Source organism: Pontibacter aydingkolensis, assembly GCF_019443125.1.
In the GTDB taxonomy this organism is placed as follows: domain Bacteria; phylum Bacteroidota; class Bacteroidia; order Cytophagales; family Hymenobacteraceae; genus Pontibacter; species Pontibacter aydingkolensis.
The window spans coordinates 1-40,728 of the sequence record NZ_JAHYXK010000028.1 but is presented as its reverse complement, the minus strand read 5'-3'; the positions used below and the strand labels follow the sequence as shown (position 1 = coordinate 40,728).

Sequence of the window (40,728 nt, the reverse complement as noted above, 5' to 3'; positions counted from 1 at the left end):
TGGTCTGTTCTGTCATGGCTGTTACGAATTAAGTCTGCAAACTTTAAAACGTACAACAGCCGCTGGCAGAACAGATTTTTTGTGTTAAACCGCGTGTACTATCACGCAACTTGAGTTAATTACCAGGACTATGGCGACGGTCAGCCTGTTATACTTATACATGGTTGGCCGCTGAGCCACAAAATGTGGGAGAACCAGGTACAGGCCATTGTAGATGCCGGCTTCAGGTGCATTGCCTACGATCGCCGGGGTTTCGGCGACTCTGACCGGCCCTGGTTAAATTATGATTATACTTCGCTGACCCAGGACCTGCGCGCCCTGATAGAGCAGCTTGACCTGCACCATTGCGTGCTGGTTGGTTTCTCGATGGGTGGCGGCGAAGTGGTGCGTTACCTGGGCATGTTTGGCAACGACCGCGTGGACAAGGCGGTGCTTGTCAGCTCCATCATCCCGATCGTTAAGAAAAAAGACGATAACCCGGACGGTGTGCCCGAAGAAAAGCTAAACGAGATTATGGAGGCACTAAAAACCAAGCGTGTTACTTTTTTGGCCGAGTTCAGCAAGCAATTCTATAACTACAGCGACCACAAGGATAAGGTAAGCGAAGAGCTGCTGGAGTATGACTGGGCCATTGCGTCAGCTGCCTCGCCACGAGCCACGATCGAAACTGCTAAAGCCTGGGCCAATACTGACTTCAGGCAGGAGCTACGAAACGTAACGGTACCAACGCTTATCATTCACGGAGACGATGACCAGATCGTGCCCATCGAAACAAGTAGCGACCATTCTTCTAAAGAAATAAGGAACAACAAGTACATTAAAATAAAGGATGCTCCGCATGGCTTATTCCTGACGCACAAGGAAGAGCTAAATACAGCGCTGATAAATTTTTTAAGGCAGTAAAAGGCTGAAAAATTAGCCGTAAAACAGAACAGCCGTTGCGGATTACGTGACGGCTGTTCTGTTTTATAGGAAAGCTTACTGTACACTTATTTTATTCTACACTCAGGCGCTGTAAAATGGCTTTGCAGGGAATGTCGGATGTTACTTCTACAAAATGGGGGGTGTGCAATGGTACAGAGAAGAAATCACCAGCTTGGAGCGGGTGCATTTGTTCTCCCGACTTAAAATTGCAGGTACCTTCAAGAATCAGGAAACGTTCGTATTCGTCGTGGTGCATTTCAGGTTCAGTCATTTCCCTGATCCAGATAATAGCTGTTGTCGCCGTTGGTGTATAGCCTATAATGCGGGCATAGATTCCTTCTGCATCGTCGGGAAGCATAGCATCCGGGTGATGCAGCCATTTTTCGTAATCACTGACACAGGATGCAGGTGTGAGAACCGGCGGAGATTCGGGCAGTTCGCCATGCTTCATCCGCTCCAGGTAATCGATGGTAGCCATTACTAGGGTTTTAACAGTGGCGCGTGGCTTTACAGCATGTGTTTGGGCGTAATGTTCCATAGCCAGGCTTATCTGTTCGATTTCCTGCTTAACCTCCGGGTGGGCAGCGGCCATTTTCTCTACTGCAAGCACATCTTCCGGACTGGCAGCGCCCATCACATACAGTTCCAGTATGCCGGACGCTATAAATTCTGTAACAGGGTTCATGCTGATTTTTCTGCCTTTAGTTGGATGAATGCGCTTCTCAATACTGCTTTTAACTCCGCTACTTTCATATTCAGTTCGCCTGCAGCTTCGGCACAGGTTCGGCCTTTTAAATAGAGTAATTCTAAAACTAATCTCTCGGTTGGAGCCAGCGAACATAAGTCCTGCTTTTTTACCTGCCCGTTATGCAAAGGTAAAGCTTTATTTTCCAGTATGTTAGTTTCTGAGGGCTTATTTGCGGGATTTACGGCTGAGTTAAAGCGTCCTGTCTTTATAGCTTCCAAGGCAATTCCGCGGGCAATGGCCAGTCCCCATGTCAGCAGGCGGCCCTTAGAGGAATCGTACACCCCAATGCGCGACCAGATAGCGACAAATGTCTCATGCAATACTTGTTCCGCTACCTCTACATCAGGTACAATCCGGCTTATTACACCCATCATCACAGGGGCATATGCATCGTACAGTTTACCGAGCATCTCTTGCCTGCCCTCCCTTAGAGCCGCAACCAGACTTTGCTCCGTCTCTCCCTGAAAATCTATTCCTGACATACTTAATTATGAACCGGTTAATGCAAGTGTCACTTTAAGCGATTAAGCGGCATTTTGTTCAACAAAAGGATAAGCGCTACTCCCAGCCACAGGCCGGAAATTGGACACATTGCTATACGTAATTTGCGGATGATGTTTACAGTACCATAGGCACTTATACTAATAGATACCCCAAAAGTATAGATCAAACTATGTTAAAACCTATGTTATGAAGGCAGCAGACACTCTTTTTATACTTTATGCACGCCTGTAATAAGGCTATAGAATAGTATTGTATTATAAGTATAAATGAGAAAAAGGTTTATGGCTTCCCTGTTGGTCATTTTACTCTGTTAAAGTAATACAGGAAAAGGCAGGCTCTGGCTCAGCGCTGAAGACAAAAGTATAGACGAGAAGAGTCAATGAAAAAGGAGTTTCAAACAGTGGCAATAGTTAGCTCTAAATATGAAGTTATTAACTCAAGTTGATAATGTTGAAATGCTGTGAATGTATAAACCCACCCGTAGCACCTCCCAAGCAATAGGGCCGTTTAATTCTCATTTTTCTGTCATCCTGAAAGTGGAACATCCCGGACTTGCTTCGGGAGATCTTGGTTGCTGGGAGGATAGCTTAACCACCCTTCTACCAAGTTTCCCCGAAATAAGTCCGGGATCAATGACTTTACAGAATGACAAATGTTTTTATTCAACTTATATCAGAATGAAACGACCATACTCCTTAGAGGGGTTAGTTGCCTATATCAGCCAACAAATTGCTTTTGTATCACGCAATTGAGTTAGTTATAACTAAAGACACGATAATCTTTAAAATTTTAAATCCTCGCCTGGTAAGTATAAAGCTGATAATACCTTCCCTGCTTTTCCAGTAGTTCATCGTGGCGTCCTTGCTCGACTATATGCCCTTGTTCTATTACCAGTATCTGATCAGCCTGGCGGATGGTACTGAGGCGGTGGGCGATTACGAAAGTGGTGCGGCCCTGCATCAGGTTCTTCAGACTGGCCTGTATCAGGCTCTCGCTCTCCGTATCCAAGTTAGAAGTAGCTTCGTCAAGTATAAGTATGCGAGGGTCGGCTAGTATAGCCCGGGCAATGGCTATGCGCTGCCGCTGCCCACCCGAAAGCTTCACGCCCCTCTCCCCGATCAGCGTGTCCAGTCCGTCCGGAAAACGATCTGTAAACTCCTGCACGTGTGCTGCCTGCACGGCCTGCATTAGTTGTTCTTCTGTGGCATTTGGACGAGGAAAAAGTATATTCTGGCGTATGGTGCCTTCAAACAGAAAGTCGTCCTGCAGTACAACGCCTAGCTGGCTACGGTAGCTCTGCAGCGTTACGTTGTTTAAATCGTGGCCGTCAATGGTAATAGTGCCGCTGTCGGGGTTCAGGAACGAAGCCGCTAAACCTGCAATGGTTGTTTTACCCGAACCGGATGTACCAACCAGGGCTGTAACAGAACCAGCAGGTGCTTTAAAGCTGATCTCTTTAACTACATCCTTCCCGGTCTCATACGCAAACGACACGTTGTCGAAAACGATGTCTCCGTGGATGGTGTCAAGCTGTAATGATCTGTGGCCGGCCTCACTTTCGAGGGGCGTGTTCAGAATCTCTTCGGTACGGTCAAGGCCGGCAAAGGCTTCTGTAAACTGGCTGCCGATGTTGCTCATCTGAAGTATAGGTGCGATCATGAAACCAAGGTATAGCGTAAAAGCCAGGAAATCGCCGAAGGTAAGTTCGCCTTTCATGATCAGGTAGCCGCCTATGCCCATAATGCCCGCCGATGCCAGACCAAGCAGTAAGGTAGCCGCACTTGTTACCATGCTTGTGGTAGTTAGGCTTTGCTTTACATTCAGGAAAAGTCGGGTAACACCATTCTCAAAAACTTTTATCTCCTGCTCCTCGGCATTAAATCCTTTTATCACGCGTACACCGCCCAGCGTTTCAGTCAGGCGGCCAGTAACTTCTGCATTTATCACACCGCGCTCCCTGAAAATAGGGCGTATCTTTCCGAAAGCTTTCAATGAGATCAACCCAAAAATAGCTACCGGGATCAGGGCAAAACCTGTCATTAAGGGACTAATGTACATAAGCAAAACCAGGCAAATAAGTGCAGTTAATATACCACCTATCATCTGGGCAAAACCGGTACCTACCAGGTTTCTTACCCCTTCTACATCCGTCATAATACGCGACACCAGTTCCCCTGTTTTAGTGTTGTCGAAAAAGCGGATGGGCAATTGGATGATGTGCCGTTGCACCTTTGCCCGGAGCTGCGAAATTAGGTGCTGCGCCTCTACGCTCAGTATCTGCGTTAGCGCGAATGAGGTAACAGATTGTATCACGATAGCCGCCACAACTGCTCCGATCAGCCATTTAAGCATCGTACTGTCTCCGTTCGGGATCACATCGTCTATCAGGAACTTACTTGCTCCCGGCAATACTAATCCAGCCAGGCGACTAATGATGATCAGCACCAACCCGACAGTCAGGTACTTCTTACGCGGCCAGATAATGGTTCTGAAAACCTGTGCTACGGTTACGTTCTTTAGTTTCTTTGATTTTGGCATTTCTGTTTTTGTTTCAGTCCGAAATTAAGGCTAATTAAATTAACTATCATTTATCTGCTGCAGATAAGCATGCCATGCCAACAAATACCTATACTTCGGCCGACCACAGCACATCCCACATCGGTATAACACCGTTAATCAATAACAGACCAAAGTATAAATAAATGATAACTAAAGATGTAAGGAATTGGCTGGGTGCATTAACTTTCTTAATAAGCCTTTGCTTGTCAGGTTGCCAGAGCGGTAATGCACCTGCCAGCTCTCCGATAGAAACAAACAGAAGCCTGGCGCCCCAGCGGGTAGATATAAGAGGAAGTATACTTTCGAGCCAGTACAGCGATGGGCAGGTAATACTGGAGGTAGAAAGGCTGTCGCCGTCGCCGGACTCCCGCTACGACCGCGCCTATGTGCTTGTGCTGCCAACTGCCCAGATGGTGGATTCGGAAGGGCTTTCTGTAAGTATAAGCGAATTGAGGCCGGGGCAAAACGTAGCCATTTTACTAAGAGCAGGCGGCCAGGGTAACAGAACCGGCATAGGCGTTGCACGAAAGTTATGGATTGAGGATAGATTTTAACTTATTCATAAGAATAATCCCGGCAAAGAGCTTTCGGATACAGCTACTTGAAAGAGCAGTAAAAAGCGTAGTAGACAAACCTGCAGAAGATTAAAGGTTAATTGCCCATTTCGATATCAAACAGCTTTTGCCCGTTAGCACCTAAATGGGTTTTTATCAGCCTCTCGTATACTTTGTAACCGTCATCTACATTGGTAAAGATCAGCAAGCCGTCTCCGGATTCTGGAAGTATAAACACCAGCGCCTGAACGCCTTTATCAGCTCCTCCATGGGATAATGCATACTCCCCGTTTCCGAGGTCGTATACTTCCCAGCCTAGGCCAAAGTACTTATCTTCTTTAGTTTTTACCTGCTGGCTCGTCATCTCCCGGAAAACCTCTTCCGAAAGACCTTCGCCCTGCATTACAGAGACCAGGAATCTGCCGTAATCTTCTACAGTTGTCAGCAGATCGTCGGCACCGTTAGCACTTTTATTCTTGTAGGTTTCGTACAACTTTCCTTCTGCGTTATGCCACTTCGCAAAACGCGATTCATTCATTTTCTCATCCCAGAAAAACCGTGTATCCGTCATCTGCAGTGGCTCGAACAGCAGGGTGGCAGCCAGTTTATCCAGCGTTGTCTTAAACTTCTTTTCCAATGCTTTTCTCAGGTATTCGATTCCTTCGCCGGAGTATTGGTACTTTGTGCCAGGGTCAAATTCAAAGGCCAGGCCAGAATCGCTGCGCCAGTTAGGAAAACCGCTTTGCTGACTTAGAACATGCCGGGTGGTAAGCTTTTTATGCCGCGGGTCTTTTTTCAGGTCAGGGTCTGTCCAGTATTTGTGCAGGGGTTCGTCTAGGCTCCATTTGCCCATGCTTACCAGCTTAAGTGCTACCATGGCCGTGACCGGTTTCGCTAAAGAGGCTGCATTAAAAATGGTATTGTAAGGTGCCGGTTCGCCTTTACTCAGTTCACCGTATACTTTAACCTGCTTCAATTTTCCTTCCCGGATAATGCCCAAGCCAAGTGCGGGTACATTTAATTCGCGGATCCATTGCTCCATGGCAGCATCCGCCAGGTTGTTTTGCTCGGCTGGTATGTCTTTGGTAAGATGATCGTAGCTTAGTGCGCGTTTAAGTTTCCAGGTACCATTCTCCAATAGCCATAAATGCGTAAACCTTGCAACGCTTGTAAAGTACTCCGGCTTGTTTTTTTCGATGGCGAAAAAACGGTGCTTACCTGTTTGGATGGCTCCATATACTTTGCCGTTTTGCTTTAGCGGGAAAACCTGCAGGCTACCTTCTACCAACTCCCTTCGAGGTTTATAGTCCAGGTTGCAAATACCGTTTCGTATACTCTCTATAAACGCTGCTCTGGTTTTGGTGATACCTGATATGTCGTGGTAAAATTCAAAGTCACTGGTTAACAGGTTTTCGAACTGGCTTACATCACACGTATTAAAACTAATATCAAATATAAGACTGTCTTTAGCTTGCAGGGTTTTGAAGAGTTCTGAACCATCATCAACCTGGGCTTTTGCGTTAGTTGTGAAGAAAAAAACAGAAGTGAAAAATAAAAAGAACCTTACCGGTTTAAACAGATCAGTCATTGGCATGATGTGTAGATTTTTATTATTAAAAACGTACCCACGCTGCATTGTGCAGCCTCCCTTTTCCGCCAGCACACTGCAAGCTACCATCTTAGCCCGGCAAAACCAAACACAGCCACGAATACCTAAGTGCTGTTTATCAGCAACTTGTGTTTTAGTGTAGTCTCAGAAGTATGAACTGTTATGTTAAGACAGCTTCAAAAGCTTTCATTTATAATTTTGGTATGCATTGCATTTGACACGGTCAATTCAAGTTTCAGCCAGATTACGCTCTATAAAGTAACTGTAGTTAAAGTATAAAAGAAACAGCCGCTGCGTTTAGGCAGCGGCTGTTTCTTTTATACTAGTTCGTTACTAAAAACCACCTAATTCCCGGGTGCCTCTGTCGGAGTTGTGAGAGGTGTCTCCCCTGCCGCTGCTGCTTCGGCCGCCGTACGTGCTGTTACCGAAAGCGCCGCCACGGTGGCCACTAGAATAGCCCGTACCGCCACCATAGTTTCTGCCACCATAAGAGCTGCCAAGGCTACTGCCGTAGTTATCAGAGGAGTTGCGTATGCCATAATTTGGTATGCCCCTGTCTGAATGTATAGAAGAATCTCCCATACTGCTGCCAAAGCCAGAGTCTCTATTACCATGATAAGACTACTCATTTCCACTCATGCCTTGGCTGCTGCTTAAAGTATTGTAACGGTCAGAGGTTCCTCCAAAATCAGAGATGCCATAACCTTGGCGCATGTTGCCGCGTTGTTGCTGGCCTCTGTCTCTGTTCTGCATGCTTCGATAGCTTCTGTAATCATCCTGGTAATTACTGAACCTATCGCGGTCGCGGCTCATACTTTCAGGGTAACTTCTGTTCTGGCTCCAGTCGTTTTGCTGGTAGCCGGAGTTAGCTCTGAAATCATCCCTTTCTCTTCTGCGTTGTTCATACATACCATCCATGTCGCCTTCGTGGTATGTGCGATCTGGATTATAGCGGTGGCGATCGTCATTATGATGGGATCTTTCACTGCGATAGTCCCGCTCAAACTCATTGGTAATGTTTCTGGCGCTGTGATAGTGCTCATCATTGTTGTAGCCTTCGTAGCCGCCGTATTCTCTTCCGTAATTGTCGTTTTCGTAGCGATCTCTGTTTCGTCTGTCCATAGTTATACTTTAGGTTAGTTAAAAATTACTCCCTTTTATAAACGACACTTAAGCGTTGCGGTTTAAGTTAAGCCGATTACCCTGTTCTGCACCGGAACTACTAAACAACTACTTTTATACTTTGGTCTTTACCAGAAATTACCATGCTAAATTGCTGCGTTCTGCCAGAACTTTATGTTGTAGATATCAAGTAAAACAGAAATTTTACTTAAAGATAGGTTGGGTATAGCATCCCTAAGTATAAAAGTATAAGCCAGGCAAACAGGTATGGTTTATACTTCTGTTTCCCGCACCCGTGCTGCCAACACTTTAAAAATTATATAGAGCGCCGCAAACACCGCCATCAAGATCAGGGTCCAGAACTTTTTCCGGTTCATTTCCTGCCAGTAATCACGCTCGGCTTCTGTTTGCTTTAGCTGCTCTTTTACAGATCCATGGGCCTGGCGCTCCTTGTTAAGTTCCATGCGGATAGCATCCAGCCGAACAGTGTCTTCCACGTATACAGTCTGGGTAACAATAGCAGGCTGGCATTCGGGGCATTTGGTGTAGGCTGGAAACGGTAAAGATGCGGGAATTCTTTCGATCATTGGCACCAAATGAAGCCTGCCCGGCACAAACTGCACGGTTGGTCTGATGGCTGGCGGATAAAACGTTGGAGGGAAATGCCTGACGGCATACAAACTCCCATAGTCGCGGGTGTAACCCAAATTCCTGTCAATGTAATCCGCCAGCTTGTCCGTGTTTTTATCAAAGAATTTCTCTGCCTGACGTTGTGTGGCGCAGGAGCAAAGAAATAGCATTAATAGTAAAGTATATCTCATTGTGCAGTATACTTATCGGTTCTTGTGGCCCGTCCCGGCTCAGACTCTCCTACTTTTCCATTGTACGTACCAGGCTCTGTTGAAGGCAGTTCAGCTAAAACACATTATAGCTTGTTGCAGTAAAAGATGTTCTAACGTTTACGCGGCTGTTTGGATACCAGCCGCAGCATTTAATTACTTTAGTGCATGGCAATAAAACCACTTAAAAACAGACCTTCAGAGTTCTCCGGTTATGTAACAGTACGTGGAGCACGTGAGCACAACCTTAAAAACATAGACCTGTCTATTCCACGCGATGCCCTGGTCGTGTTTACTGGGGTGTCGGGATCAGGCAAGTCGTCGCTGGCCTTTGGTACGCTTTACGCAGAGGCGCAGCGCCGTTACCTGGAGTCTGTGTCGCCGTATGCCCGAAGGCTTTTCCACCAGATGGCAGTACCAGAAGTAGACGCCATTGAGGGGCTTCCACCGGCCGTTGCACTGCAGCAACAGCGCGGAACACCAACCACACGTTCGTCTGTAGGCAGTGTTTCCACGCTTTCAAACCTCGTGCGTATGTTGTACTCACGTGCCGGCGACTATCCTCCGGGCCAACCTATTATATATGCCGAAGCATTTTCTCCTAACACTGCAGAAGGAGCCTGCCCTCAATGTCATGGCCTGGGTCGTATTTATGAAGTTACCGAAAGATCGATGGTGCCCGATGACTCTCTTACCATTCGGGAAAGAGCAATAGCCGCCTGGCCCACGGCCTGGGGCGGACAAAACCAGCGCGACATACTGGTAACGCTGGGCTACGATGTAGATAAACCCTGGCGTGAACTCTCCCAAAAAGACCGCGACTGGATACTGTTTACTGACGAACAGCCCAGAGTACCTGTCTATCCTGGCTATACACCTGAGCAAACCAAACGTGCCCTTAAACGAAAGGAAGAACCGAATTATATGGGAACCTTCAGCAGCGCCAGGCGACACGTATTTCATACGTTTGCCAACACGAACAGCCCTCTCATGAAAAAGCGGGTAATGCAGTTCATGCTCAGCACCGACTGCCCCAATTGCCAGGGCAAGCGACTGCGCCCTGAATCACTGGCCGTAAAGTTTGCCGGCTATGATATTACAGAACTTTCCAGGCTGCCCCTAAAAACAGTGGCCACCATACTAAAACCATTTGCAGACGGGACAGCCACCGGTCACGAAAAACAGGAGGCAGAACATCCGGAACAAACCATTGTAGCGCAACGCATCGCAGAAGATCTGGTAGCCCGCATACAAGTGCTGCTCGACCTGGGACTAGGTTATCTTTCGCTGGAGCGGAGTACGCCAACATTATCGCCGGGTGAGCTGCAGCGCCTACGACTTGCCACACAACTCTACTCCCATCTATTTGGTGTGGTGTACGTGCTCGACGAGCCATCTGCAGGCCTGCACCCATCAGATACGCTTGCCCTGTTATCGGCGCTGGAAGGCTTAAAAAAGGCTGGCAATTCGTTGTTTATCGTAGAGCATAATCTGGATGTTATCCGGCATGCCGACTGGCTGGTAGATGTGGGTCCGGAAGCCGGAGAGAAAGGCGGCCAAATACTTTACAGTGGTCCCCCGGAAGGACTGCAGAAAGTAAAGGCCTCTCAAACGGCATCGTACCTGTTTGGTCAGACTGAAACTCCTGTGCGGAAACGCCGCAGGCCAGCCGGATGGCTCAGGCTTAGCGGGGTATCACGCAACAACCTGCATGACATAGAAGCTACTTTCCCGCTGGGTGTTTTCACTACCGTTACCGGCGTATCAGGATCGGGAAAGTCCAGTTTGGTGAGCCAGGTGCTGGTAGAACTTGTAGCCGAACACCTGGGCCACGTTATCACTATTGAGGAAGAGGAAGGAGCAGAACTGGAACGAGCAGCGCCCTTGCACACGGCAGGACATATACGCGAAGGCATGGAAAGTATAAAACGGCTGGTGCGCGTAGACCAGAAACCAATTGGCCGTACGCCACGCTCCAACATGGCTACCTATACAGGGTTGTTTGACCATGTGCGCAAACTGTTTGCTGACACGCCAATGGCAAAGGCACGCCGGTATGATGCCGGACGATTCTCATTTAACGTTGCCAAAGGCCGCTGTGAAAACTGCCTGGGCGAAGGGTTTGTAATGGTGGAGCTGCTCTTTCTGCCTAGTGTATACGCTCCCTGCCCTGTTTGCCACGGTGCGCGCTACAACGCAAAAACCCTGGAAGTAACGTACCGTGACAAGAACATTGCTGACGTGCTAAGTATGACCGTAGATGCCGCCTGGAAGTTTTTTGACGAAGAGCCACAAGTATACCGGGCGCTTACTGTTTTACGGGAAGTTGGCCTGGGATACTTGCGCCTCGGCCAGCCGGCTACGGAGCTTTCAGGAGGCGAAGCACAGCGTATTAAACTGGCCACAGAACTGCAAAAGGCACAGCGTGGCAACACACTTTACATACTCGACGAGCCAACCACCGGCCTTCACCCCGCTGACGTTGAAAAACTACTGGCACAGCTCGATAAACTGGTGGAAGCCGGCAACACTGTGATTGTTGTTGAGCATACCATGCGCGTCGTGGCTGGCAGCGACTGGGTAATAGACATAGGTCCGGGGGCAGGCGAGGAAGGCGGAAAGATAGTTGTAGCGGGCACTCCGGAAGAAGTGGCAAAATCTGATAAAAGTAAAACGGCCCCTTTTTTACAGCAGCTGCTTCATAAAAAGTAATACCTTAACAAAAGTCCAACTATGCCCTCAGCCATCTACTTGCCATTCTTTACACGAATTTAAACTCATTATATTGCAGCAGATTACCGACACCCAAAAGATTCATCATTCTTGAGATATTTTTTCCATATAGCCTACGATGGCAGTAATTACAGAGGCTGGCAGCGCCACCCTTATGCCATAAATGTACAACAGGTTATTGAAGATGCTCTGCAACGCATCCTTAAAAAACCGGTAAACATTGTAGGATGCGGCAGGACAGATGCCGGTGTACATGCCAGTCAATTCTTCTTTCATCTGGATATGGCGGAACCGTGGGAGTTTGACCTGCTTTTCCGGCTAAACAAAGTGTTACCACCAGACATAGCCGTTTTCGATATTATCCCGATGGAAGGATTACCACATGCCAGGTTCGACGCCATACAAAGGAGCTACGATTATTTTATCCATACTTACAAAGACCCTTTCCTGAGTAACGTGAGCTCCCTGTACTTGCTTGACAACCTTAACCTCGATAATATGAAGGTGGCTACTGCCCTGCTCCCTCATTACCACGACTACAGAGCACTGTGCATTACCCCGGCAGACCATACAAGTACCATCTGTAACATCACGTCAGCCGACTGGTTTATCAATGCCAATGGCAGCAGGCTACGATTTCGGATATCTGCCAACAGGTACCTGAGCAGGATGATCAGGATCATTGTTGGTAAACTGCTCCGGATTGGAACCGGTAAACTAAGTATAGATGAGTTTGAAAGTTACCTGGCAGGAACAAGTCTACCCAGGCATCTTACACCTGCCCACCCGCAGGGCCTTTACCTCTCTAAAGTCACATACCCCTACCTTGACATTAACCCACGCAGTTCGTTTGCTACAGCTCTGTACAATCACACCGAGGCCGGCTGGCAACCTTTTTAGAAAACAACGCTGCTGGCACAAGCTATACTTCAGACATTTAGGCATAACCGGCTTTTAGTGAATCCATAACATGCATCGATTAGTCTTACTACTACCTTGCTATACTTTGAGTGTTTATGATTTCTATACTTCCTTGCACGTTTGTATAAAGTGTGCGTATACACCTTAGCCATAAACTTATGGCTGCGTGTATTTACATTTTACTAATTGGATGTAAAATGGAGGCATCAAAAGAGATCATGTATAACCTGAACAGTGTTCTGATTGTAACTATTCTGTTTGGCCTGATCCTGATAGCTAATGAGTTGGGTTACAGGTTCGGACACCACTACCAGAGTAAAACAGATTCAGATGTAAAATCTCATACCAACACCATACAGGCAGGTACACTCGGCTTACTTGCCCTTATACTAGGCTTTACCTTTAATATGGCGCTGCAACGCTATAATAACCGTAGCCAGGCCGTTATACATGAGGCAAATGCAATAGGCACTGCATTATTAAGAACACAGTTACTACCCGAACCTTACGACACTATTGCACACCAGCAACTGCAGCATTATATAAACCTGCGCCTGGAAGTAAGCAATACAGACTATGCCATGGTAACCGACCAGCAGCGCCTGGATAATGCCACAAAAAGTAAACAACATGAAATATGGGTAACTGCAATTCAGGCTGCACGGGTTGATCCGAGGGCTGTAACAACTGGCTACTTTATCAGTGCGCTGAATAATATGATTGATGCCCACGGCGAATACAATGCGCTGCTGCAATTGCATGTACCCGAAGTGATCCTGATGCTGTTGTTTGTGGTGTTCATTATGTCTGGAGCTTTAATAGGCTATGCCAGCGGACTGGGCAAAAAAAGGACAACTACACCTGCTATGATGATGACCTTTCTGATATGCCTTGTGGTATTCATTGTTATAGATCTCGACAGGCCAAAGCGCGGAATCATTAAAGTTAACCAAAACAGTATGCTGCTACTGAAAAACGATTAGCAGGTATTTCTAATGCTCTCCCGGTAATGCTAAAGTACAATCCTTAAAATACTGGCTCCAAAATTATGTCATATGCTGATAGTCTCTTAAAAGTATAACAAAGATTCTGCCCTGAACATATGCACGCTTTTGATGTTGGAGTTATCAGTAAAATAATTGCTATTGACTAAATGATAGGTGGGGGTTGAACTATTTTTACAGGCATACTTTATAAAAGTTTTTTCTGCACATGGTATCTGCCAGTCTTTTATATTAAATCCAGATTTTTAAAGTATTGGTAAGGCCACCTGCACAAATGAGTAAAAACATGACAAAAATTGCTTCCCTTCCACCGGAACTACTCCACGTATTTGAAGCCTTACCTGAACTTTACCTGATTCTGTCACCTGACCAGGTTATACTTGCAGCCAGCGACATCTATTTAAAGATTACACACAAAGAGCGCAAAAGCCTGTTAGGGCAATACTTATTCGATGTATTTCCAGATAAACCCGCTACAGAAAACGGCAAAAGTATAGATCTGCGTTACTCCCTTAACTGGGTTCTGGAAAACAAAAAGCAACATCAGATAGATCTGCACCGCTACGATATCCTGAATGAAACAGGTGGCTTTGAGGAGAAATACTGGCAGACAATCAATACACCTGTACTAAATAATGAAGGTACAATCGAATACATCATACATAAGGTTATCGACATTACGGACCAGGAGCTTTCTAAAAAGCAAGTGGAAAAGTACGAGCAGCAGCTAAGGAAGGTACTTGGGAAACAGAACCAGACAGAAACAGAACTGAACTACGCACGCGCTGAAGCCGATCTGGAGCGAAAGAAGCTGCACAATATTTTTATGCAGGCACCGGCTATGATCTGCATTTTTGAAGGTCCTCAACATAAATTCAAGCTGGTTAACCCACTCTACCAGACTTTGGTTGGCAATCGCCCTATAGTAGGCATGCCTATTGCCGAAGCCATGCCAGAGCTAGCCGGTCAGCCTATATTTGACCTTCTTGATCAGGTTTACCGCACCGGCGAAAGCTTTTATGCCCACGAGATGAAAGTGCAGCTCGACCACGAAAACACCGGTGGCCTGGGCCATAATTTCTACAACTTTACGTATCAGGCTATCCGCGACATTGAGGATAACATAGAAGGTATAATGGTATTTGCCTACGAGGTAACCCAGCAGGTAGAGGCGCGCCGAAAAGTAGAGCAAAGGGAACATGACCTGAAAGAACTAAACCTGCAGCTTAAAAATACGAATGCGGAGTTGCAGCAGACCCAGTTCAAACTCAAAGACTTAAACCAGGAGCTCGAACAAAGGGTAATAGAAAGGACAAAAGCACTACAGCAATCCCAGGGCGAAACCGAGGCACAGCGTAATCGCCTGCACCAGCTGTTTATGGAGGCTCCCGCTCCTATTTGTATTCTGTCAGGCGCAGATTTTGTTTACGAATTGGTTAACCCGGCCTATGCCCAACTGTTTCCTGGCCGTGACCTTTTAGGAAAACCAATCCTAGTAGCCTTGCCAGAGATCAAAGATAATCGGGTGTATAAGACGTTCCGGGAAGTATATAACACGGGCAAAACCCACGAAGAACAGGAACTCCTGATCCCGTTAATCCACCCGAAAACCGGATTATTAGAAGAAAGATACTTCAGGTATATACAGCAGGCCCACTTTGATGAGCATGGCAATGTGGATGGTGTAGTAGTGTTTGCCCTGGAAATTACTGAGCAGGTAGAGGCCCGTAAGGCCGTAGAAGCAAGTGCAAAACAACTAAGACTTGTTACCGACTCTTTACCTGTACTTATCGGATATCTGGATAAAGAAGAAAAATACCGTTTTGCGAATAAGGCCTACGAAACCTGGTTCCCTTTAAAGTCAGAAGAGTTGCTAGGTCGGCCGGTGCGCGAAGTTGTGGGAGAAAAGGCATACCAAACGGTTAAAGGTTATATTGATCGTGCACTATCTGGTGAGCGGCTTAACTATGAAACAAAGATGCCTTACCGCGAGGATTTTGTTAAATACATCCGAACCAGCTATGTACCTGATATGAGGGATGGAGTTGTAGAGGGTTTCTTTACATTGGTAACGGATGTAACCGAACAAACGGAGGCCCGCCTGTTGGTTGAAGAGAGAGAAAAGGAGGCCCTGACGCTGACCAGAAAATTAGCTGCCACAAATGAGGAACTAACAGCTACAAATAAACAGCTCATACGCACTAAAATAGATCTCGATAACTTTATCTATACCGCCTCACACGACCTTAAAGCCCCGATCTACAACATTGAGGGTTTAGTAAACATCCTGCTAGAGTCAATAACCGAAGAAACGCTGGCAACGCGGGAAATGGTGCGCGTTAAAAGTATGATCGAAGATTCTATTGCCAGGTTTAAGCGCACTATTGAGCACCTTACGGAAATCATTAAACTACAAAAGGAAAATAACCATGAAATAGTAGTGGTTGACCTCCTGGAAGTGATCAATGATGTACGGCTGGACCTGTCACCGCAGTTGGAGGCTGCCGGGGCAAAATTAACAATCGACGTAGATAAATGCCCTGCCATTCGTTTTTCTCAAAAAAACCTGCGCTCTGTTGTATATAACCTCCTTTCTAATGCCATTAAGTATAGCTCACCAGTGCGCAAGCCAGACATTAAGCTTAACTGCTACCCCGACGGGGCATATGTTGTGCTGGAAGTAGTTGATAATGGTCTGGGAATGAATAAGGCAGGCAGGCAAAAACTCTTTGCAATGTTCAGCCGCCTGCACGACCATGTGGAAGGCTCAGGTATCGGCTTGTATATGGTTAAACGGATCGTGGAAAACGCCGATGGCCGCATTGAAGTAGAAAGTGAACCAAGTGTTGGCTCTACTTTTAGAGTGTACTTTAAAAGCTAACTTATACTTTATTAAACTTTCGCCTGGTGCTAAACAGGTACATCTCCCCTGACTGATGTTTTCTATTAGCTGTGGCTTCTGTATACTTCGTCCTTTACATCTATAAAACAGGTTACTAATTTAGCGTAAGTTACTTATAGTTCATAAAGTAGACCCGTGCCCTGAAATCAGTTCTCTTTTATACTTTTACTCTGTAGTGTAAACCTTTCCTCTTCCTTCCCAGCCAGATCACTAAGCCTGCAGTTACCGTTCAAGAATCCCGATCTGCCCCCTGAATCCATAAATTTTTTCAAAAATAAGACTCCTGTGCAATCCGGTTCATACTGCTGGTTCGTAGGTCTTGCTTCACTGTGGGTATTCTGTTTAAACCTGCAGAAGTTAAACCGTTAATGAATTTCAGAATTATGGAAAAACCAACACAGAAAAAAGAGAAGCTGGATACTCGGGAAGGATCCGGTTTATATGCTCCGCAGCGGCGCATGTTTCTGCGCTATGCAGGTGCCACCGCTTTGGCTACTACCCTGCTGCTCACTACATCCTGCGACGATGATGATGACGGGATGACAGACCCTGAAGCCGTAGACCTTGGCTCGGGAGATACAGGTATTCTGAATTATGCCTATGCACTGGAGCAACTGGAAGCTGCCTTTTATACCGAAGTGGTAGCCCGCTCCTTAAGTGTTTTCAGCCAGACAGAACAGCAGATCATGCAGGACCTGAAAGGCCACGAAAGCATCCACAGAGACTTTCTGAAAGCAGCACTCGGCAGCGCTGCCATTCCTGATCTGGAAGTAAACTTCTCGTCTATCAACTTTAATGACAAGAGCAGTATACTTACTACCGCCCGCACTTTTGAAGACCTGGGTGTTGCAGCTTACAACGGCGCCGGCCAGTACCTTGAGAATGCCGGTTTCCTTACGCTTGCTGGTAAAATTGTTTCGGTAGAGGCAAGACATGCTGCTGTAATCCGTGACCTGATAACAAACGGCACTTTCTCTGATTCGGCAAATAACCAGGGCCTTGATCCGGCTATGATGCCGGCAGATGTACTACAGGCTGCATCCCCTTTTATTGTAACCAAAATATCTGCAAACAATTTACCTAAGTAAGGAGACCATCATCATGAACATATTTAAGATAATAGAGGACATCGAAAAATTTGATCCGGAGGTGTACGGCCGACTGGACTCAAGAAGAAAAGTATTTAAGAACATGGGCAGCATAGGTAAAAAAACTGCCCTTGCGGCAATACCGTTTGCACTTGGCTCGGTTTTTCAGAAAGCCTATGGGCAAAGCAGCAATATGGTGCTGGATGTGCTTAACTTCGCGCTTAAACTGGAGTATCTGGAGCGTAATTTTTATACGCAGGGCCTTGCCGCATCAGGGCTTATAACTGATAGTGCTGCCAGAGCAGCCATACAGAAAATACAGGAACATGAGGCGCAGCACGTAAACCTTTTACGAACCACGATAACAAGCCTGAACGGCACACCGATCAGCGAGCCAACCTTTAATTTTGGCAAGAACTTCCCAGACTGGAACACGAGTTATCAGACCTTCCTGACGTTGGCACAGGCATTTGAGGATACTGGTGTGAGAGCCTACAAGGGCCAGGCAGCCAACCTGATAAATAACGACACGGTGCTTACGGTTGCACTGCAAATACACTCAGTTGAGGCACGCCACGCTGCACATGTAAGGCGAATGCGTGGTGTTAAAGGCTGGATAGAAGGAGCAGGTGCTAACAGCAATGTACCTGCAGGAGCGCAACCCGTTTACGCCGGTGAAGACAACGTAATGCAAGGAGGCATTAACGATGTTAAAACTGTAGGCGCCGGTTACTCAGCAGCCATTGCAACTGCCGCCTTTGATGAGCCGCTAACTAAAGAACAGGTGGCGCAGATCGTGTCGCTGTTCGAATAAGTTACATCAGGTAAAATTTTTAAAGAAACTATCTGGTAATTATAAGAAGAGCTGTTCTCAGCTCTTCTTATAAATAAATTAAAATACCATTTTGCCCGCCGCACAAATACTGTAGATTCAGAATAGCCGTTACCCTTAGGCATTTAAAAGTGTCTAGGCTATACATCAGTAAAACTGTTTTTATAAAACCTTTTATTGGGTTAGAAGTTAATTAACAATATTCTGGAATATTAATTAATTTTGATGAACCCTATCCAAGGGTTAGTTATTAAACAGTAGAACCTCCTTGTCAGATAACACGGTACAAAAAATTAGCGAAGAAGACCTGGTAGCCCGTTTGCGCACCAGAGATAATGCGGCAGTATCGTTGCTGTACGATATGTACAGTGCAACGCTGTATGGCGTTATTCTGCAAATTGTAAAAACTGAGGAGATTGCTGAGGATGTGCTGCAGGAGGCCTTCGTAAAAATATGGCGCTCTTTTGACAGCTATGATGCACAGAAAGGTAGACTATTTACATGGATGATCAATATTTGCAGGAATCTTGCCATTGATAAGATACGCTCCAAAGAATTCCGGATGAAAGTATCTACAGATTCCATAACACCTGCAAATCAAGCCGAGTTTACCAGCAATACCTTCAACCCCGATCATATCGGTGTGCGGGAGGTAGTCGAAAAACTAAGTCCTGATCAGCAAAAAATAATCAACTTGATGTACTTTGAAGGGCTAACGCAAAGTGAGATCTCTGAAGAATACAACATTCCATTGGGTACAGTAAAAACCAGGGCGCGCAGCGCGGTTAAAATGTTATCAAAATTATTTAAAGGAAGTGTCTAACGAAGAATACTTGGCATCCGGAGTGCTTGAGCTTTATGCAGCAGGCGGCCTAACGCAGACAGAGCGTATGGAGGTGGAACAGCGTGCCGCAGCATCACCTGAGATACGTGCAGCTTTAGATGAGGCTTGCGCTGCGATGGAGTCTTATGCTGCTTTGCATGCTGTTACTCCGAGACCTTCGCTTAAGAACAGGATTCTTTCACAGATAGAATCTGAAACACCAACGGAACAAACGTTTACATCAGAAAAGGGTAACAATGTAGTTCCGTTTTCTGCGCCTCATACAGAAGAGGCTTCGCCTTACAAATGGATGTTTGCTGCCAGCATTGTTCTGTTTCTTATATCTGGTATGCTCAGCTATAACTTTTACACAAAATGGCAGCAGGCCGAAGAACGTCTGGCCGCTGTTTCGGCCTCTGAGCAGTTAATGGCACAGAACGTACAGAATACTTCGCTCAGAACACAGCAACTACAAGAAGCTATCTCTATCTTACGTGACCCGTCTTACCAGCCAGTAACGCTGGAGGGTGTGGCGGCACACCCTGGTGCAAACATGATTGTGTACTGGAACTCTCAGAAACAAGAAGTATACATTGATGAAATTAAGCTACCGGTAGCACCTGCAGGCATGCAGTATCAATTGTGGGCGCTGGATGACGGAAACCCTGTAGATGCAGGCATGATTCCACTTGAAGCAGAAAAAACTGCCGGGTTACTGAAAATGAAACCTATTAAATCTGCTCAGGCATTTGCCGTTACCCTGGAGCCTGCCGGCGGAAGCGTTAATCCTACGCTGGAGCAATTGATGGTAATGGGTAAAGTAAAGGCTTAAACTTAGAATTAACTCACCTGTTTTACCGGCTCCCTAGCCAACAGGACAGCCACGCTTACAATAAGTAATAGCATGGCTATACTTTTACCTCTTCTGATGAACAGACTTTTACCACAGGAAAGCACAGCTGCCCTGCTTCGTACTATACAAAATTTCGCTTTTAGAACAGAATACGAACCAGAAAAGCACAGGCTTATACTTTATGATGAGGCAGGCAATGAGCAACTATACTTTCGGCTACCGATCACATTTACCTACCCGGCTAATTGCTCTGCGATTGACCAGGAAAATATAAATTATGTGATTCTGCTGATACAATCCGGTAACTGCGCCATAGGGTATTTTGAGAATGGAGTTAATCTGGACCATAAGGTATTTCGCTCCTACATGGTGCGGAAAAAGCAAGGAAAAAGCCAGATAAAATACCTTAAAACAAAAGGCAAGTCCAGGGCCGGGTCGAGGGTAAGGCTGGGTGAGACAGTAGAGTTCTTCGAAAATATTAACGAAAGACTGCAGTCATACTTTGGGGAGCATAAAATAAATCGCATCGCCATCAGCTGTTCCAAAACACTTATCCCCTACCTGTACAACTCTAAAGTAGCAACCCCTTTTACCAAAAATGACCCCCGTCTATTCAAAATACCAAAGCACATCCATACTCCTATTTATGAAGTGCTACTGGATGCAAACCGCTTTCTGCTGCGCGGGGAACTGATCTATGACGAAAAGCAACAGGAACTGGCAGAAAGTTTATTGGCTGTCGCTGAAATTACAGCCTCTGAAATAGATAACCAAGAGGACCTCACTGATGAGGGTTACGACTCATGGGAATAGGCTGAGCCTATGTTACTATGATACTTAGGTTCCAATACCACGCCAGCCCGATACTATAAACTTAAAAGTGACAAAAAAGGCACAGGCATTTAGCCTGCGCCGGTCAGTGAACGATAGATTTCACAGATACAAACAACTTAGTTTACACCGTCGTCTTTGATCCTGGTTTTAATTTGTTCCGCCATCTGAGGAGTTACAGTAACGCCATGCACTTCGTGAGCATCTTTGGCAGCTTGTTGTAGCACTTCCTGCTCAGTTCTGGCCTTTACATCGCCGTTGCAGTCAAAACCAACGTCACGGCATTTTAAGGTTTTCATAGGTCAGTTAAGTTTATCGATTAATAAATGATTTCCGTATGTACACGTCCTACATCACGTGCTTTTGCTGTTACCAATCGCCTTCAACTACAAGTTCTTACAGTTCGTAGCGAAGAGCAATACCTTTGGGTACATCGAGTTCACATACAATAAAATGCGCAAAACTGCCGGAGGCGCAACTAGGTAATTCTATCTCATCTATAGGGTTGCCTTTGTAGAATCCTTTATGCAGCAGCAACTGAACTGTTGGGTCGTAGCAGAGGTTTTTTTGCAAATTTTCACGCGTTTCGGCCACGGCAAAGCAAACCCAGAAGTTAGGATGATGAAATTCTGATTGTAGGATTAACGCATATTTCATAGTGAACCAAGTATAAAAGTTGAAGAATTTATACTTGTACGTAATAATTATATAATTGTATTATATCAACCTGAATTTATATATTATTTTTTTAACATTTATAAGAATACCTGAAATAAACAGGTGATGAACTGAATCAGCTAATATTACTACTTGCTACGTAAGGTTGGTTTTATATGGAAAGTGCCGACTAAACTATAGTAGTTAAAAACTAGCCATTGTGCTTAATCAAAAGAGCCATAACGGATCTCTCAGTTATGGCTCTTTTGATTGGTTTATAACAGGTTGTGGTCGTAATTAAATACTTAATTGTACCTCAATTCTTTAAAGTCATAAATGCAGGTGCTTGCTGCTCGTAACTTTGCATGATGTAGTAACTCAGGGAGTATAGTTCCGATTTCCTGGAACACCGGCTCTGTTTCCTCTGCCCATGGCCGCATCAACACTCCAGATACCAGATCCTCTGGCAGCCATGTATAGAAACAAAAAACAGTAAAGCACGGCAAGTTCGCCCCCGTTAAGGATGGGCCATAAGGCTTCAGACGCATGTGCTTTGAAGTATGCCACTGCCATTTCGCCACTCGCAATAAAAGCAGCCCAACTGGTAAGCAGCCCGAATGCAATCATTAGCCCTCCAACAAGCTCGATGATACCAGCCAAACCCATTAGAGAAGCCAGTTCTCCAGTATCGCCGCCACCTGGCCAGCCAAACAGCTTTTGTGTACCGTGCATAGCAAACAAGAAACCCGCTACAATTCGAAGTATGGCATATAATTGCGGATTATACTTTCCCAGAAATCTATCCATTTCAATATAATTTAAAGCTACCTCATGTGATTTTCAAACAACTGATTTACAAATATTTACATAAACAGATAAACGTATAAAGGATTTACAAAGTTGAAAGTGGGTGGTTTGCTACAGATAAGGTTTGGCTCGAACCTGAATGCACATAACCTACGCGACACCATCTCTTTTAAGATAAACCGGATAAGTTTTAACATGGCAAACACCGTGTGCTAACCTTAAAACCCTGACGCGGCATCGTCGCCTCTGGGGTCAGCGCCACCTTCCAGCTTGCCGTTTGGTAAAACAAGTATCCCTGCTGCCCTGCCAATGCCGCCTGTTCTCGGCACAATTTTATGTCCCTTTAGCCATAGCTTCAGACCTGTATCTGCGCCCAGGGCGCCCCACTCCGTCAACACCCAATCCGGCTTCCATTGGTGGTGAAATCGCCCTGCATTTATTGCACCCTGCATAGTATGGCCATGCTCAGTTACATTAAGTATGATCTGGTAAACGGTAGTGATAATAGTAGAGCCACCCATACTTCCTATTACCATAAACAGCTCTCCGTCTTTCTCAAGTATAGTTGGCGTCATGGAGCTAAGCATGCGTTTGCCCGGTGCAATGGCGTTTGCTTCACCACCTATCAACCCATAGCTGTTAGGATAACCGGGCTTCACGCTAAAATCGTCCATCTCGTTGTTTAGCAGAAACCCGGCACCAGCCACAAATACCTTAGACCCAAAACTGCTGTTGAGAGTGGTAGTAACAGAAACGGCGTTGCCTTGTGAGTCTACAATGGAATAGTGAGTAGTATTAGGACTTTCAGGTGGAGCAGGTGTGCCCGCTAAAACAGCGTCTGAATCAGTTGCCTGCTTTGGTGAAAATCCTTTCATCCTGTTTTTGATGTAATCTACATCTAACAGTCCCTTTACAGGCACGTCGTAATAGTCAGGATCTCCGAGGTGTTTGGCTCTGTCGGCGTACACTCTGCGCTCTGCCTCTATCATAAAGTGTGCTGTAGCTGCTGTATTCCAGCCCCACTCCTCCAGCGGAAAATCTTCGGCTAAAGTTAGCAGCTGTACAAGAGCAATACCGCCGCTGGATGGTGGTGGCATAGAAATAATGCGGTAGTCATTAGCATAGGCGGTAAGGGGTGTTCGCCACACAGCGCGGTAGCCGGCAAGGTCTTCTGCTGTAATCATACCTTCGCCTCTATTCATTTCTTCCGCTATCAGGTCTGCCGTAGCACCTTCATAAAATCCGGCTCTTCCCTTATCCCTGATCCGCTGTAAAGTACGGGCTAAATCCGGGAGGCGCAGTGTATCTCCTGGACGCCATTTATCCCGAAGTATAAAATCAGGTTTAATTGTGCTATACTTTATAAAATCCTGCCGTTGCTCATTCAGCTTCTCAGCCTCTTTCTCAGTTAGCGGAAAGCCTTTGGCTGCCAGGTCTATTGCTGGCTGTACAAGCCGAGGCCAGGGTAAACTGCCATACTTATCATGTGCCTGCACCATGCCGTCTACAGTACCGGGCACACCTGCAGCTAAATGTCCCTTAAAACTCAGGTTTTTTATTACCTCGCCAGCCTCATTCAGGAACATATCCCGGTGTGCAGCCGCTGGTGCTTTTTCGCGGTAATCCAGGGCAGCTAAGTTGCCATTCTGCTGCCGTAGCACCAGAAAACCGCCACCACCTATGTTTCCTGCATCCGGGTATATAACAGCCAAAGCAAACTGAACAGCAACAGCAGCATCTATGGCGTTGCCTCCCCGCTTTAATATAGCTGCACCTACCTCAGAAGCCAATGGATGCGCTGAAACCACCATAGCATTTTCCGTAATAAGCCCGCGCTCCGTAAGGCTTCGGTTGGTACAACCAATAAAACTTATAAAGAAGAATACTAAAGAAATTTTCTTGAGTAGGGCCATGTGCAACAAAGTATAATTTGTTTGTTGTACCCGGTTGCTATGCTTGAGGTTTAATCGCTTCAAAAACACAAGCAAAACGGTTTCCTGAATTTGACGTTTTTAGAGAAGCATCAGCTACAAAATTATATGCAATTCAAACAACCGCCGGTACTCTACAACGAAGATGGGAAAATACGCACTGTAGGTTTTGAGCTGGAGTATGCCAACCTGGGGATCGAGGAATCAGTGCAGTTGGTACAGCATCTCTACGGCGGTAGCGTACAGCGCGAAAACAGGTTCAGGCAACAAGTAGTGGGCACAAGACTCGGAGACTTTACCATTGAATTTGACCTGACTTTACTGACGGAAAAACTCTACAAGAAACCGTTCGAATCCTTAAACATTCGGATAGAGGATGTAAAATTGGGAGAAGGCACACTTGAGGATGAAGTGGAGACGGCCCTTGAAAGCATTATCGGCAAACTGTTTCCTTACGAAATTGCCTGCCCGCCAGTGCCTTGCACGGAGCTGTGGCAACTAGAGAAACTAAGAGAGGCACTGTATCAGCACCATGCAGAGGATACCGACTCATTTCCGACAAATGCTTTTGGCACACACATCAACATTGAAACGCCTGATACGCACCTTGACACACTACTGGCATACATGAGGGCCTTTCTGCTGCTTTACCCCTGGCTGGTAAAAGAAGGCGACATTGACCTGGCCCGTAAACTGAGCCCTTTTATCCGGCCGTACCCAAACGACTATGCTGAATTAATTTTAAGACCTGATTACCAGCCAACGTTGGAGCAGCTTATACAGGATTATCACACTTACAACCCTGACCGTAACCGTCCGCTGGACATGTATCCTATTTTTGCCGCCCTGCATCCTGAGTTTTTACATCAGTTTAAAGGAATGGGCAAAGTGAAAGCACGTAAAACATACCATTACAGATTGCCCAACAGTTGTGTAGCACAGCCAGACTGGACGCTGGCACAGGAATGGAACAACTGGGTAGCAGTAGAGGAACTGGCCTCTGACAGAGAAAGACTAAACGAATTATGCTACGATTACGTGGCAATGAAAAACGACGGCTTTATAGGTTTTGAGACAAAGTGGTTAAAAAAGATTAACCAATGGCTAAGCTGAAGCAAAAGATAGACCGGAGCAGGCCAACAATTGGTATAACAGGACCAGACAAAGGAGGCGAAGCAGCCTGGCTCTTTACAGCGCTTGGCGTATTACTTGCCGGCGGATGGCCCGTGCATGTAACCCCGGGCAAAACCAAAACAGCAGACGGGCTTCAGGCCCTGATCATTGGCGGAGGTGCTGACGTTGACCCCAGTACTTACGAGCAGGAGCATGTGCTGGACGATTACCTGCAGCGAACGTTACATGACCCAAACAAGAATATTTTTCAGCGGGTGGGGCGTTTTCTGCGCTGGTTATACTTTCCGGCACTGTTTTTTGTGCGTAAGCTGCTGAGCCGTAAATTAAGTTTTGGCCTGGACAGGGCACGTGACCACCTAGAGCTGCAACTACTCGATCAGGCTGTAAAGAAGGGGCTTCCTGTGATGGGCATCTGCCGTGGAGCGCAGCTTATGAATGTATACTTTAGAGGTACACTTTATAAGAGCATCCATACTTTTTATACCGAAGAACCTAATCCGGCCAGTATTTTTCCGGTGAAAGAGGTGCAACTAAAGCAAGGCAGTAAGCTGAAAGCTATACTTGGCACAGATAAACTAGCCGTAAACGCACTTCATAACCAGGCGGTGCAGCAAACGGGCAAAGACATCGATATTGTAGCATGGGAACCCAACGGGGTTGTACAGGCAATTGAGCATAACCAACATAATTACATACTGGGTGTACAATGGCACCCCGAGTACCTGCCGCAAAAAAGCCTCCACCGCCGTTTGTTCAAAGAACTGGTAAATCAGGCGAAAGCAGTCTATGCCCAGATAGAAGAACAGGACATGCAGGAGGTGCTTTCTGTGCCAGATCAGGATATTCTAAAAGCACTCGAGAACCAGGTATAAGCAGCTAAATTGCTTGGGTATCGCCTATCTCACTGAGTGTTTCAAAGAGTTAAATATCAATCAATTTGTTTGCTACTGTATGCCAGTTTCCTCACTTACAAATCTCCTGATGCCGTCTCCACGCATACCTATTCCCGCAAATGTAATACCTGCTGCCAATGTTAATGTAGTTATATTGATGCCGAATGTAAGCAAATGTTCCCACAGTTTATCTCCCTCTTCAAACCCAAAAACAAGCTTAAGGCCAAACCAGGCAGGATAAACAGAAATATGAGCCGTAGCAGCAAGACCTATCAGTTCTCTTCGTCCGGCATCATCTATAGCTGCCATTGCAGCCGCAACACCAATTACAGCCGAGAGAACAAAACCCGATAAAGGAGATCCAAATTCTTTAAAGCCTATAGGAGGCTCCGTAAACAAGGCGACACATGCCCCTGCCCCTACTATAAGTGCGGTAGAAACCAGTAGTGCCAGGAGTCCCTGGAAAAAAAAGCGCCATTCTCTTATTACAACACCAAAGCCTGTTCCGAGCATGTGGTGGTGATAGGGTAAAAACAGCAAGCCTGCGATGATGAGCGGAAGCATATCCTCTACCATTCCGTAAGCCAGCAGCACAGAAGAGAGAAAGACCCTGCTTATCAGGCTACTGGTAACGCTTGTAAACTGCCATAATTCCTGATAAACATCAGTCGTAGGTCTTACAATGGGATATGTTTCCTTCTTAGGAGGCTCATGTGCGAAAAGTGATTCGGGATGTTGAACAGTAAAAGCAAATTTAGCAGGGTCATAGAAGGCGGAGGACATCAGGCTCTCAACAAAATTCTTCGCAATGGGAGTAGCTGTCTCTACCTCCACCACATCCAGCATCGTTTCTCTTTGATCAGGGTAGTACTTCTTTTCCTGCCGAACCGACACTTGCTTTGCACCAGCGGTAAAGGCCAGTTCAGCTATACTTTTGCCATGTCCTTCAGGTGCTTTTACAGTGATTAAGCGCATGTTGCTTGTACTTTGTTAACTGCCTTTAAAACGACACAGACAATTATACTTTAACAGCGTACAAAAGTTATTACGCCACACCAGCTGGCTTTACAAACCCGGGCAGCATAAACCAGATAACCTGTGAGCACCATACTTAAGATTGAAGCCATACTTTTAACTGTTTACCTATTACTTATGAGCCTGGCATTTTTCAAGCAGGAGAACCTGATCTTTTTTCCGGAAAAGTTGCAGCTTAACCATGAGTTTAGTTTCGAGCAGGAATTTGAAGAGATCTTTGTACAGACTACTGATGGAATAAAATTGCATGGGCTACTCTTCAAGACAACTGCGCCTAAAGGGCTGGTATTCTATCTGCATGGTAATGCCGGCTCTGTTAACTCCTGGGGATGGGCATACGAAAGCTACACTAACATGGGCTACGACTTTTTTATACTTGATTACCGCGGCTATGGTAAAAGCGAAGGTTCTATAAGTAGCGAAGGTCAATTTTACGACGATGTGCAGCGCGCCTATGACCAGCTTAAAAACAGATACAATGAGCCTGAAATTGTTATAGCCGGCTACTCCATCGGTACGGCAGCGGCGACTAAACTTGCCTCCGAAAATAATCCTAAACTACTCATACTTCAGGCCCCTTACTACAGCCTCTCCGACCTGGCCAGTAACCTCTATCCCATCATACCCGGTTTTCTGTTGAAGTATAAATTCGAGACTTTCCGTTTTCTGGATAACGTAAAGGCGCCTGTTGCTATCTTTCACGGAGACAAGGACGAAATAATATACCACGGCTCTGCCGATAAGTTGAAAGCACACCTAAAACCGGCTGACAAGAACATCATACTTAGCGGACAAGGCCACAACGGCATGAATGAGAACCCTGATTACCAGAGAAAACTGGATAAATTAATTAACACCTTAAATCAACGCTGATGAGCACCTGATCAAATTCCAATTAATCATCACTAATATAGCCATAGTGCCTTACAACACAGAAAATATACTGAAACAAAAAGCAGCTAAAATTCTTAAAAGTGATGTTGGCCTGCCAGACCATACCAGATTAGTTAACCTTATACCAGATTTTCTTCGTACAAACGAGAACCCCTCCTGTAAACAGAAGGGGATTTAAATTATTTTAAACCAAAAGGAAACAAACGATGAGTACGAATAATAGAAACATACAGAACGAGGGAGATTTTGAGAAGGATAAAAATGTAAGCGGACGTCCGCAAGGAACAAACACTGGACCTGTGGCAGGAGGCGCTGACAATACACGCGGTGAAAACAAATCAGGTGAAAACAAGTCAAATAAAGAGGGCTCTAACAAAGGAGAAAAAGGCCAATATTCAAGGAATGGTAATAGCCCACAGGGTTCTATCGCCAACCCAACCACTACAAGCCGCGGTGCAGACAGTACAGACAAGGAATTCCGCAACAACCAGGCTAACGACAGCACCTCTTTAAGCCAGAGAGCAGACGAACAAGATAAAGAAGACAAGAATAACAAATAACTTGTATTACAATAAAGTATAAAATTAAAGGGCCTGGATTACTCCGGGCCTTTTTGTTTTGTACAAATACTTACAGCAGCGTAAATAAGCTATAAATTTTACTAGTGATGCGTTGGTATGATGTGATAAGGTATGCTAAGTATGGCAACCCGGAGCCGCTACGGAGATTGGAAAAAACAGAAAATGAATGGCAACAACAGCTGACTCCGGAGCAATACCATGTAGTAAGGCAAAAAGGCACAGAGCCGCCTTATCGCAATACCTACTGTCGTTTTTATGGCCCGGGCTTATATGCCTGTGTGGGTTGTTGCAGCCTGTTATTTGACTCCACCACAAAGTACCACGCCATATCTGGCTGGCCCAGCTTTACACAGCCATTGCGCAAAAATGTAATAAAGTATGTTTTTGATGATAGCCATAATATGCAGCGGATAGAAGTGTTGTGCAATGTATGCGATTGCCATTTAGGGCATGTGTTTAACGATGGGCCAGAGCCATGGGGCTTACGCTACTGTATTAATTCCGAAAGCCTTATTTTAATAGAACAGGATACTATGAAGCAGACCTGAGTATAGTACATGCTAACTATGATTTCATACTTTACAGGCAGCTTAATGTCATAAAAAAGATCAGCCGGCTAGGTATTAACCAACCGGCTGATCTGCTGAGGTATCTTATACTTGCTTACCAATCCATATCGGGGTTAAAGCGGTTTCTGTTACGATCATCATAATTTCTGTCGCTGTAGTTACGTTGTTCATTTCTGAAGCTCCGGTTACTGTTCGCACTGCGTTCACGGTCCTGGTCACGCATATTGTAGCGGGTAGCGCCATAGCCAGTATCTCCGAAGCCGCTATAGCCACGATCGTACCCGGAGCTTTCGCGATAACTGCCTTCATACGGTTCGTTATAGTAACGTTCGTTTATGTAATCACTTCCTGTTCCCTGGCCTGGCCTTCTGCTATCTTCTCCTGTGTAACCCCCACCGCTGGAGCGGCCGAAGTAGCCGTAATTACGATTCATGAATTTATCGTAGTCCCCCATGCCATATTGCCTGCTTTCAGACCAGTTGCCTTCCTGTCTCGAAAATCCTGGTCCTTCGCTGCCTCTCATACTATAGTAAGAATGACCATAACCTGAGCCGCCGCCTTCGTAACTTCCACCTTCGCCATAGCGCGTGCCATGGCTCATGTCTCCGTATGCGTGGCTTGCATTCGTCTGTCTGTCGGTAGCAGCACTGTTAGAGCTTTGCTGCTTCTGGCCCCTAACCTGGCTTTGTGTGTTTCTGCCAAACGAGCCATACTTACTTTGCGGTGTGTACCTGGACAAGCTATTTGTATTGCCTGTAAGCGGATTACCATATTCGTCAAAATCTGCATAAGCGCTTTTGCGCTGGCGGTTCTCATTTTCAAAGTTTCTGTTCATAGCTGCATCATTAGATTTAACTCACTTCCATTTAAACGAAGTAAATGCAGGCTAGTTGGCAATTAATTTATGTAGTTAACTTTTTAGAAACTCCATGTATAAATGCACGCCACATGCTTACAAACTAACTTAAAGGAAAACTCATGGCGAATAATACTAAAAGCTTAGTGAGGGGAAGCTATCATAGACTGGAATAAATCGTATATAACTATTTTTATTCATTATTTTAATTTACTAACACATCATATACTTAAACAGTTAAAAAATCTCACTTAATAAATTAAACTAAAGAATCTTATTCTCCAATATATAAACTGATTGAACTATGAAAGTATTAGTAATCGGGGGTACCGGGACAGTAGGCTCCCAAACAGTAAAAGAGTTGCTTGCCCGTAACGTAGAAGTTTATGTGCTCACACGCGAACCTGAAAAGGCAAACCAACTGCCAGAAGGGGCAAAAGCTGTAGTAGGCAACATACTTGACCCTAAAACAGTACGCACCGTTTTTACAGGTATGGACGGCGTATTTATGGCCAACCCTGTAAGTACCACCGAAACCAGCGAAGGTTTATTTGCAGTAAACGGGGCACGCCTGGCTGGTGTAAAGCGAATTGTCTACATGTCGGTGCACGATTACGACAAAGCGCTGCACTTACCTCACTTTGGCTCAAAGCTACCTATAGAGGAGGCTATAAAAGCATCCGGAATATCCTATACTTTTTTACGGCCAAACAACTTTTATCAAAACGACAACTGGTTTAAAGATGCTCTTTTGCATCAGGGTATATACATTCAGCCAATCGGTAATATAGGTTTATCCAGGGTAGATGTGCGCGACATTGCAGAGGCAGCTGCCATTGCACTTACTACTTCAGGCCACGATGGTAAAGTTTATAACCTGGTAGGCCCTGATGTACTTACCGGCCAAAATACAGCCAAGCTGTGGAGCGAAGCCTTGAATACATCAGTTTCATACTTTGGCAACGATATGGACGCCTGGGAAAACATGATGGTGCAGTTTATGCCAGAGTGGATGGTCTTCGACTTCAGGCTGATGTATGAGTACTTTCAGGAGCAAGGGTTAAAAGCTACCTCAGAGGATATTGAGCGTGTAACTGCATTACTCGGCCATGCTCCCCGAAGTTTTAAGGACTACACAAAAGAAGCTACAAAAGAGTGGTCTGTTATTGCCTGATAACATTAACAGAGCGGTAAAAGTATAAAAGTCTGAACTAAGGTTTCGGTTGTAGAGCCGTTGCCTTGTTCTGACTTTTTAATTAAGTTGAATATGCAGGAAAAAGATAAAACCGACAACGAAGGTAGATTAGTCGTAAGTCTGGCTGAAAAGCTTGGCATCGCGGCCAATGCGGCAAATATCTATGGAAAACCTATTGAGCGGGATGGTGTAACGATTGTGCCTGTAGCCCGGGCTGCCTATGGTTTTGGAGGTGGAGCAGGAACCAAGGATAAGGAAGGAGGCTCCGGTGGCGGAGGTGGCGTATCGATGACGCCAGTAGGGTACATCGAGATAAAGGAGGGTAACACCAGGTTCCGCTCTATTCGGGACCCACAGTCAACGGTAAAAATAGTGGCCATAGGCAGTTTATTTGCCTACCTTACAGCAAAAACTATTACTGCCATTTTCTCCCCGAATGACAAGAAAAAAGGCAAGAAGCATAAAAAGAAATAGCTTGCTAACCGGATTACAAATTATGCCGCAAAACTATACTTTACCTACTCAAACCCGCATCGGCCATGTACACCTAAAAGTAGCCGACCTTGACCGGGCCATGAAGTTTTACTGCGACCTGCTGGGCTTCGAACTTACCACCATGTATGGCAAAGATGCAGCTTTTATTTCGGCGGGTGGCTACCACCATCATATCGGCCTGAATACCTGGTATAGTAAGGGCGGCTCGCCTGCTCCAGCCAGTAGTACAGGATTGTTCCATACTGCTATCCTCTACCCTACCCGCAAAGATCTGGCTGCCATTTTGAAGCGATTGATCGAGGCAAACTATCCGCTTTCCGGCGCGTCAGACCATGGCGTTTCAGAAGCTTTATACTTATCAGACCCAGACCAAAATGGCGTAGAACTTTACTGGGACCGGCCAAAAGAAGAATGGCCTAAACATGAAGACGGATCACTGCACATGTACACCCGCCCTTTGGATTTGCAGGACCTGCTATTAGAACTGGACCGGTGATTAAGCGGATTAGATTGATTTAAAGGATTATTTCATATGATTAAACTCTATAGCACAAGCTTTTGAGAGCGCAACTTGCAGTATGAGAGAGCATTCAACAATTAGCAGCCAACAATTTAACAATTAAACCTCCAACCTACTTATAAGATATAATAGACGAAAAGGACACCTTCCGCATTGGCTTTCTGCTGATCGGGTTAATGGCTTCTATAAGTCCATCTTTTCTTAGTACTTCAAAGGCTTCAAGGTAATTGCCACGAATGTAGTTGGTGCCGATGTTGTGGTGCCTGTAGATACTATCGAGTGGCAGGTTGTTGTAAAACGCTGTACTGCCAGAAAGTTCTGCAATAAGGTTTTTTATAGAATACCTGTACTGCTCCTGGAATAGGGACAGCTGGTGCTTGATGTTGGCTCCAAATAAGGGCACGCCGTCCTCCTGAAAATCGCTGTAGCTTAGCATTAGCTCCTTCATCTTCATGTATGCCGTATCCGTTTTAGATACAAAAAAGAGGTAATGGCTGGTTTGGTTCTTTTTAGGCAGACTTATTTTAAACCGGAATGTTTTGTAATCCTTTTCTTTAAAAATATCTTCAAAGCTGTCTACCATAAAATCCTCACGCTGGCCGGCATCCTGGTAACGCTCACAGAATTCCTTAATCTTAGCTATGCGCGCCGCTCCAAATATCTCTGTTGTCAGGTCATCGTCTGTGGCGTTAAGTATGGCCGGGCGCATTTTGGCTGGGCTAAAAAGCATAAACACATCCAGCCCCCAGCGTTTAACGGACTGCAGGAGCATCTGCTGCGAAAAAGTATAACCAAACGGATCGGTATACATCAGTGCTGGCGTGTCGGTGCCGAGCAGCTTGGCCAACAGAGTAAAATTTAATTCCTCGTTAAGTATAACCGGCTTATAGATCAGGTTCTCGTAGTATGGCAGCGCTTCCAGGTTATGCTTTAGCTTTTGTGTAACAGCAGGTTTTTCGTCCGTAAAAAAAGTACGAACGATCTTATTGAGGTTAAACCTGTCGGTTGCGCCAAAAATGCTGTTCAATATTTTAACCGGTGTGGCTGTTTTTCCGTCTTCATACTTTCCTTCACCGGCATACAGATCAATATAGGCCAGCATGTGGTTAGATTTATAGCGCTGCCCCTGAAGTATGGCATTGCACCAGTCCCTGAAAAAGTCGTTCAGTATCTGTGATTTGATATCTGATGTGTCCCGCTGTGTCGTAAAAAAATCGCTTGTATCAACAGTAGCCATTGTAGCCTAATCTATACTTTTGATGAAAGGAATGCCCTCTTATTCCACAGCAAAGTTAACCCTGATTTTTAAAGCAAATGGAAAAATATGAAAGGAAAAATATGGTAGCTTGCTAGCAAACACCCAGAATGTAGGGGGTCTGGCAGTTGTGAATTTCCACCACCAACAGCAAAAATACGTATGAGGGTCTTATGTAACCGGAATCTTAGTAAAGACTAAACCAATTAAACTACCATTTCACTCTGGTTACCCGCAAAAGCACCCCATGAAACCGATCTATACTTTACTTCTAATACTGTGCACCTATACCCTAACACGTGCACAGGAAAAAGCCGCACCAGACACCATCAATCCGGCTACAGGCAACCGCGAACTGCAATTAAAGCTAATTAAGGCACGAAAAGAAAAGTTGTTTGCAGACTCTATCGGGCAGTCGGAGGCAACTAAACTAAAGCCCGATTCGACTTTATACAACAGTTACGGAGACCTGCTGCACGACGACCCAGATTATAACAAAAGGCAGCCTCTTTGGAAACCCACTTTACAGGTTTTGGGCGTGAATGCGCTGTTTATGGGTTATAACCGCTATATAGCTAAGGCTGATTATGGCTATGTTGATTTCGATACCTGGAAAACTAACCTGAGATCAGAGCCTGAATGGGATATCGACGACTTCCGGATAAACTTTATAGGTCACCCCTACCAGGGCACTTTATACTTTAACGCTGCACGTTCTCAAGGCTATACCTATTGGCAATCGCTGCCATTTGCAGTAGCAGGCAGCCTAACCTGGGAGTACTTTGGCGAGAACACCCTACCCTCTTACAACGACATGATCTATACCCCACTGAATGGCGCGGCTCTTGGTGAGATATTGTATCGTGTAAGTTCTAACATATTGGATGACCGCACCCGTGGCCGGGAAAGGGTAATGCGAGAAGTTGCCGCCGGCCTAATAAATCCGGTGCGTGGCCTCAACCGCCTGCTGCAAGGCAAAACATCTCAGGTCACGAATAAAGAAGTATATGAGAAGGACCCTATGAATGTGACCTTATTTGCCGGAGTACACCGCATTAACAGGGAGAGGAATGATGTATTTGGAGAAGGTGGCAACAACGCTATGCTAAACATCCAACTGGACTACGGCGACCCATTTGAGGCAAAGAAACCATTCGACCTGTTTAGATTGCGTGCAGAATTCAGTACAGGAAAGGCAGACACTGTCGGAGGCACGATTAACAACCTTACAGGTTATGGCTTATTAACAGGCCGCAACTCAAAGCTTGGCAAAATGGATGTGCTGGCAGGAGCTTTTCAATACTACGACTATTGGGACACCCGAAATTTTGTACTGGGCTCGCTAGGTTTTGGAGGAGGTGTGTTTACGCGCTTGCCGCTAAGCAAAGAAATTAACCTGCATACAAACGCGCATCTGGGCCTTACTCCATTAGCTGGCAACAGTAACCGCTCTGCACCCGACTCGCTGGGGCAACGCGATTACATCTATGCCCATGGCGTGCAGGGTAAAATCGAAAGTACACTAAGCCTGGGAAAACATGCATCCTTAGCTTTTGTGTACTATCACTTCTGGCTTAAAACTTTTGAGGGGCTGGATGGCCATAATTCCATCGGCATCGTAAGGCCACGCGTTACGGTGCGGCTTGTCAAGAACCTGAGCTTAGGCTACGAGTACTTTGGCTATACTACAGACCGCCACCTCCGAGATTTTTCAGACCAGTACTCCATGATCACTGATCAGAAAATATTCTTGCAACTGTACTTGGAAAATCCGCAGCGCCGGGGTAGATATAATTAGGAAGAATAGTATGGGTACTACGCCAGTTACTTCACAATTTTTAAAATCCCCCTGCCGCGAGTTTAGCGTCGGCGTAACTGGTGGCTGAGTATGGCAGCAGTTTTCAACTGCTTTGCTTTGAAAAAGCAAGGGCTGCAATGGCCTTGACTATACTTTATACTTTGGGTGTTGCTGATTAACACACCCCTGCCCCTCTCAAGAGGGGAATCCGTAAAATTTATACTTTTCTGCTGGCGCAGAAAGCCAGTTATAAACTGGCGCTATCTCCAACCACAAGTTACCGCTGCGCTCAAACTTGCGGTATCATGAGAAATCTCACAAATCAATCAAATCTGTTAAAATCTGTAGTCCAGTTTATGCAGCTGAAAATATCCCAGGTGTATCTCATCTTCTGTTACCTCATCAGTTGGCGTAAGCAGTAAACTGTACTCCTGTTTTACGGCTTCCGGCAGCATGTCCTTTACCAGTTGCAGGTCGTCTACGTCTACGCCATACTTATCGTCTATGTGAGAGGCTGCGCCTTTAAAGCCGGTGTGTTTGTAAAAAGCTGATTTTCTGGCCACTGTTGATGCCTCTCCCATACTTTTTGCCACTACCAACATTTTGTAATGGAGTTCATCGAACTCACCGGGTTTGTAGCCACCCAGGTTTATAAAGAAAAGTTTGATCGTTATATCTTCTGTTTCATCAGCTGCTGCCCTTGGCACTACGCTAATTTCATAGCCTGGTATATGGTTAACTTCACGCCATGCGTCTATGTGCAGATTGGCTTTAGCTTCGGGCCAAAACGCTTTTATTGCCGGTACCAAGTCTTTAATAGTTTCCCCTATCCCAAAAAACATGTCGTGTTGTTCGGTGTTGCGGCCCGGAGGCTTACCCCCGAGCATTAGCATAAAAAGTTTTGGTTGCAGCATGCTGCAAAGGTATAGAATTGTGCTGGCTTAAACTTCCATCTTTAAAGACTGCACACGTAAGAGAGATATAAATTGTACCTTTGCCACAATAACCGCAATTTCAGGCGCCAAGTATAATTAACATGAGACTCGTAGGCAACATCAGCGACATCAAGCACAAACGCGACAGCAATAACGCAGGCATAGAAGTATACATCAGTAAAATTGAGTATATCACATATAAAAAAGATGGCAAATACTTTCAGCCTTTTGATTATGAAGTAGAGCTCGAAACGCCTTTGGTCATTACAGGAGACTGCCTGGCCCAGACCAGTAACAGTCAGCCAAAAGAGGGAGAATATGAGTTTAATGTATACGAAAAAGTAGATGGTGATTATGTACTGAACCCTGACAAGCAGCTTTCCCTTACCACTACATTTGTAGAAGAGGCAGGCCTTACAGTATTAACATCGGTTTACTACACAGTTACAGTATCGAACGAAGAGTTTCAGGAGCTGAAAAGGAAAGGGCACAAAGAAAGAGTGGCCAAAAAAGGCAAGAAACGGTAAGTTCTTTTAAAGAAAGTATAGAAATGTAAAGCCCTGCTTTAAGATGTACTTAAAGCAGGGCTTTATTTTTTGTATCTCGTACAAACTTGGATAATATTCGAAAGCTTCTACAAGCTTTAATCAGGTCTATAACCTGTCTGTGCGATAACAAAAAATATTCTTGATTAAGTATACGTTTGCTTTTGGTAAATGTTAAGCATCCTGCGACTGGTCATTATCAATCTGGCTGCCAAGATAAATGGCATAGGCAACTAAACCAATTCCTGCTGCCAACAGCACATACTTTTTCTGTTTGTTGGATAGGCCATTGTAAAAGTCCAGCCCATGCGTGCCCGGATCTTTTAAGATGTCTGCCAGTTGCGACGGATTCTTAACCAGAGCCTCTAAAGAATTTACTGTATCATTCATATTGCTTGTCTCCTTAAGTCTTTTGAGTTTATAAATTCAAGTACGTCGATATAAACCTCTAGGATATAAATTTCCTTTCTAAAATATAAAAGCACTATACCAGCTTAAGAAGCAAACACTTCGTCAGCATTTTTAAAGGCCTTAAACTCAAGCGGGTTATTACTGAAATCCAGTACAAACATGGTGCGCTGCTCCCCTACCTGCCCTTCGTACCGGGTGTGCGCCTTTACAACAAATTTTACCTCGTGCTTTGTCAGGTTTTCCTGCAACTGATCGAACTGCTCGTAGCTTAGTATACAACCAAAGTGGGGTACCGGCACACTTACACCATCTACTTTACCGCAGTAATCCAGTTCCGGAATGTTTTCGCTAACATGTGCCGACAGCTGATGCCCGAAAAAATCAAAGTCGATCCAATGCTCGGTGCTGCGGCCCTCCTGGCACCCCAAAATCCTTACATAAAACTGGCGGGTAGATTCGATATCTTTTACTTTAAAAGCGTAGTGAAAAGCATTCATGTTTTAATATCCTTTGGTTCGTGAAACAATGTTAATTAATGGCTCACCCATGGTAAGTCTGTCATAATTCTGAAGTATCTGTTTTGCCGCAGAGGCCGGGTTTGTTACGCTGGCAATGTGTGGTGTCACATCTATTTTCGGATGCTCCCAGAAAGGGTGCTCTTTCGGCAAAGGCTCTGTTCGGAACACGTCCAGACTTGCTCCTGCCAGTTGGCCTTTGTCCAGCATTTCCAGCAGGTCCTCCTCCACCAGGTGCTCCCCTCTTGCCACGTTTATCACATAGGCTCCCTCCGGCAGTTTTTCAAAAGTAGTTTTGTTCAGGATGTTTGCCGTTTCCGGTGTAAGGGGCAGCAGGCAGATGAGCACATGGGAGGTGGCCAGGAAATAATCCAGCTCATCGGCTCCGGCGTAAACAGGTATGGCTTCAATATTTTTGTGGGATTTGGCCCACCCTTGCACCGAGAAGCCCAGTTTCTTCAGTTGCATGGCTGCCTCAGCTCCCAGCACTCCCATACCCATCACACCTACAGTAAAGTCGCGCTGGCGCAAGTATGGTTTCGGCTGCCAGTGGCTCTCATTTTCTGCCGCCTTATAAGCCGACAGGCCCCGCATGTAGTTGAGTACAACAGCTGTCGTAAAAGTAGCCATATCATTTGTCAGGTGCTCATCGGTAACTCTGGTTATCACCACATTTTCCGGCAGTTCAGGGTCTTTTAATATATGATCCACACCAGCACCCATCGAGGCTATGCATTTCAGGTTCGGGAACTCCTTAAACACCCCCAGCGGATGATTCCAGGAGATGGCAAAGGTTATATCTTCTTTGGGTGCTGTGTCTGGATAAACACGCACCTCAAGGTCTGGTCTTTCTGATTGTATGGCATCTATCCATGGGCTAACATCGCGCCCACGGCTTACTAAAAGTATAGACATTAGATAACAGGGTTTAGTCGGTTGCTATAAAGTATAAGCTGCAAGCTAACACATCTGGCTAAGTATATTCCGGTAAAAATTAACTTATCTTGCCGAAATCTTGTTAAAAGGTCACAATATACATTTCAAATTTTAAAACAGACAGATGGAGAGCCTAAGCTCAAAAGCATATAAAAAAGATTATGTAAACACATTTAACGGTGATGACAGCGGCGATCTTACACCGCGTCAAACACCGGGAGCACTCTACAGTAAAGCAGTTCCCACCCCTGTAGAAAAAGTAAGCTTACTAGCCTGGTCTAATGAACTGGCAGAAAAGCTAGGCATACAAAAGCCAACAGAGCAAAAAGAAATAGATATACTTGGTGGCAGCCATGTAACTGATACTATGTATCCTTATGCGGCCTGTTATGCGGGGCACCAGTTCGGTAACTGGGCAGGGCAGTTAGGTGATGGCCGTGCCATAACCCTGGGCGAATGGGAAACCACACCCGGGCAAAGCTGGGAACTGCAGCTGAAAGGTGCTGGCCAAACTCCTTATTCACGCCGTGCCGATGGCAGAGCAGTGCTGAGATCGTCGGTGCGGGAGTACCTGATGAGTGAGGCCATGCATTATTTAGGCGTACCTACCACACGTGCCTTGAGTCTGGTAACAACCGGTGAGCCTATACTTCGTGATATGTTTTACAACGGAAATCCTGCCTATGAGCCGGGTGCCATTGTGATGCGGGTAGCGCCAAGCTTTCTGAGGTTCGGTAATTTTGAAGTGCTTTCAGCCAGAAAAGAGATAGACAATCTTAAACAGCTCGTAAACTGGACTATTGACCGTTACTACCCGCACTTAACCGGAGAAGATAAAGTGCTGCAATGGTTTAAGGAGGTGGTAGAACGTACTGCTAAACTGATGGTGGAATGGATGCGCGTTGGCTTTGTGCACGGCGTGATGAACACCGATAACATGTCTATACTTGGCCTAACCATTGATTACGGACCATACTCATTTGTAGACGATTACGACCCAAACTTTACACCTAATACAACTGACCTGCCTGGCCGTCGCTATGCCTTCGGTAAACAACCTTCCATTGCCTACTGGAACCTGGGCTGCCTGGCTGGTGCTCTGGCTCTGTTATTCCCGGACACAAAGGCGCTTATCGAGACATTGGAAACCTACAAAGAGGTATACTGGAGCAACTATTACGGCATGATGGGCAAAAAACTTGGCCTCGACCAGGTTACACAGGAAGATATAAAGCTGGTAAAAGAACTGGAGGAATTGCTAACAGCCATCAAACCCGACATGACTATTTTCTTCCGGTTGCTAATAGACTTGCCTTTAGATATGGCAGATGCCACAGCTAGTGAGAAGTATTTTAAACAGGGTTTGTATAACGATCTGACAGAAGAAGAAAAAGTGCGACTGTATACTTTCATCCAGAAGTATGTTGAGCGTATTAAGTCAAACAGTTGTACTCGGGAGGCTTCGCAGGAGCTGATGCGGCGCACCAACCCATATTTTATACTTCGTAACTACCTGTTGCACCAGGCCATTGAGGAGCTGGAGCAAGGCAAAGATGAACTTTTTACAAAACTGCAGGCAGCGATGAAAGCTCCATACTCAGATAAGTATACCGAGTTCTTCCAGACAAGGCCGGAATGGGCAACGCAAAAGGCTGGTTGTTCTATGCTCTCGTGTAGTTCGTAAATTTACCTCACCCCTGCCCTCTCCTAAAAACAGGAGAGGGAGTTCGGGATCCTCGACTTTTTTAAGGCGGGGGGTTTTAAATGCGCTTCAACTGTCTTAACAATATTTCAAGCTTTGGAGTTGCTACCTTTATCCGGACATTAAGTTAAGCGAAAATTTAATACCTTAACGCTATGTCACAAGAGAGAAGAAGATTTGACAAGGAGTTCAAGCTGATGGCCGTTGAGCTCAGCAAG

The 40,728-nt window shown here is 45.6% G+C and carries 40 protein-coding genes; 22 read left to right on the top strand and 18 right to left on the bottom strand.

Translation table 11 applies throughout. The features are described 5' to 3' along the window. Window positions 1-150: 150 nt before the first annotated feature. Entirely contained in the window at window positions 151-903 is a 753-nt protein-coding gene (locus K0O23_RS19080) for an alpha/beta fold hydrolase (protein WP_317195715.1), read from the top strand. Between the two features lie 91 nt (window positions 904-994). Here K0O23_RS19080 and K0O23_RS19075 read toward each other — a convergent pair whose 3' ends face one another. From K0O23_RS19075 to K0O23_RS19065, 3 genes are all read right to left on the bottom strand, one after another. Then, entirely contained in the window at window positions 995-1,609 is a 615-nt protein-coding gene (locus K0O23_RS19075; protein ID WP_219879051.1) for a cupin domain-containing protein, read from the bottom strand. Next, window positions 1,606-2,154, bottom strand: coding sequence for an RNA polymerase sigma factor (locus K0O23_RS19070; RefSeq protein ID WP_219879050.1), 549 nt, complete (start codon window positions 2,152-2,154; stop codon window positions 1,606-1,608). Before K0O23_RS19070 ends, K0O23_RS19075 begins: the two co-directional genes overlap by 4 nt. Window positions 2,155-2,965: 811 nt before the next feature. Further along, on the bottom strand, window positions 2,966-4,714 hold the full coding sequence (locus K0O23_RS19065; RefSeq protein WP_219879049.1) for an ABC transporter ATP-binding protein: 1,749 nt from the start codon (window positions 4,712-4,714) through the stop codon (window positions 2,966-2,968). A 164-nt stretch (window positions 4,715-4,878) separates the two neighbouring features. Between K0O23_RS19065 and K0O23_RS19060 the strand changes: the two genes are divergently transcribed. Continuing rightward, a complete protein-coding gene (locus K0O23_RS19060) occupies window positions 4,879-5,289 on the top strand; it encodes a hypothetical protein (protein WP_219879048.1) in 411 nt (136 codons plus the stop codon). Between the two features lie 97 nt (window positions 5,290-5,386). Here the strand turns inward: K0O23_RS19060 and K0O23_RS19055 are convergent, their stop codons facing one another. The 4 genes from K0O23_RS19055 to K0O23_RS19040 all read right to left on the bottom strand — a co-directional run bounded on the left by K0O23_RS19055 (window position 5,387) and on the right by K0O23_RS19040 (window position 8,820). Then, on the bottom strand, window positions 5,387-6,883 hold the full coding sequence (locus K0O23_RS19055; protein WP_219879047.1) for a serine hydrolase: 1,497 nt from the start codon (window positions 6,881-6,883) through the stop codon (window positions 5,387-5,389). Between the two features lie 348 nt (window positions 6,884-7,231). Then, a complete protein-coding gene (locus K0O23_RS19050; protein ID WP_219879046.1) occupies window positions 7,232-7,480 on the bottom strand; it encodes a hypothetical protein in 249 nt (82 codons plus the stop codon). 39 nt (window positions 7,481-7,519) lie between these two features. Beyond that, window positions 7,520-8,020, bottom strand: a complete 501-nt coding sequence (locus tag K0O23_RS19045; RefSeq protein WP_219879045.1) for a hypothetical protein — start codon at window positions 8,018-8,020, stop codon at window positions 7,520-7,522. 272 nt (window positions 8,021-8,292) lie between these two features. Next, window positions 8,293-8,820, bottom strand: coding sequence for a hypothetical protein (locus tag K0O23_RS19040; RefSeq protein ID WP_219879044.1), 528 nt, complete (start codon window positions 8,818-8,820; stop codon window positions 8,293-8,295). A 207-nt stretch (window positions 8,821-9,027) separates the two neighbouring features. Here K0O23_RS19040 and uvrA point away from each other — a divergent pair, with 207 nt between their 5' ends. From uvrA to K0O23_RS18995, 9 genes are all read left to right on the top strand, one after another. Next, the gene (gene uvrA / locus K0O23_RS19035; protein ID WP_219879043.1) at window positions 9,028-11,571 is read left to right on the top strand and encodes an excinuclease ABC subunit UvrA; all 2,544 of its coding nucleotides are present in this window, start codon (window positions 9,028-9,030) and stop codon (window positions 11,569-11,571) included. A 111-nt stretch (window positions 11,572-11,682) separates the two neighbouring features. Next, entirely contained in the window at window positions 11,683-12,492 is an 810-nt protein-coding gene (locus tag K0O23_RS19030) for a tRNA pseudouridine synthase A (protein WP_219879042.1), read from the top strand. A gap of 218 nt (window positions 12,493-12,710) precedes the next feature. Further along, window positions 12,711-13,496 (top strand): bestrophin-like domain, encoded by a 786-nt coding sequence (locus K0O23_RS19025; RefSeq protein WP_246597222.1) that lies wholly within the window; start codon window positions 12,711-12,713, stop codon window positions 13,494-13,496. Window positions 13,497-13,803: 307 nt separating this feature from the next. After that, window positions 13,804-16,398, top strand: a complete 2,595-nt coding sequence (locus tag K0O23_RS19020) for a PAS domain-containing protein (RefSeq protein WP_219879041.1) — start codon at window positions 13,804-13,806, stop codon at window positions 16,396-16,398. Window positions 16,399-16,787: 389 nt separating this feature from the next. Then, entirely contained in the window at window positions 16,788-17,507 is a 720-nt protein-coding gene (locus K0O23_RS19015) for a ferritin-like domain-containing protein (protein ID WP_246597221.1), read from the top strand. Between the two features lie 13 nt (window positions 17,508-17,520). After that, window positions 17,521-18,321, top strand: coding sequence for a ferritin-like domain-containing protein (locus tag K0O23_RS19010; RefSeq protein ID WP_219879040.1), 801 nt, complete (start codon window positions 17,521-17,523; stop codon window positions 18,319-18,321). A 286-nt stretch (window positions 18,322-18,607) separates the two neighbouring features. Further along, window positions 18,608-19,162 (top strand): RNA polymerase sigma factor, encoded by a 555-nt coding sequence (locus tag K0O23_RS19005; protein ID WP_246597220.1) that lies wholly within the window; start codon window positions 18,608-18,610, stop codon window positions 19,160-19,162. Next, window positions 19,155-19,994 (top strand): anti-sigma factor, encoded by an 840-nt coding sequence (locus K0O23_RS19000; RefSeq protein WP_219879039.1) that lies wholly within the window; start codon window positions 19,155-19,157, stop codon window positions 19,992-19,994. Before K0O23_RS19005 ends, K0O23_RS19000 begins: the two co-directional genes overlap by 8 nt. Window positions 19,995-20,090: 96 nt before the next feature. Next, a complete protein-coding gene (locus tag K0O23_RS18995; protein ID WP_219879038.1) occupies window positions 20,091-20,828 on the top strand; it encodes a hypothetical protein in 738 nt (245 codons plus the stop codon). 137 nt (window positions 20,829-20,965) lie between these two features. Here K0O23_RS18995 and K0O23_RS18990 read toward each other — a convergent pair whose 3' ends face one another. The 4 genes from K0O23_RS18990 to ggt all read right to left on the bottom strand — a co-directional run bounded on the left by K0O23_RS18990 (window position 20,966) and on the right by ggt (window position 24,223). Then, window positions 20,966-21,145 (bottom strand): DUF1059 domain-containing protein, encoded by a 180-nt coding sequence (locus K0O23_RS18990; RefSeq protein ID WP_219879037.1) that lies wholly within the window; start codon window positions 21,143-21,145, stop codon window positions 20,966-20,968. A 97-nt stretch (window positions 21,146-21,242) separates the two neighbouring features. Next, window positions 21,243-21,503, bottom strand: a complete 261-nt coding sequence (locus K0O23_RS18985) for a hypothetical protein (RefSeq protein ID WP_219879036.1) — start codon at window positions 21,501-21,503, stop codon at window positions 21,243-21,245. A gap of 378 nt (window positions 21,504-21,881) precedes the next feature. After that, window positions 21,882-22,310 carry a DoxX family protein gene (locus K0O23_RS18980; RefSeq protein WP_219879035.1) on the bottom strand — a complete coding sequence of 143 codons (429 nt, stop codon included), beginning with the start codon at window positions 22,308-22,310 and terminating at the stop codon, window positions 21,882-21,884. Window positions 22,311-22,528: 218 nt separating this feature from the next. Beyond that, a complete protein-coding gene (gene ggt / locus K0O23_RS18975; RefSeq protein ID WP_246597219.1) occupies window positions 22,529-24,223 on the bottom strand; it encodes a gamma-glutamyltransferase in 1,695 nt (564 codons plus the stop codon). Between the two features lie 126 nt (window positions 24,224-24,349). Here ggt and K0O23_RS18970 point away from each other — a divergent pair, with 126 nt between their 5' ends. After that, entirely contained in the window at window positions 24,350-25,354 is a 1,005-nt protein-coding gene (locus K0O23_RS18970; RefSeq protein WP_219879034.1) for an amidoligase family protein, read from the top strand. Then, a complete protein-coding gene (locus tag K0O23_RS18965; protein WP_219879033.1) occupies window positions 25,342-26,247 on the top strand; it encodes a gamma-glutamyl-gamma-aminobutyrate hydrolase family protein in 906 nt (301 codons plus the stop codon). The genes K0O23_RS18970 and K0O23_RS18965 overlap by 13 nt, the downstream gene beginning before the upstream one ends. A 72-nt stretch (window positions 26,248-26,319) precedes the next feature. Here K0O23_RS18965 and K0O23_RS18960 read toward each other — a convergent pair whose 3' ends face one another. Continuing rightward, entirely contained in the window at window positions 26,320-27,243 is a 924-nt protein-coding gene (locus K0O23_RS18960; RefSeq protein ID WP_219879032.1) for a DUF389 domain-containing protein, read from the bottom strand. 123 nt (window positions 27,244-27,366) lie between these two features. Between K0O23_RS18960 and K0O23_RS18955 the strand changes: the two genes are divergently transcribed. The 3 genes from K0O23_RS18955 to msrB all read left to right on the top strand — a co-directional run bounded on the left by K0O23_RS18955 (window position 27,367) and on the right by msrB (window position 29,326). Further along, entirely contained in the window at window positions 27,367-28,176 is an 810-nt protein-coding gene (locus K0O23_RS18955; protein ID WP_317195714.1) for an alpha/beta hydrolase, read from the top strand. A gap of 227 nt (window positions 28,177-28,403) precedes the next feature. Beyond that, on the top strand, window positions 28,404-28,757 hold the full coding sequence (locus K0O23_RS18950) for a hypothetical protein (RefSeq protein ID WP_219879031.1): 354 nt from the start codon (window positions 28,404-28,406) through the stop codon (window positions 28,755-28,757). Between the two features lie 107 nt (window positions 28,758-28,864). Beyond that, the gene (gene msrB / locus K0O23_RS18945) at window positions 28,865-29,326 is read left to right on the top strand and encodes a peptide-methionine (R)-S-oxide reductase MsrB (RefSeq protein ID WP_219879053.1); all 462 of its coding nucleotides are present in this window, start codon (window positions 28,865-28,867) and stop codon (window positions 29,324-29,326) included. Between the two features lie 115 nt (window positions 29,327-29,441). On the opposite strand, the gene K0O23_RS18940 is transcribed toward msrB, so the two are convergent. Continuing rightward, window positions 29,442-30,182, bottom strand: a complete 741-nt coding sequence (locus tag K0O23_RS18940; protein WP_219879030.1) for a hypothetical protein — start codon at window positions 30,180-30,182, stop codon at window positions 29,442-29,444. A 325-nt stretch (window positions 30,183-30,507) separates the two neighbouring features. On the opposite strand from K0O23_RS18940, the gene K0O23_RS18935 reads away from it, so the two are divergent. The 3 genes from K0O23_RS18935 (at window position 30,508) to K0O23_RS18925 (ending at window position 32,389) form a co-directional block, all read left to right on the top strand. After that, on the top strand, window positions 30,508-31,377 hold the full coding sequence (locus K0O23_RS18935; RefSeq protein WP_219879029.1) for an SDR family oxidoreductase: 870 nt from the start codon (window positions 30,508-30,510) through the stop codon (window positions 31,375-31,377). Between the two features lie 93 nt (window positions 31,378-31,470). Beyond that, window positions 31,471-31,872, top strand: coding sequence for a spore germination protein GerW family protein (locus K0O23_RS18930; protein WP_219879028.1), 402 nt, complete (start codon window positions 31,471-31,473; stop codon window positions 31,870-31,872). A gap of 22 nt (window positions 31,873-31,894) precedes the next feature. Beyond that, window positions 31,895-32,389, top strand: coding sequence for a VOC family protein (locus tag K0O23_RS18925; protein WP_219879027.1), 495 nt, complete (start codon window positions 31,895-31,897; stop codon window positions 32,387-32,389). A gap of 136 nt (window positions 32,390-32,525) precedes the next feature. Here K0O23_RS18925 and tcmP read toward each other — a convergent pair whose 3' ends face one another. Continuing rightward, the gene (gene tcmP, locus K0O23_RS18920; RefSeq protein WP_219879026.1) at window positions 32,526-33,650 is read right to left on the bottom strand and encodes a three-Cys-motif partner protein TcmP; all 1,125 of its coding nucleotides are present in this window, start codon (window positions 33,648-33,650) and stop codon (window positions 32,526-32,528) included. Window positions 33,651-33,915: 265 nt separating this feature from the next. Between tcmP and K0O23_RS18915 the strand changes: the two genes are divergently transcribed. Beyond that, entirely contained in the window at window positions 33,916-35,466 is a 1,551-nt protein-coding gene (locus tag K0O23_RS18915; RefSeq protein WP_219879025.1) for a DUF3943 domain-containing protein, read from the top strand. A 335-nt stretch (window positions 35,467-35,801) separates the two neighbouring features. On the opposite strand, the gene K0O23_RS18910 is transcribed toward K0O23_RS18915, so the two are convergent. After that, a complete protein-coding gene (locus K0O23_RS18910) occupies window positions 35,802-36,380 on the bottom strand; it encodes a DUF1543 domain-containing protein (protein ID WP_219879024.1) in 579 nt (192 codons plus the stop codon). A gap of 122 nt (window positions 36,381-36,502) precedes the next feature. On the opposite strand from K0O23_RS18910, the gene K0O23_RS18905 reads away from it, so the two are divergent. Next, window positions 36,503-36,928 carry a hypothetical protein gene (locus K0O23_RS18905; RefSeq protein ID WP_219879023.1) on the top strand — a complete coding sequence of 142 codons (426 nt, stop codon included), beginning with the start codon at window positions 36,503-36,505 and terminating at the stop codon, window positions 36,926-36,928. A 192-nt stretch (window positions 36,929-37,120) separates the two neighbouring features. Here the strand turns inward: K0O23_RS18905 and K0O23_RS18900 are convergent, their stop codons facing one another. The 3 genes from K0O23_RS18900 to K0O23_RS18890 all read right to left on the bottom strand — a co-directional run bounded on the left by K0O23_RS18900 (window position 37,121) and on the right by K0O23_RS18890 (window position 38,787). Beyond that, window positions 37,121-37,336, bottom strand: a complete 216-nt coding sequence (locus K0O23_RS18900; RefSeq protein ID WP_219879022.1) for a hypothetical protein — start codon at window positions 37,334-37,336, stop codon at window positions 37,121-37,123. 104 nt (window positions 37,337-37,440) lie between these two features. After that, window positions 37,441-37,854 (bottom strand): VOC family protein, encoded by a 414-nt coding sequence (locus K0O23_RS18895; protein WP_219879021.1) that lies wholly within the window; start codon window positions 37,852-37,854, stop codon window positions 37,441-37,443. 3 nt (window positions 37,855-37,857) lie between these two features. Further along, complete coding sequence (locus tag K0O23_RS18890) at window positions 37,858-38,787, bottom strand: 2-hydroxyacid dehydrogenase (RefSeq protein ID WP_219879020.1); 930 nt, start codon at window positions 38,785-38,787, stop codon at window positions 37,858-37,860. A gap of 145 nt (window positions 38,788-38,932) precedes the next feature. On the opposite strand from K0O23_RS18890, the gene K0O23_RS18885 reads away from it, so the two are divergent. After that, window positions 38,933-40,492, top strand: a complete 1,560-nt coding sequence (locus tag K0O23_RS18885) for a protein adenylyltransferase SelO (RefSeq protein WP_219879019.1) — start codon at window positions 38,933-38,935, stop codon at window positions 40,490-40,492. The last annotated feature ends 236 nt before the right edge of the window (window positions 40,493-40,728 follow it).

What these genes read in the sequence shown, in the direction of transcription:
- K0O23_RS19075 (WP_219879051.1), bottom strand. Translation starts at nt 1,609, where the DNA reads ATGAACCCTGTTACAGAATTTATAGCGTCCGGCATACTGGAACTGTAT.
- K0O23_RS19070 (WP_219879050.1), bottom strand. Translation starts at nt 2,154, where the DNA reads ATGTCAGGAATAGATTTTCAGGGAGAGACGGAGCAAAGTCTGGTTGCG.
- K0O23_RS19065 (WP_219879049.1), bottom strand. Translation starts at nt 4,714, where the DNA reads ATGCCAAAATCAAAGAAACTAAAGAACGTAACCGTAGCACAGGTTTTC.
- K0O23_RS19060 (WP_219879048.1), top strand. Translation starts at nt 4,879, where the DNA reads ATGATAACTAAAGATGTAAGGAATTGGCTGGGTGCATTAACTTTCTTA.
- K0O23_RS19055 (WP_219879047.1), bottom strand. Translation starts at nt 6,883, where the DNA reads ATGCCAATGACTGATCTGTTTAAACCGGTAAGGTTCTTTTTATTTTTC.
- K0O23_RS19050 (WP_219879046.1), bottom strand. Translation starts at nt 7,480, where the DNA reads ATGGGAGATTCTTCTATACATTCAGACAGGGGCATACCAAATTATGGC.
- K0O23_RS19045 (WP_219879045.1), bottom strand. Translation starts at nt 8,020, where the DNA reads ATGGACAGACGAAACAGAGATCGCTACGAAAACGACAATTACGGAAGA.
- K0O23_RS19040 (WP_219879044.1), bottom strand. Translation starts at nt 8,820, where the DNA reads ATGCTATTTCTTTGCTCCTGCGCCACACAACGTCAGGCAGAGAAATTC.
- uvrA (WP_219879043.1), top strand. Translation starts at nt 9,028, where the DNA reads ATGGCAATAAAACCACTTAAAAACAGACCTTCAGAGTTCTCCGGTTAT.
- K0O23_RS19025 (WP_246597222.1), top strand. Translation starts at nt 12,711, where the DNA reads ATGGAGGCATCAAAAGAGATCATGTATAACCTGAACAGTGTTCTGATT.
- K0O23_RS19020 (WP_219879041.1), top strand. Translation starts at nt 13,804, where the DNA reads ATGACAAAAATTGCTTCCCTTCCACCGGAACTACTCCACGTATTTGAA.
- K0O23_RS19015 (WP_246597221.1), top strand. Translation starts at nt 16,788, where the DNA reads ATGAATTTCAGAATTATGGAAAAACCAACACAGAAAAAAGAGAAGCTG.
- K0O23_RS19010 (WP_219879040.1), top strand. Translation starts at nt 17,521, where the DNA reads ATGAACATATTTAAGATAATAGAGGACATCGAAAAATTTGATCCGGAG.
- K0O23_RS18995 (WP_219879038.1), top strand. Translation starts at nt 20,091, where the DNA reads ATGAACAGACTTTTACCACAGGAAAGCACAGCTGCCCTGCTTCGTACT.
- K0O23_RS18990 (WP_219879037.1), bottom strand. Translation starts at nt 21,145, where the DNA reads ATGAAAACCTTAAAATGCCGTGACGTTGGTTTTGACTGCAACGGCGAT.
- K0O23_RS18985 (WP_219879036.1), bottom strand. Translation starts at nt 21,503, where the DNA reads ATGAAATATGCGTTAATCCTACAATCAGAATTTCATCATCCTAACTTC.
- K0O23_RS18980 (WP_219879035.1), bottom strand. Translation starts at nt 22,310, where the DNA reads ATGGATAGATTTCTGGGAAAGTATAATCCGCAATTATATGCCATACTT.
- ggt (WP_246597219.1), bottom strand. Translation starts at nt 24,223, where the DNA reads ATGGCCCTACTCAAGAAAATTTCTTTAGTATTCTTCTTTATAAGTTTT.
- K0O23_RS18970 (WP_219879034.1), top strand. Translation starts at nt 24,350, where the DNA reads ATGCAATTCAAACAACCGCCGGTACTCTACAACGAAGATGGGAAAATA.
- K0O23_RS18965 (WP_219879033.1), top strand. Translation starts at nt 25,342, where the DNA reads ATGGCTAAGCTGAAGCAAAAGATAGACCGGAGCAGGCCAACAATTGGT.
- K0O23_RS18960 (WP_219879032.1), bottom strand. Translation starts at nt 27,243, where the DNA reads ATGCGCTTAATCACTGTAAAAGCACCTGAAGGACATGGCAAAAGTATA.
- K0O23_RS18950 (WP_219879031.1), top strand. Translation starts at nt 28,404, where the DNA reads ATGAGTACGAATAATAGAAACATACAGAACGAGGGAGATTTTGAGAAG.
- msrB (WP_219879053.1), top strand. Translation starts at nt 28,865, where the DNA reads ATGCGTTGGTATGATGTGATAAGGTATGCTAAGTATGGCAACCCGGAG.
- K0O23_RS18940 (WP_219879030.1), bottom strand. Translation starts at nt 30,182, where the DNA reads ATGAACAGAAACTTTGAAAATGAGAACCGCCAGCGCAAAAGCGCTTAT.
- K0O23_RS18935 (WP_219879029.1), top strand. Translation starts at nt 30,508, where the DNA reads ATGAAAGTATTAGTAATCGGGGGTACCGGGACAGTAGGCTCCCAAACA.
- K0O23_RS18930 (WP_219879028.1), top strand. Translation starts at nt 31,471, where the DNA reads ATGCAGGAAAAAGATAAAACCGACAACGAAGGTAGATTAGTCGTAAGT.
- K0O23_RS18925 (WP_219879027.1), top strand. Translation starts at nt 31,895, where the DNA reads ATGCCGCAAAACTATACTTTACCTACTCAAACCCGCATCGGCCATGTA.
- tcmP (WP_219879026.1), bottom strand. Translation starts at nt 33,650, where the DNA reads ATGGCTACTGTTGATACAAGCGATTTTTTTACGACACAGCGGGACACA.
- K0O23_RS18915 (WP_219879025.1), top strand. Translation starts at nt 33,916, where the DNA reads ATGAAACCGATCTATACTTTACTTCTAATACTGTGCACCTATACCCTA.
- K0O23_RS18910 (WP_219879024.1), bottom strand. Translation starts at nt 36,380, where the DNA reads ATGCTGCAACCAAAACTTTTTATGCTAATGCTCGGGGGTAAGCCTCCG.
- K0O23_RS18905 (WP_219879023.1), top strand. Translation starts at nt 36,503, where the DNA reads ATGAGACTCGTAGGCAACATCAGCGACATCAAGCACAAACGCGACAGC.
- K0O23_RS18900 (WP_219879022.1), bottom strand. Translation starts at nt 37,336, where the DNA reads ATGAATGATACAGTAAATTCTTTAGAGGCTCTGGTTAAGAATCCGTCG.
- K0O23_RS18895 (WP_219879021.1), bottom strand. Translation starts at nt 37,854, where the DNA reads ATGAATGCTTTTCACTACGCTTTTAAAGTAAAAGATATCGAATCTACC.
- K0O23_RS18890 (WP_219879020.1), bottom strand. Translation starts at nt 38,787, where the DNA reads ATGTCTATACTTTTAGTAAGCCGTGGGCGCGATGTTAGCCCATGGATA.
- K0O23_RS18885 (WP_219879019.1), top strand. Translation starts at nt 38,933, where the DNA reads ATGGAGAGCCTAAGCTCAAAAGCATATAAAAAAGATTATGTAAACACA.